Consider the following 57,671-nt stretch of genomic DNA (forward strand, 5'->3'; position numbering starts at 1 on the left):
AATGTGTCGAGGCCAAATTCGAGGGTTGAAGTCATTGGTTTTCCTGCTGGTTTTGTGAATGATTAGGAGTGGACGCACTATCGCCCTTGTGGTCAACGGGGTTCCGTGCCGCCTTTCGACGCCCTGGACCATGGCCACTGACCGTCGATCTCGGCTTCCAGAGAGAAGCTGAGAAAGGTCCTGATCAGGACGATCAGCCCGAGCAGGCCGACGCTTTCCCAGGTCAAGGGCGATATGATAGTCGCGATAATGTCGGCGCCGATCAGGATTTCGAGCCCGAGCAAGATGCCGCGTCCAAGGTTCGCGCGATATCTGTCGTAGGCGTCATGCTTGGCAGGTGACATCAGATCTCGCGCGTAACTCACCGTCGCGACAACCACGCCGACCAGAATGACGCCGACACCGAAGAATTCGAGGCCCGATGCCATCGGCTTGAGGATCGGTGCGATCAGACTTGCCAACCCGCCGACTTCGCCAATTGTGTCCATTGCGGTCTTCCTTCTTCTTTGGTCCAATAGTCGTGAGAGTGAGAATTATGCGTCGGCACCTGCAGTGCTGGCGAAGAGTGCGATTGTGGCCAGAATGGCTGGCAGGGTGAAGGCTGCGGCGGGAGCAAACATGTAACCGGCGGCACCGAGGCCACAGCCGAGTGCGAACGTGACAACGGCCATGCCCATTTTCAAGATCCGTGCCTTCAGTGCTGCCGTCTCTTCCGGTTTCGCGCTGACCAGGAGATCTGCTAGATCGAGCATGATCTGCGTTGTCGTTCCGGTCATCAAGGTTGAGGGAGGCGCCTTCGACAGATGGGCTCTGTGCAGCCCGTTTTGGATGGCCATCGCGCAAACGAGAGCAAGTCCGACGACAAGCGTCACGATGTTTTCGTCCGCGTGAAATGGCCCATGATAGAGCGCGAAAATCGCGACACCGGCGAGGAAAGCCAGCTTCACGATCAGCATCGGGCGGATCGGGGAACGATCCACAGCCTGCAATTTCAAACACGTCAGGCGCGATGCGAAGACGACGAAGCAGAACACGGGAAGTGCCAATAGCTTCGACAACGCTCCGCCCAGACCGAGTGCCGCCGTTGCGCCGAGCGTGACGAAGTTCCCGGTGACGTGGGCGGTGAAGAGACCCGATAGCGCTAGAAAACCGAGCGTGTCCACATAGCCTGCGTTGAAGCTCAGGAGTTGGGGTAGGGAGGGCAACTTCATGATCTCAATCTCAATTCTCAAGTGGCGACGAGCTGAACGGCGGCCTGAAGCCGCCCTGGCGAACCTCGCGTTCGTCTGATGAGGAGATATTGAAGGGAAGAGCTCGCGCAAACAATTGCACGAATGATTTCGATTTAATTGCGCTAGCTGCAATTATCAGGCCGCTTCAGTTCTAACGAACCGAGCTCGATTGGTAATCGCGTGTCACCTTCAAGTGCGCTGGAGGATGCTGGATGGTTGGGAGGTGATAGCCGAAGCGCATGACCTCTGTCGGCGCAATGGCGCCGTTATCTTCGATGCTATCTGCATCGGCGGGATGGTGTTTGTCAGACGGTCGTTTCCGTACTGGGTGTTTCCGACAACGGCCGTTTGATCAGCGACACGGCCCGCAACACCAGGGGGCTCAGCCCGTTTTCATCCTGCTCCAGTATCTCGAACAGTTGCCGGCGCATGCGCGGCTCCCAGAACTTGTTGATATGCGAGGCCACACCCTGTGCGGCCTCGCCTTCGGGCTGGGTCGCGAAGAAGCCCGCGATTTGGTTGGCCATATAGACGAGCTTGTCGTTGGTGCTGTGTGACATGGTTTACTCCGCCGCTTCGAGCTTGCCCGAGATCCGTCGGCTCTGCCGCGCCTGCTCATCATACTCGACCTGCCAGTCTGTCGGGCCGTTGGAAGGTGAGACCTGGACCGCGGTCACCTTGTACTCGGGACAGTTGGTTGCCCAGTCGGAGAAGTCGGTGGTGATCACGTTAGCCTGCGTGTCCGGATGGTGGAAAGTTGTATAGACCACGCCGGGCGAGACGCGATCGGTGATCAGCGCGCGCAGTGTCGTGTCGCCCGAGCGGCTCATCAGCTTCACCCAGTCGCCATCGCGGATGCCGCGCTGTTCGGCATCATGCGGATGGACCTCCAGCCGGTCCTCGGAGTGCCATACGACATTCTCGGTGCGGCGCGTCTGGGCTCCGACATTATATTGGCTGAGAATTCGCCCTGTCGTCAAAAGCAGCGGGAAGCGCGGGCCGGTGCGTTCATCGGTGGCGATGTATTCGGTGCGGATGAACTTGCCTTTCCCACGCACAAAACCATCGACATGCATGATCGGCGATCCCTCGGGGTGCGCTTCATTGCACGGCCACTGCACAGACCCCATCTTTTCCAGATAGTCGTAGGAGACCATTGCGAAGCTCGGCGTTGTTAGCGCGATCTCATCCATGATTTCGGACGGATGCTCGTAGTTCCAGGCAAGGCCGATCGCCTGCGCCAGCTTTTGCGTCACTTCCCAGTCAGCATAGCCGTTCTTCGGGCTCATGACCTTGCGCACGCGGTTGATGCGTCGCTCGGCATTGGTGAATGTGCCGTCCTTCTCGAGGAAACTCGAGCCCGGCAGGAAGACGTGCGCATAGTTTGCCGTCTCGTTCAGGAAGAGATCGTGGACTACGACGCATTCCATGGCCGCCAGCCCCGCCGCCACATGCTTGGTGTCAGGGTCGGACTGGAGGATGTCCTCGCCCTGAACATAGAGCCCTTTGAAAGACCCATCGACGGCGGCATCAAGCATGTTGGGAATGCGCAGGCCAGGCTCGTCGCTGATTTTGACGCCCCAGAGCTTCTCGAAGATGTCGCGTGTCGCATCGTCGGAGACATGGCGATAGCCCGGCAATTCGTGCGGGAAGGAGCCCATGTCGCAGGAACCCTGCACGTTGTTCTGGCCGCGCAAGGGGTTCACGCCGACGCCGGGACGGCCGATATTGCCGGTTACCATTGCAAGGTTGGCGATTGCCATGACCGTTGTCGAGCCCTGGCTGTGCTCGGTTACGCCAAGCCCGTAATAAATCGCGCCATTGCCGCCTGTGGCATAGAGGCGGGCAGCTCCGCGAAGCATATCTGCAGGCACGCCGGTCAGCGCCTCAGTCGCCTCGGGGCTATGGTTTGGCTCGGCCACGAACGCCGCCCAGTCTTCGAACTCCGACCAGTCGCAGCGCTCGCGGATGAAGCGCTCGTCGAACAGCCCTTCGGTGACGATCACATGCGCCAGCGAGGTCATGACCGCGACGTTGGTGCCCGGCTTCAGCGGCAAATGATAGGCTGCCTCGACATGCGGCGAGCGAACGATATCGGTGCGGCGCGGATCGATGACGATCAGCTTGGCGCCCTGCCGCAGCCGCTTTTTCAGGCGAGACCCGAAAACCGGGTGCCCATCCGTTGGATTGGCGCCGATGATGACGATCACATCGCTCTTTTCGACGCTGTCGAAATTCTGTGTGCCGGCCGAGGTGCCGAAGGCCTGGCCGAGACCGTAGCCCGTCGGTGAATGACAGACGCGGGCGCAGGTGTCGACATTGTTGTTGCGGAAGCCAGCGCGAACAAGCTTCTGCACGAGGTAGGTCTCTTCATTGGTGCAGCGAGAGGAGGTGATGCCGCCGATCGAATCGCGGCCGTACTGGTACTGGATACGACGGAACTCGGAGGCCACATGTGCGAAGGCCTCCTCCCAGGTCACTTCGCGCCACGGATCGGTGATTTTCTCGCGCACCATCGGGTTCAAGATGCGGTCCTTGTGGCTGGAATAGCCGTAGGCGAAGCGGCCCTTTACGCAGGAATGCCCGCGGTTGGCCTGCCCATCCTTCCACGGCACCATGCGCACCAGTTCTTCGCCGCGCATTTCCGCCTTGAATGAACAGCCGACGCCGCAATAGGCGCAGGTGGTAACGACCGAATGCTCGGGCTGGCCGATCTCGATCACCGACTTCTCGGTCAGCGTCGCGGTTGGGCAGGCCTGCACGCAGGCGCCGCACGAGACGCATTCCGAAGAGACGAAATCCTCATGCATCCCGGCCGAAACCCGCGAGCCGAAGCCCCGGCCCTCGATGGTTAGCGCGAAGGTGCCTTGCACCTCCTCGCAGGCGCGCACGCAGCGCGAACAGACGATGCATTTGGCCGGATCGAAGGTAAAATAGGGATTGCTTTCGTCCTTCGGCGCCCACTTGGCATTGAGCCCGCCATTATCGCGCGCCTTGACGTGGTTTTCGCCATCGTAGCCGTAGCGCACATCGCGCAGACCGACGGCGCCGGCCATGTCCTGCAGCTCGCAATCGCCATTCGCAGCACAGGTAAGACAGTCAAGCGGGTGGTCGGAGATATAGAGTTCCATCACGCCGCGGCGGACGTCCTTGAGCCGGTTCGTCTGCGTCGAAACCACCATGCCAGCCGCAACCGGCGTGGTGCAGGACGCGGGCAGGCCGTTGCGTCCCTGGATCTCGACAAGACAGAGCCGGCAGGAGCCGAAGGCGTCGATCATGTCGGTGGCGCAGAGCTTCGGGATCTCGATGCCTGCATCCATCGAGGCACGCATGATCGAGGTACCCTCGGGCACAGTGATCTGGTTGCCGTCGATGGTGAGCGTCACCATGATTTCGGAGGCGGAGGCCGGCGTGCCGTAGTCGATTTCATGAACGAGGGACATGGTGTGCCTCCTGTCTGGACCTGTATGAACGGTTTGATGCGATGGGATCGAGGCCTCTGCGCCGAGCGCTGTTCGCCCAGCGCGAAGTCTCCCGCGCAAGCCGTGAGATTGGCTCTGCGCATCCGTCCAATCCGCTGGGGCAGGCTGGCGCTGCGCCGGCCACTTTATGATCTACCTGCATGTTCGGTTGAGCGTCGGCAGCGTAAAGCGGGGTTTGGGTAGCGTCAGCGCGCATCATTCCGCAGCCTCCACTATCGACCCAGGCGCAAAATCGTCAGGAAAATGCGCCATGGCGCTCAAGACGGGATAGGGCGTGAACCCACCGAGCGCACAAAGCGAACCAAACTTCATTGTGTTGCACAGATCGGCCAGCAGCGCCCGATTCTTATCCGGCTCGATACCTTTGGCGATCTTGTCGGCCGTCTCCACCCCGCGTGTCGAGCCGATGCGGCAGGGCGTACACTTGCCACAGCTCTCCACGGCGCAGAACTCCATCGCAAACCGCGCCTGCTTCAGCATGTCGGCGCTATCGTCAAAGACAACGATCCCTGCATGCCCGATCAGCCCGTCCTTGGCAGCGAAGGCTTCGTAGTCGAACGGCGTGTCGAACAGCGCGCGTGGGAAGTAAGCGCCCAGCGGCCCGCCCACCTGCACCGCCTTGACCGGCAGTCCCGATGCGGTGCCGCCGGCGATGTCGTCGACGATTTCTCCCAAGGTCAGCCCAAAGGCCGCCTCATAAAGTCCGGGATGCTTCACATTGCCGGCGATCTGCAGCGGGATCGTGCCGCGAGAACGGCCCATGCCGAAGTCGCGATAATGGGCAGCTCCCTTTTCCATGATCACGGGCACGGAAGCGAGTGAGATCACATTGTTGATGACGGTGGGACAGTCGAACAGCCCCTTATGCGCCGGCAGTGGCGGCTTGGCGCGCACGACGCCGCGCTTTCCCTCCAGGCTGTTTAGGAGCGCCGTTTCCTCGCCGCAGACATAGGCGCCGGCGCCAGCACGGATCTCGATGTCGAACGCCTTGCCGGAACCGAGTACCGAAGGGCCGAGCACGCCAGCGCGCGCCGCGATCTCCACCGCCTCCGTCATGGCGGCAATCGCATGCGGATATTCCGAGCGGATATAGACGAAGCCTTTGGTGGCACCGGTCGCGAGCCCCGCGATCACCATACCCTCGACGAGCACGAAGGGGTCGCCCTCCATGATCATTCGGTCGGCGAACGTACCGCTGTCGCCTTCGTCGGCATTGCAGACGATATATTTTCGCGCTCCCGGTGCATCGAGAACGGTGTTCCACTTTATGCCCGTCGGAAAACCCGCGCCGCCGCGGCCTCGCAGACCGGATTGGGTGACGTCACTGACGATATCGGCCGGCTGCATCGTGACGGCACGACGCAGGCCGCAAAGCCCGCCATGCGCCTCATAATCGGCAAGCGACAGCGGGTCGATCACGCCGCAACGGGAAAATGTCAGTCGTGTCTGTTGCTTGAGAAACGCGATCTTCTCGACCGCGCCAAGACAGAGCCGGTGATCGCCGCCAGATATCATCCCCGCGTCGAACAAGGACGCCACATCGCTCGTCTTCACAGGGCCGTAGCCGATCCGCTCGCCGGCCACCTCGACTTCGACCAGCGGCTCGAGCCAGTGCATGCCGCGCGAACCGTTGCGCACGATGACGGCATCGATCCTGCGATCGGCGATCTGCCTGGCAACCGCATCTGCGACCTTGTCGGCACCCAGCGCCAGCGCTGCCGCATCGCGCGGAATATAAATCCGAACGCTCATCGGCGTGCCTCCGCGATCATCTCTTCGATATCGGCGAGATCGACCCGGCCATGCACCTCGCCGTCCAACATCGCGGACGGCGAGCACGAACAGAGCCCGAGACAGAAGACCGGCTCCAGCGTTATCGCCCCATCCGGCGTCGTGCCATGCCAATCGATGCCGAGCACCGCCTTCACCCGATCGGCCAGACGGTCCGCGCCCATCGACTGACAGGATTCGGCGCGACAGATTTTTAGCACATGTCGGCCGGCCGGGTGGTTGCGATAGTCATGATAGAAGGTAACGACACCGTGGACTTCGGCCCGCGACAGATTGAGCCCCTGCGCGATAACGGGAAGCGCCTCAGATGGCACGTAGCCAAACACGTCCTGGATCTCGTGGAGGATCGGCAGCATCGGCCCCTCGAGCGTCTTGAGACGCTCGACGATATCACGCACCCGGTCGGGAACATCGCCGTTGGCGACACGAATATTCATCAGCGGCCCTCCCAGACCAACAGCGACGCTCACAGACGTTCGGCAAGCCTCCTCCAGAAGCCGTTGGCCGACGATGTGGAACCGTCAAATCACTATAGAACTTTCTCAGGGAAGGACGAAGCGATCAATAAAGCTGCCCCGTCGGCCGATAGGATTTTCCTATTGAACGTCCGGCTTGTCGGTGAGTATGCGCGCCTCGTGAAGCAGCGCGGAGACCAGAGGCGTGAAGGGCTCACGGTGCGTTGCGACCAGGCCGACGACATGATGCGCCTGCGGCTCGGTAATCGGGATCATCCGGATTTCGGCGGGAAAGCCGAATGATTTCGCGACATTGCGCGGCATGATGCTGGCCCATCGGCCGGTACGCACGTGCGAAAACAGGACGATCATCGAGTTGGATTCGAGGGTGGGCTGCGCCGTTACCCCCGCATGCGACAGCAACTGATTGATAATACGTCGATTTTGCATGTCGGCTGTCAATAGACAGAGCCTGATGTCGCCGACCTCTTTCCAGGTGACTCTTTCGCGATCGGACAACGGGCTACCTGCGGCGGTGATGAGATTATACTGTTCGGCATAGAGCGGAACGCTCGTCACGCGCCCGAGCGGCTCGTTTTCGAGATAGGTTATACCGGCATCGATCTCCAGGTTCTCAAGCATGCTGAGCACCTGCAATGAATTGCGCGAGACGATCGAGAAGGTGACGTCTGGGTGGCGCTCCTGAAAGGGCGCGGTCAGCTGCGGTAGCATGGAAAGCGCCGTCGGTATAGCGGCGATCCTTATATGACCGGCAAGGCCAGCGCGCGCAGCGCGCATTTCCTCGCGCAGGGTGCGAGCATCACCAACAATTCGACGCGCCCATTCGAGCACGCGCTGACCTTCCGGTGTCAGGCCCTGAAAACGCGAACCGCGCTGCACGAGAATGACGCCCAGCTGATCTTCCAGCTGGCGAATGGCTGCGGAAAGGGAGGGTTGGGATATGCCGCATTCCTGGGCAGCACGGCCAAAATGCTTTTCGGTGGCAAGCGCGATGAAGAATTCCAGTTTGTCGATCATGCGGCCTCCCTGCCGGAAGCGAGCTTATCGCCACAAGATCAAATCGTGAAGTCTGTAATCGTCGCAACGAGCCCTGCCATGCGCGCAGCATGGCAGGGCTCAATGCACACTTCGTTTTAATGCGCCTTAGTTACAGACGCGTACCGACTCGACATGAGATCCGCCATCATAGGCGTTCTCGACCTCGCGATCCTCATACCAGCAACGCGGACGCGGCGGTGGCGGATCGACGTAACGGGGGCCGGAGTTCGCGATGGCGCCACCAATCAGTCCGCCAACGACGCCTGCGGCAACTCCGCCGGCGATAGCGCGTCCTGTGTTGTCATGATGATGGTGGTCGCGCGCCATCACCGGGCTAAAACCTCCGACGAGTACCATTGTTGCAGCAAAAACTGCGGCTAACGTCCTTTTCATCGGACCGCTCCTTTCTGAAAATCATAGTAACTCAACGTCGCAAACGCGGATTGGTTCGATCTCTCAAGGGAGCAAGGCTTTCCGGTGCATAGCCACGCCTCAGCCAAAAACTCCCGCGAACATGTCGCGGGAGCCTGTCATCGGATGCTCCTTGCGTGGCTCAAAGGCCGTGCGTGCCGTCATAGCCGTTGACCTTAGGCGCGCTCCAGTCTTGCGGGGTGCGGGCCGGCTTGTAGATCTCGACCACCAGCGGATAGCAGGCGACAGCGTCTGAGGAATGCTCGGACGAGCAATCGCCGCCGGGGCAGGCCGACATGCAGCCGAGAAGATCAATCTCGGCGAAGAACTCGAGATAATCGCCGGGGCGAACAGGGCTGGCCTTCATGAAATACTGACCGGTATCACGCGTGAAGCCTGTGCACATGAAGACATTGAGCACGTCGTGAATGTAGGTGCCAGCCTCCTGCAGCGATTTGCCAGTCTTCGCGGCAAAAGCGCGCGTGAGGTTGGAATGGCAGCAGTGGTGATACTGGCCGCCGTTGCTGAGCAGATTGTGCGTATAGGGGTCGCAGCGCGTTCCGATGACGTCGTGAACCGAGCCACCAAATTCGTCGAAGCCATACCAGTCGAGCGTGTCGTGGGTGATCGTCGCAATCGGGCGCAGATAGGGCATATTGGAGAAGAGCTGGTCGCCTAGGCCGACATGTGTGCCGTTCAGCGCCCGGGTCTTGCCGGTGAAGAGGCGTTCTTCGAGGTTGTTGGCGTTAAAAAGGTTCAGATCGCCCACCTGCGAGCCTTCACTTGAAAGGATGCGGCAGAAATGGCCGGCAGGTACGGTCCAGCAGGCCGCATCACGCGGGGGCACGACCACGCGCTCGACGAACTCCAGATCGTCGCGCAACGCGCGGTACGCCGCAAGGTCCGGGCGGGGCAGCGTCTCGACGGGATAACAGATCACCGGCTTGATCGCCTTGCGGCTTGCTGCGTCTTGCGGTGTGCTGGTAATCGGCTGGGGCTTCATCCGTCATTTTCTCCTGATATGCCGGGCGGGCTGCCGTCAATCGGCGGGCGCCGCCAATGTTTTGGTGGGGCGGGGCAGGCTTTGCGCGCGGGCAGCTTCCAGCACCACACGTTCGGATTCCTGCAAATAGAGTTCAAGTGCTCGGGTGGCTGCCGTGCGGTCGCCATCGCAGAGCAGACCGCAAATCTCTACATCGCGTGCCACCCACGGCTCCTGGAACCGGCGAGCATCTGGCGCCAGCGAGAAGGCGAGGCGGGCCTGGGCTGCGACAGTCGCAAACACGTCGTTCAATCGCGGGCTGCCGATGAAATGGACGATCTGCTGGTGAAATTCCAGCGAAGCGGTGCCGCACTGCTGCCAGTCCTTGGCAAGCGCAGCGCGCTGAACCGCCTCGACGCGGGCAACGAGTTCGGACATCGCCTCCTGCGAGGCATAGGCGCTGCATGTAACACCGCGCAGTTCTAGCGTCATGCGGATCGCATAGATCTCGCTGATCTCGGTTGAATTCAGCGCCCGCACTGTCGCGCCGTAATGGGCGCGATGTTCGATCAACCCCTCTGCAACCAGATCGCGCAGCGCCTCACGCAGCGTATTGCGCGAAACGTTCAGCGCCTCCGCCCACACAACCTCACGCAGCGGTGCGCCGGGCGCAAGCTCTCCACGCAAAATCTTGTCGCGCAGCAGGCCAGCGGCGGTCTGCGTCAGGACAAGCGGTCGGTCGGCGGGATTCTGGTTGCTCAATGCGGTCTCCTTGGTCCATGATTTTTGTTGAACAACTTACGCATGTCAAGAGAGGCGCTGCGCCCATATCGGGATGTCGACCCTGGTGCGTGAGATTTTCAGGGGCGCCATGGTCATGGGGTCTTTCCTTCGATGAGCGCCGGATCCAGCGCATGCTGCTTGTGAACTGGATGTGTCGTTGCGGCGTGTTTTTTGGTCTATTGACATGCTGTCGCCGAAGAATCTCGTTTTATTTCGACATTTCAGTTGCTTGCCCGGTGCACGTCAAGCGCCTTTGCCGAGACGCGGGCTATCGATCTGCTCAAAATCCGCCCCTTGATGAAACTTTATGCATAGCAGGGGATTGCAGTCTCAAAATTGTTCAACAAAAATGAGCCATCAATCGAGAGGAACAGTCCGTGAAAAAACTCCTTGCTGGTATCATCATGTTGGCGGCGCCCCTGACCGCGGCCCATGCGGAAACGCTGAAGATCGGTGTCGATCTCACCTATCCGCCCTACAATTACTTCGACGACGCCAACCAGCCGGCCGGCTTCGACGTCGAGCTGATGAAGCTGATCGGCAAGAAGACGGGCAGCGACGTTTCCTTTCATGACACACGTTTCGAAAACCTGATCCTCGGCGTTTCAAGTGATCAGTTCAACGTCATCGCCTCCACGCTTTACGTGACGGCGGCGCGCGCCAAGCAGATCGACTATATCCCCTACATGAAGACGGGCGTCTCGATCGCGGTTTCGGCGGCCGGCGGCCAGAGCTTTGTCAAGCCTGAAGACCTTTGCGGCAAGCGCGTCGGCTCCATCAAGGGTGCGGCCTGGATCCCGGAACTCGAGAAGCTGAACGCATCGGTATGCTCGGCCAACCCGATCGATTCCCGCGAATTCCCAACTTCGCCCGAGGCAACCCAGGCCGTGATGTCTGGTGGCGTCGATGCTCAGCTGGAAAACTCGGCGGTGCTTGCCGATGCCGCCAAGAAGCTGAACGGCCGCCTGAAGGTCACCTCCACCGAACAGCTCTACCCGGTTATTGTCGGCTTCGGCGTGAAGAAGGGCAACACTGTGGTCGCATCGTTCCTGCGCGATACGTTGGCGAAGCTTGACGGCGATGCCGACTACGAGGCGCTTTTTGCCAAGTACGGCGTGGCCAAGTCGACCGAAGCCGAATTCAAGGCGGCTGTCGGGCAGTAAGCGTTGCGGGCGGGCGCCGGTGGGGCGCTCGCCTGACCAATCAACACCGGAATGCGCGGCGCTTCGGCGCCGCTGCTCTTTTGGGGATACCCGCCCATGAATTTCGACTGGAACTACCTCCTCAGCCTCTTTCTTTATCCCGACTTCTGGCGCGCGACAGCGCTCGTGGCGTGGCTCGGCGTACTGACCTGGGTCATCGGTACCGTGCTCGGCTTCCTGCTCGCGCTTGCGCGGCAATCAAGCCTTCGTGCGGTGCGCTGGTTTGCCAAGACCTATATCTGGCTGTTCCGCAGCCTGCCGCTGCTGGTGCTGCTGATCTTCGTCTACAATCTCCCCCAGTTCATGCCGGCACTCGGGCCGGTGCTTTCGGTTCCCTTTTGGGCCGGTTTGATCGCGCTGGTCATATCCGAAACCGCCTATCTTGCGGAAATCCACCGCGCCGGCCTTATCGCCGTCGATCCGGGGCAGCATGAGGCAGCGCACGCGCTCGGCGTACGCCCCGTCGGCAAATACCGGCATATCATCCTGCCGCAGGCAATTCGCGTGGCGCTCCCCTCGCTTGGCAACGAGTTCATCACCATCGTCAAGCTGACTTCGCTTGTCTCGGTCATCTCGCTTGCGGAAATACTGCTCGTCGGCCAGCGGCTCTACACCCGCAACTTCATGGTCATCGAAACGCTGGTCGCGGTGTCGTTCTATTATGTTTTCGTTGTCTCGATCTTCAGCTTCTTCCTGGCCCGCCTCGAGGGTCGTCTCGATATTTCCAGGATGACCGGCGCCGAGATCGCGGTGCCGGCAGCTGTGGCCCACGCAGGCGCTGAAGGAGATGAACGCCGCGTCGGTGAAGAGGTCGTGGTCGGCATCGACCGTATAGCCAAGAGCTTCGGCGACAAGCGGGCTTTGGCCGATGTATCGCTCGAGGTGCGCAAGGGCGAGGTGCTCAGCATCATCGGCCCCTCGGGCTCGGGCAAGACTACTCTCATTCGTACGATCAACGCCCTGCAGGACATCGACGACGGCTGCATCACGCTCGATGGAAACGAGTGGATCACGGCAGATGCCAAGGGGTACCGCATGGTGACCGGTTTCCATCACCGCGTGACCTGTCTCGGCATGGTTTTCCAGTCGTTCAACCTCTTCCCGCATATGACGGCGCTTGAGAACGTGACCTTCGGCCCGCGCTATCACGGCAATCGCGACAAGCAGGCTGTGCGCGCGGCGGCGATGAACCATCTGGCCCGCGTCGGTCTGGCAGCGCATGCCAACAAGTATCCGCACCAGCTCTCGGGTGGCCAGAAGCAGCGTGTCGCCATTGCCCGCGCGCTCGCCATGGACCCTGAGATCATGCTGTTCGACGAGCCGACCTCTGCGCTCGATCCTGAATTGGTCGGAGAGGTGCTGCAGGTCATCGAGGGTCTTGCCAGAGAGGGAATGACGATGATCATCGTTACGCACGAAATGCGTTTCGTCAGCCGCGTCAGCGATCGCGTCGTGATGATGGAAAACGGTCATGTCGTCGTGAACATGACGGCGCAGGAGCTGGAAAGCTCTCCGGCCGACAGCCGCATCCAGCAGTTCATGCGGCAGAGCTGATCGCTCTTTTATCATCCGAACAAAAGACGCCGGCGGATCGCAAGACCCGCCGGCGCCTTTGTTTTGAGCTATCGTTGTCCTTACACGATAATACCCAGTTCCGCGCCGAGGCCGACACTATCTCCGACCTTGGCGCTGAGCTTGATTGTGCCGGCCCTGGTCGCCGCAACGCGCGTCTCCATCTTCATGGCTTCGATGACCGCAACGATCTCGCCTTCGGCAACCGTCGCATTGTCGTCGACCAGCCACTGCCGGAAGGTACCTGGGATGGGAGCGGTCACGGCGCCCTCGCGCTCATGGGATGCCTGGGGCGCAGCTGTTTGAGGGGTAACGGCGAGGCCGGAAAACAGCGCCGCCGGCAAGCCGATCTCATGGCGCTTGCCGTCAATCTCGATGAAGCTGCGGATGAGACTGCCATCGGGGGGCTCTATTCTCGGCGAGGAGGCAACGCCGCGGAATTCTGTCTCGATCCAGTTGGTGAAGACCTTGAAGCCGTCTTCGCCGGTAAAGTCCTTTTCCTCGAGAACGGCGCGATGGAACGGCAGCACGGATGCCACGCCCTCGATGCGGAACTCGGCGAGTGCGCGGCGGGCGCGAACAAGCGCTTCCTCGCGCGTGGCGCCGGTCACGATCAGCTTGGCCATCATGGAATCGTAGAGGCCGGGGATTTCCGAACCACTCTCCACGCCGGTGTCGAGGCGTATGCCTGGACCGGACGGTGCGCGGAAGCGCGTGATGAGGCCGGGCGTCGGCATGAAGCCGCGGCCCGGATCTTCGGCGTTGATACGGAACTCGAAGGCGTGGCCACGCGGTGCAGGCGTCTCTGTCACCGAGAGCTGTTCGCCATCGGCAATTCGCAGCTGCTCGATGACGATATCGATGCCGGTGGTTTCCTCGGTCACCGGATGCTCGACCTGCAGGCGCGTATTGACCTCGAGGAAGGAAATCGTGCCGTTCTGTGAGAGCAGGAACTCAACCGTGCCGGCACCGGTATAGCCGGCTTTGGCGCAGATCGCGCGGGCGGCATCATGGATGCGCTGGCGCTGCTCTTCTGTGATGAAGGGCGCCGGTGCTTCTTCGACGAGTTTCTGGTTGCGGCGCTGGAGCGAGCAGTCGCGAGTACCGAGGACGACGGTGTTGCCGTGGCTATCGGCAATCACCTGCGCTTCGATGTGGCGCGGCTTTTCCAGGAACTGCTCGGCGTAGCATTCGCCACGGCCGAAGGCTTCGACGGCTTCGCGAACGGCGGAATCGAAGAGCTCGCCGACTTCGTCAATATGGTGCGCCACCTTCATACCGCGCCCGCCGCCGCCGAATGCGGCCTTGATCGCCAGCGGCAATCCGGCCTGGCGGGCAAAGGCGACGGCCTCGGCGGCAGAGGCCAGCGGGCCGGCGGAGCCCTTTACGAGCGGTGCGCCCACGCTTTCGGCAATCCGCCGTGCCTCGACCTTGTCGCCAAGGGCCCTGATGACATCAGGCGCGGGCCCAACCCAGATCAGCCCGGCGTCGATGACGGCCTGCGCGAACTCCGCGCGTTCCGAAAGAAAACCATAGCCCGGATGCACGGCATCGGCGCCAGCCCGTTTGGCGATTTCGAGGATCTTCTCAATATTAAGATAGGTGTCGACAGGTCGTCCAGCGCCAAGACCGTAGGCTTCGTCGGCAAGTTCGGCATGAAGCGAGCTTGCGTCGGCGTCCGAATAAACCGCAACCGAGGCGACGCCGTAGTCGCGGGCGGCGCGGATGATGCGGATGGCGATTTCGCCGCGATTGGCAATGAGCAGCTTTTTCATGAAATCAGTGTCCTGTTCGGCACGGTGCCGGCGATGACCTCTCGCGGCTCAAAGGCGGAGATCGGATTGAAACGAATGCGGCCCCCGATCGGGATCTGGCCGGCGAGGTCGAGATGATGGCTGGCGACGACGCCTATGACGGGATAGCCGCCTGTCAGGGGATGATCGGCAAGGAAGAGCACGGGCTGGCCGCTATGCGGCACCTGGATCGCGCCGAGTGCCGTGCCTTCGGAAGGCAGTTCCGCATTGTCGGAACGCTCGATCGCCACCGTGCCGTCAAGGCGCATGCCGACGCGGCTGGATTGAGGCGTCACGTCCCATTCCTGCGATGTCAGCGTCGCGACGCCCTGCTCGGTGAACCAGTCAGTGCGCGGGCCGAGCACGATGTCGAGCGTCACGACTTCGCCGGCGCGCGGCAGGCGCCGCTGTTCGGCGTGGGTCTGCAAAACAGCAAGTGATCGACGCTCGGCCGCAACCAGAATGTCGCCGGACCCGATCGGCGCCGGGCCGACCTTGGCGAGTGTGTCGGTGGCCGCCGATCCGAGAACCGGCTGGACGTCAAATCCACCGCGCAGGGCGAGGTAGCTCATCATGCCCTCGGGTGGAATTCCCAGCACGAGTTCGTCGCCGGCATCAAGGGCGATCGGACTTGCGAAATTGGCGCTGCTCTCGCCACCAGCCGCGCTACGGATCGTCAAAGGGCAGGGCGCGCCGGTTGCCGCAACGGTCACCGGCCGATCGGCTTTGATGGCGAAGCCACCGAAAAGCACTTCGATTACGGCGGCATCGCGCGGGTTTCCGAGGCACCGATTGGCCTCGATCATCGAGGTGCGATCGAGCGCGCCGGATTCCGAGACGCCCTGGCTGGCCAGGCCCGGTCGGCCGAGATCCTGGAACAGCGCCGGACGATCCGCGCGGGTGACCCGCAATCCGGCTTTCTGCACTAGGACCTTGTCGACCGACGGCTTGCGCAAAGAGACAGGGATGACAGCGCCTTTGGCGATGTCACGAAAGCGAACGCGGTCGCCGGGCGCCAGCAGTGCGGCGCGCTCCCGTGTCGTGTCCCACATCGCGAGCGGGGTCTTGCCGAGCAGCTGCCAGCCGCCAGGGCTGTCGGACGGATAGATGCCGCCGAACTTGCCGGCGATGGCAACCGAGCCGGCCGGGATTTTTACGCGAGGGCTCTTCCGTCGGGGGACATCGAAGCGTGGATCGTCTGAGGTCATATAGGCGAAGCCAGGGGCAAAGCCGGTGAAGGCGACTGTGTACGTCGCCTCGGTGTGGCGCTGGATGACCTCTTCGATCGTGCAGCCGAGCATCTCGGCCACATCCCCAAGGTCTTCGCCATCATAGGTGACCGGGATTTCGAATAGTTCGCCGCCACGTGACGAGCGCGTGGAAAGGTCCAGGGCGGTGATCTTTTCGCAAAGCCCTGCGACGTTTGTCAGCCACGGATCGAAGCGCACCATGACGGTGCGCGCACCCGGGATGACTTCACGCACGCCTTCGATCCCCGCCGCCAGTATGGCGTCGAGCAGGGTCAGGGTGGCGGCGAGATCGTCGAGTTCGACGAGGAAACTGTCGCTGCCTGAAGGCAGGAAACGCAGGCGCTCGCTCATGACGACATATCGACAAAGGACTTCAGCTCGACGCCGCGCGCTTCCAGCGTCTGCCGGAGCGTGCGGGCGATCGAGACGGCAGCAGGCGTATCGCCGTGAATGCAGATCGACTGCGCGTCGAGCGCGATCACGGTTCCGTCGATTGCCACAACGCGGCTTTCGTTGACCATGCGTAGCATGCGCTCGGCGACGGCTTGCGGGTCGTGGATCACCGAGCCGTCCAGCCGGCGGCTGACGAGGCTGCCGTCAATGTTATAGGCGCGGTCGGCGAAGGCTTCGCAAACGACGGTGAGCCCGGCCTTTCGCGCTTGTTCCACGATGGGAGCGCCGGCCAGTGCCATCAGCACGAGGTCGGGGTCGACGGCCTTGATACCTTCGATGACGTCGGCTGCCTGGCGGGCGTCATGGGCAATAGTGTTGTAGAGCGCGCCGTGCGGCTTCACGTAGCGCACTTTCGTTCCCGCCGCCTTCGCCAGGCCATGCAGTGCGCCGATCTGGTAGACCGTGTCGCCGACGAGTTCGGCGCTCGACGGATCCATGTTGCGCCGGCCGAAGCCGACGAGATCGCGGTAACCGATATGGGCCCCGACGGCCACGCCACGGAGCGCGGCTTCCTTGAGAACCGTCAGGATTCCCGCGGGATCGCCGGCATGAAAGCCGCAGGCGATGTTGGCGCTAGTCACCGTCGCCAGCATGGCGGCGTCGTCGCCCATCGGCCACGGACCGAAGCTCTCGCCGAGATCGCTGTTCAGATCGATTGCCGCCATGTTCCATCTCCATTGAAAATACCGACGTCACGGATTATTGTTCAATAAAGCAATATCGATTGTTGAACAATATGTGCGGTGCGTGTTTTTGAAGCGTGCTGCGGAGTGGGTGGTAGGCCCCGCTCGCATGCGCTCAGGTCGATATGGTGTCTCGGATTTGCAGGGAAAGGGCATTGAGAATGTCTGCGGCGATTGCTGAAATGGACGACGCACCGCTCACGGCGCAGATTGCGGGAAAGATCCGCGAGATGCTTATCTCAGGCGAACTGGCGCCGGGCGCCAAGCTTTCCGAACAGCAGATCGCCGGCCAGTTCGGGATCTCGCGCAACACACTGCGCGAAATATTCCGGCTGCTGACCAGCCAGAACGTGTTGGTTCACATACCCAACCGCGGGGTCTTCGTTGCCACTCCGGGCGAGGCTTCCGTCGTGGACATCTACAGGGTGAGGCATGTCATCCAGAAAGGCGCCGTTCGCGCCGCTGTGCGCACACACCCGGCATTGGCGCGCATGAGGGAACTCCTGACGCGCACCGAGGCGTCGCGTGAGGCTGGCGACTGGAGAAGCGTCGGCACGATCAATATGGAGTTTCATCGTTCGATGGTCGAGCTATGCGATAGTCCGCGGCTAAGCGCATCCTTTGAACTTGTTCTGGCGGAGCTCCGCTTGGTGTTCGCTCAGTTCGAGGATACCGCCCATCTTCACGATCCCTACATCGCCCTGAATTGCGAGCTTCTTGTATTGCTAGAGGCCGGGGACATCGAGGCGGCATCGGATAAATTGGACGCGTATCTTGCGCGCTCGGAGAGATCCGTTCTTGCGGCTCTACAAACCGCCAAGCAGAAGACGTCTCCTCGCATATGACGATTGGGTCATCTCACCGCCACCAGACCAGGCGCCTGTCCGCTGCGACCAAAAGGCCGTAGAGCGAAAGGCTCGTCAAGGACGATACAAGAATGGCCGACCAGACCGTCTGCGAGTCCATCTCTGCGGTGGCGCGATAGACGATCTGACCTATACCCTTGTAAGCGCCGAGCATCTCGGCGACGATTACCGCGATAGTGCTGCGTGCAAGACCAATGCGCAAGCCAGTTGCGATGGACGGCATGGCAGCCGGAAGCTGCAGGCGCCAAAGAAGCGCAAACGGACCAGCGCCAAAGCTGCGCAGAAGATTAAGATGTCCGTTTTCAGTGCGCGAGAAACCTTCCAGTGCCGACAACAACACCGCGAAACTAACGGCGAGAGCTGCAATTGCGACCTTCGAGGCGGCACCCATGCCGAACCACAACAGCGCGAGTGGCACGAAGGCGATCGACGGAACCGTGTTCAAGGCGATAATCAGAGGAAGTAGCAGGATGCGCAGCGTCGGCATGAGAAGAAACAAACAGGCAAACAGCAAACCGAGCGCCGACCCAAGTATGAAGCCGGAAATGGCCTCGAGCGTGGTCAACCAAAGGCCGTCGGCAATGTGTGGTAGCGACGTCATGGTGGCTGACGCTATGGCGCTTGGTGCGGGCAAGACATATTGCGGTATGTTGCCGAAGGACGCAGCAACCTCCCAGACGATGAGAAGCATTGCGATGGCGAAAAGGACAGGAACAGCCTCGGTGGCCACGGTTTTCAGACGATTCGCCACCAGACGTACTTCCTTTCAAGGAGAGCTAGAAGACCATAAAGCAGCGCCCCAAGCAGACCGCAGATGACGATCAAGGCCCAGACCCGCTCTACCTGTTCAAAATAGAGTGCCTGCAACAACATCACGCCAAGTCCAACATTATCGCCGAACCACTCGCCCACGATGGCTCCGATCAGGCTGAGCGACACGCCGAGCTTCAGACCGGTGACGACCGAGGGCATCGCAGTAGGCAAGGCGAGGCGCCAGAAGATCTGGGCCCTCGATGCGCCGAAACTCAAAAACAGCGCGACGCGCTTTTCGTCGACCATCTGCAAGCCGCGCAGGGTGGCAACCGAAACAGGAAAGAAGGTGAGGTAAAGTGCTATAGCGACTTTGGCGAGAATACCATTGCCGAACCAGATGACGACAATGGCGCCGAAAGCGATCACGGGAACGCTTTGCAGCGCAACGAAGAGTGGCAATACCGAGCGCTCGAGGAACCGGCTACTGGAGAAAAGGACGCCGAAACCGGCCCCCATCGCCACGCCGGCGACGAAGCCAAGCACGGTCTCGACCAGAGTGTGCAGGAAACTGTTCCAAAGTTCGGAGCTGACGGATGCGGCGTCAGCGATCACGCGCCCGAGCGCCGGAAGATAGCGCGGTGGCACGTCAAAAAACGGCACGAGCACCAGCCAAGCGAAAACCGCAAGCACGATGCCGGCCGCTGGGTGCTCAAGGAAAAGACGTCGCCTCATGAAAACTCCTGAGATATAGGCCAAACCGCCCCAAGCCGCGCGGCAGCGTGAGCGAGCGGTTCTCCACACCACGCGTATTTGACGTTCGAGACGGGAGCGGACCCAAATAGGATCCGCTTCCGATTGGTTCGATTACATCGATTTCGCGGATGCTGGCGTCTTGCCCCAGAAGGTCTGATCGAAGGCGGCTTCCAGATCGACCGGCTTCTTCAGTGCCTTGTATTCGATCAGACTGTCGTGAACGGCTTTGATCGATGTCATGTCGATGGCGCCCAGGCCCTGGCTGCCGCCGAGCTTGGCGCGCATCAGCTTTTCGATTTCATCAAGCATCAGCTCCTGGTGCTTGCGCTCGAGACCGGAACCTGCCGCCATTATGATATCCGCGGCTTCGGCCTTGTTTTCGAAGGCGTACTTCCATCCCTTAAGCGTCGCGTCGAGAAAGGCCTGAACGACTTCTGGCTTCTCCTTGATCATCTTTTCCGAAGTGACGATCGAATCCTGCTGCGTCGTCACGCCGGAATCATCGGGTAGGAAGGTTTTAATGTTGTTGATGCCTTGTTCCTTCAGCGTATTCAGCTCGTTGTAGAGCGTCACGGTCGCGACCTCGTACTGCTTGTCGATGAAGGGCTGCATAGAGAAGGGCTGTGAGACGACATTGACGTCGCTCTGCGACAAACCTTCATGCGCGAGCACGGAGTAGAGCGTGAACTGCGGCCCGGTCATCCAGGTTGCGACCGACTTGCCCTTGAAATCCTTGACCGAGTTGATGCCCGAACTGTCGTAGGTAACATAGGCGAATGGTGTCATCTGCTGCGACATGCCGATGCAGATCAGCGGCAGGCCCTTTTCGCGTGCATAGAGAACGCCTTCAGTGCCACTGGCGATACCGAATGTGTCCGCGCCTGAGGCAACCAGTGTTTCGACGTTAATGTTCGGGCCGCCGGGGCTGATCGTCGCGTCGAGACCGGCGTCTTTGTAGAAGCCCTTGGCCTTAGCGACGTAGACGCCGGCGAACTGCGCCTGGGCGACCCATTTCAGCCGAATGGAAATGGCCTCCGCGGCATGGGTCGAGACCGAGCCACCGATTGCGGCGGCAAGAAATGCAAGTGAGAAAACACTATGCTTGAAATTGCGCTTCATGATGTAGTTCCCCATTTTGTGTATGCAGAAAAATGATTGCAATATACATGCCAATTCAAGACTCGGCCTTTTTGCCTGAAAACGGACTGTTCATGCGGATGGGCGGAGCATAATCCGGTCCTCGCTGATTAGAAAATGCGACATTTGCCTAATATGTATTCAATTTTGACAAGTGTGATTTTTTAGGCTGAATTGAGTGCGCCTATGCCGTATCGAACATGCAAAAAAGGATGACTGATGAGTAACGAGCCCCTGTGGTCTGCCGAATTTACCCAGCTTGGAGAGGTCATGCGCAGGGGGGCGGTTTCCTCGGTTGCGTTGACAGAACTCATGCTCGAGCGGATCTCTACGCATGACGGGGCACTACACTCCTATGTCGCCGTTGCGCGGGACGTGGCTCTCGCCGCAGCCCGCAACGCGGATGCCGAGATCAAGGCTGGGAACTGGCGCGGACCACTGCATGGAGTTCCCCTAGCCGTTAAGGATGCCTTCGCCACCGCCGACATTCCGACGGGTTTTGGCAGTCCTGTCTTCGCCGGTCAGGAGATGGGCGAGGACTCGACTGCGACGGCGCGTCTGCGGGCAGCGGGTGCCGTGATGCTTGGCAAGCTGACTTTGACTGAAGGCGTCTATGCCGATCACCATCCGTCGATCATACCACCTATCAATCCTTTTGGCGCCGCGCACTGGACCGGAACGTCGTCATCGGGTTCGGGCGTGGCAGTCACGTCGGGCCTTGCCTATGGCACACTCGGCACCGACACGGGCGGCTCCATTCGCCTACCGTCGTCCTGCTGCGGTGTCGTTGGCATCAAGCCGACATGGGGGCGCGTGAGCCGCCACGGCGTCTTTCCCCTTGCGAACTCTCTCGATCACGTCGGGCCGATGGCCCGCAGCGTGGCCGATGCGTCGGCTCTTCTCGGCGCCATCGCCGGGCCGGACGCGGCGGATCCGACCGCCGCGCAGGTTCCCGTCGATGACTATCTCGCCGCTGCTCTGTCCGCCGATGTCAACGGCCTGACGATCGGCATCGATCGGGCCTTCATTGCGTCACGCGCGACGGACGAGGTGGTGGCGTCGATCGAGGCGGCGGTCGAGGTGATGCGCGGGCTTGGCGCCCGTTTCGTGGATGTCAGCTTTCCCGATCCCGATCTGGTGCTGCGCGGCTGGGCCGTGCAGTGCGCGGTCGAATGCGCGATGGCGCATGAAGCGACCTATCCGGCGCGCAAGGCGGAGTATGGCAAGCGACTGTCCGCTCTTTTGGAGCGCGGCCGTGCCTACACGGCGCGCGATATGGCGGTAGCGCTGGAGGATCGCCGCGAATTCAACGGCCGGATCGCGCGCATGTTCGCCGATATCGACCTGCTCATGGTGCCCGGATTGCCGGTTGCCGGCCCCTCTTTGGAGTTCATGTCATCGCTCGGCGAAGACCCCGCCGCGATCCTTGCCATCGGGCCGTTCACGGCGCCCTTCGACGTTTGCGGTTACCCGACGATCACCATGCCTTGCGGTGAGAGCACCAAGGGAATTCCCGTCGGCTTCCAGTTCGTCGGTCGCCCCTTCGCCGAGGCTTTACTGTGCCGGGCCGGCGGAGCCTACCAGACGAGGACGTCGTTCCACCGCAGACGTCCGACGCTTCGGGGCGAGGTTTCAGAGTGAGGTCGACCCGGGTCAGTAGCCGCGCGCGGGATCGACCAGCGCCTCGAGCTCTTCGCCATTCAGATAGGCGTCGAGGTTCTTCATCAACCGGTCCTGGAAAACCCGGTCCTGATCACCGCCCGCCCATGAAATGTGCGGGCTTATGAAGACGTTGGGCAAGGTGTAGAGCGGGTGACCGTCCGGCAGCGGCTCCGGCGTGGTCACGTCGAGCGTCGCGCTGCCGATATCTCCCGCAACGATTGCCGCTACCAGCGCTTCCTGATCGATGAGGCTGCCGCGGGATATATTGACGATGTGCAAGCCCGGCTTGGCGGCGCGGAAGAGGTCGGCACCGATCAAACCTTCCGTTTCCAATGTCAGCGGCGCGGCGATGACGAGGTGGTCGGCGGTTGCGAAGATCTCGTCGATCCCGGCCGCTGCGATGCCCCGCTCACCCTCCCAGGCCGTGCGGCGGTTGACCATGACATTCATGTCGAAGGCAAGCGCCCGGCGGGCGATCGCCTGGCCGAGGCTTCCGTAGCCGATGAGGCCGAGCGTCTTGCCATATAGGCGGCCGATGTCGTGCCGGCGCCAGTCCGCCTCGCTGCGGGCACGCGTCTCTTCCAGCCGCTTTTCGCTGCGCAGTATCGCCGCGAAGACGAACTCGGCGATCGGCAGTGCGTTCAGTCCGCGCCCGCAGGTCATAACCCGATCCCGCAGGAGGGTCGGTGGATAGATCTCGATGCCCGTCGTCTGCGATTGCACCCATTTCAACCGCTCTGGAAACCGCCAGTCGCGCGGCGCCTGTTTCCAGTTGGCAAAGCCTCCCGTCACAAGAATGTCGGCCTCGGGCACGATCTTCCATGGCTCGTCCGGAAAGGAACTCTGGATCACGATGGGTCGGGAAGGATGCTCCTCGAGCGTCTTGCCGAGTTCCGGGCCAAGCTGGTTGAGGATCACGGGGCGTTCTGATGCGGGCATATGTTTCCTCCTCCCGCGCGACGATTGCCGCGCGGTCTCCTTGCGAGCGCGAAGCTCGTTCGTGTTACTGAGCGCGGCTCATATGTGCCGGCAACGACGAAATGAAATCGGTCAGCTGATCGCCGAGCAGCTGGACGTGATCGCTGGCCGCCTTGCGCGCCCCTTCCGGATCACCGGCATCGATCGCGTCCATGATGCGGACGTGCTCGGTCAGCGTGCTCAGCATGCGGCCAGGCTGGTAGGTGGCGCGCATGCGGTAGGCACCGATGCGGAGGCGAAGCTGGATCGCCTGGTCGGCGATGAAATGCGTGTGGGCCGCCTCGTAAAGCTGGTCGTGGAACTTCTGGTTCACCTTGTAGAAGGCGACAGGGTCACCGGAATTGTAGGCTTCGACCAGTTCCTCGTGCACCTTGCGCATACCAGCGCGCTCCGCAGGTGTCGCGCGGCGGGCGGCGAGCCGGGCGCAGAGACCTTCAAGAGCCGACATCACGTCGAACATCTCGATCAGCGCCGGAATGGAGAGCAGGGCAACATGGGTGCCCTGCCGGCCGCGCGTCTCGACGAGCCCTATCGCCAGCAGCGCCTTGATTGCTTCGCGCACCGGCGTGCGTGACAGGCCGAAGCGGCGCGCGAGCTCCATCTCGTCCAGCCGCTCGCCGGGTTCGAGCCTGCCGTCAAGGATCATCTGCTCGAGCTGCTCACGCAGCTCGCCGGCGCGGGTCGGAGCGCGCATCCCGTTTGCCGCCTCGGGCAGACGCGTGTCATCCTGATCCAATGCGGTCACTCCTCTCGCGGAACTGCGAATGGCCAATTTGTATTTTGCTGGCGGCATTTATACTTTTCTTTTCGCTCTGCATTCAATGGGTGGTGAGGGGGTATACGAATGTAGCAAGGCAGGTTCGGAGCTTTTCCACAATCATCACGGGAGCTTCGATCATCGGAAAGTGACCGGAGTCGTATTCGACGACATCAGTGCTGCTGAAACAGTCCATTGGCGCCGGATCCGCCAGTCGCGCGACCCAGGCCGAATTGAGCATCACGGCGGGACAGGCGACGAGCGGCCAGCGCTCTTGCGCGTCCCAGGCGAAGAGGTCGTCCTTGACGTCAAGCGCGAAGGCGGCTGGAGCCGAGGCGATCATGCTGTCGGTGATCGACTGGCGCATAGCCTCGTCGGTGGAGGGATGCACAATGATGTCGATCATGGCGCGCATGCGGCCCGCGTAGTCGGCGGCGAACTCCTCGTGGCGTCTGACGAGCTCGTCGTCGGGAACACGACCGTAATAGTCGCGGTCCGTCAACGTATCGAGGCCGATCAAGGCCCTCACACGCTCCGGTGCGATGATCGCCACCTCGGTCATGATCGGGCCGCCCATCGAGTGACCGATCAACGTCGCTCTTTCGATGCTAAGATGAGCCAGGAGATGTGCGACTGCAGCGCCCATCGCGCGGATCGTCTGGCCGGCTGGCGGCGGCGGGAGCGTGCCACCGAAACCGGGATGCGAGACCGCCAGCACGCGGTGGTCTCGCGCCAGTTCGGGCGCGATCGCGTTCCAATGCTCGGCATTGCCGCACCAGCCGTGGATCAGCACGAGCCAATCGCCTTCGCTTCCGAAGACGCGATAGCCGATCTGTCCGCCCATCGGGGCGTCCAGTGTCGAAAGCTGGGCAAGGCCGCGTGCCGGTGCGTTCATGGCCTAGCCCTTGATCCCGCTGGTGGTCATGCCCTGCGTGAAATACTTCTGTAACAGCAGGAAGAGCAGGATGAGCGGAACGGTAGCGACAGTCGCGCCGGCAAAGGTTTCGCCCCAGTTCGGCAACTGTGTCGGCGAGCCCTGCTGGGCAATCGCCACCTGGATGACCTGGATTGCCGGATCCTGGATGATGACGAGTGGCCACAGGAAGCTGTTCCACGAAAACAGGAAGGTGATGAGGCCAAGCGTCAGCATCGGCACCTTCACATTCGGCAGCACGATCGAAAAGAAGATGCGCACATGACCGGCGCCGTCGATCCGCGCGGCGTCCTCGAGTTCGACCGGCAGTTCCTCGAACGCCTGCTTCAGCAGGAACAGACCGAACGGGCTGGCAATCCAGGGGATCATGACGCCGAGCAGCGTGTTGGACAGGCCGAGGCCGGAAACCACCTGATAGAGGGGCACCATCATCGCCTCGATCGGTAGCAGGAAAGTGAGGAGGATCAGCACGAAAACGATCTTCGCGCCGGGAAAGCGGATGCGCGTCAGCGAATAGGCTGCCATCGAGCAGAGCAGGAGCGTCAGAGCCACCTGCCCGCCGGCAACGATGGCGGTGTTCATCAGCGCGGTCAGAACGTTGGTGCGCTCGAACAGCGTGCGATAGTTTTCGAACGTTCCCTCGACGGGCAGGAAGGCGCGCCAGGAGAGCGGCGTGACATCGTTAAACAGCGTCAGCTGGTTCTTGAAGGACGACGAGACGATCCAGGCATAGAGGGCCAGGAAGCAGCACAGGATGACGACGATGACGAGGGCGACCATGGCGCCGCGCCGGAGATGTTGCTTCTTCATGTCAGTAATTCCAGCGAGAGCGCAGCAGGGCCATCTGCGCCATGGAGATGGCAAGCACCACAAGCAGCAGCGCAACGGATAGTGCCGAGGCATAGCCGGCCTGCTGCATGATGAAGGCGCTGTTGTAGATGTGGTAGACGATCAGGTTGGTGCTGTCCTGCGGTCCGCCCTGGGTCATCAGGAAGGCCGGCGCGAAGGCCTGAAGTGAAAACACCGTCATGATCACGACGACGAAGAGCGTCGTGCGGGAGAGGAGCGGGATCGTCACGTTCCAGAGAACCTGGCGGCGCGTGGCGCCGTCGATACGGGCGGCCTCGGTCAGTTCTACCGGCAGGCCTTGCAGGCCGGCGAGGAAGAGGATGGCGCCGAAGCCGACCTGCTGCCAGAGCGTCATGGCGATCAGGGCCGGAAGCGCCTGGCTCGTCGACGTCAGGAAGGGCTGGTTGCCGATGCCGACGATGTTCAGCACGCCGTTGATCAGGCCGTTCGATGGGTCGAGCAGGAAAGACCACATGGTGGCGACAACCACCGACGAGGTCACGACCGGCAGCATGATCATGGTGCGGACAAGGCCGCGCGCCGGGAGCTTCGAATTGAGAAACAATGCCAGCGAGAAGGCCACCGGGATGACGAAGACGACGACGCCAAGCGCGAAGAGAAAGGTGACGCCGAAGGAGACGGCGGCATCGTCATAGTCGATCATGTCGGTGAAGTTGCGCAACCCGACGAACTTGGCGGCGGCCGGGTTGAGCAGGGAGTAATCATAGACGCTGTTGCGGGCCATGACGAGCAAGGGCACGTACTGGAAGACCAGCAACAGTATCATGAACGGCGCAAGGAAGCCGGCCGCAAACAGCCAATCGCGCTTCTGCCGCTTCGTGGCGGGCTTTCGCGTCTTTGGTTTGGCCGAAGCCGTGGATAGGGTATTTGAGACCGACATTCTTGCGTCCAATGCTTAGCGATCGAGAACTCGCTGTACTTTCTTCTCGGCGTCCGCCATCAGGTCGGCTGGATTACCGCCGAAGGCCACGGCACGCAGAGCATCGGTAACGAGCTTGTCGTACTGGGCGAACTTCGGACCCGGAGGACGCGGCTGGCCCCATTCCTGCAGCTGATCGACGAAGACCTTCATCGGATAAGAGTTGTAGGTCTCGAAGCGTGGAAACAGGCTCTTCAGCGTCGGCAGGTTGCCGCGCTGGCTGACGTTCATGTAGGCGTATTCACCCGTGGACATGTCGACCACGAACTTTGCGGCGATATCGGGATGCTTGGAACGCGCCGTGGCGCCGATCGTGGTCGAGCCGGTATGAACGATCGGGGTCTTGAAGTACGGGATCGGGGTGATGCCCCACTCGATCTTCGGATCCTTGATCAGCGCGCTGCCGGCTGCCGGCGTATCGATGTAGAAGCAGGCCTTGCCGTCGAAGAAGGCGTTCGGAATGCCGACCTTTGGCGCGACACCTTCGGAATTGAACAGCGACTGGTAAAACTTCAGCGCTTCGATCGCTTCCGGCGTGTTCAGGTATCCCTCGACCGACTTGCCGTCCTTGGAGAGTGCCCAGAATGTCTTGTAGGCGGAGCTTTCCGGATCGGCCTTCGGGTCGCCTGCTGAACGCTGGTAGATCAGGTCCTGATAGACGAGGCCGGGCTGGCCGTTGCCGAAGCGGGTCGGGCCGAGACCCCAGACGCTCGGTGCGCCGGCCGGGCCCTGCTGGCAGGCCTTGAAAGCAGCCAGTGCTTCCGGCCAGGTCCAGGCCTTGTCGAGCGTCTGCGGCGGCTTGATGCCGGCGGCTTCAACGAGCTTCTTGTTGTAGTACATGGCGACGGTGGTCTGCTCGATGCCGGGCGAATAGACCTCACCCTCGTAGCTGTGCTCGGCCTTGGTCGCGGGCAGGATATCTTCGTCCCAGCCCTTCGGCAGGTACTTGGTGATGGGCAGCAGGATGCCGGAGGCGGCGTAGGACTGGGTGTTCGGACCGTCGTAAACCAGAACGTCAGGCGGATTGGAGCTCGCGGCCTGGACGGAGATCGTGTCAGCAAGCTGGGCGAATGGAACTTCGTTGATCTCGAACTTGACGCAGGGATTTTCCTTCTGCCAGGCCTCCATCGGGGCCGGATAGGGGTAGTTCCCCGGCGTGCGCAGAATGCGCAGCGTCACGGTCTCGCCGGTACAGGCAGCGCTGTCCTGGGCAAATGCGCCGGTGCCGCCCAGCGCGGTGGCGCCAAGCAGGCCGGCGAGAAAGAGTATGCGGGCATTCATCAGCTGTTCTCCTTGATTTTATGTCGTGCAGGCGGTGGTCGCGTCAGATGGCGCGGCCGGTATTCGGGTCGAAGAGGGACATGCGATCACGGGCGATGCGCAGCGACTGCGCCTGCCCCTCGGCCGCGGCGAGCTCCGGCGGCAGCATGGCGGAACAGGAGACGCCTTCCAGCGTGAAATGAACGAGCGTCGTCGGGCCGAGCAGTTCGGCCATGTCGACCGGTACCGTGATTTCGGTTGCGCCGTCGGCCAGGAAATGTTCGGGGCGCAGAGCGATCTCGACACGGCGGCCGGCGAAGGCCTTCAAGGCTTCGAGCTTGTCGGTCGGAGCGGTAAGCGTGGCGCCAGCGAACTTCAGCGTCGGTGTTTCGCCTTCCATAACGACGTCGGCCGGCAGGAAATTCATAGTCGGGCTGCCGATGAAGCCGGCGACGAAGCGGGTTGCGGGACGTTCGTAGAGTTCCTGCGGCGTTCCCTGCTGCTCGATCAGGCCCTTGTTCAACACCACCACGCGGTCCGCCAGCGTCATGGCCTCGACCTGGTCGTGGGTAACGTAAACGGTGGTCGCCTTCAGCCGCTTGTGCAGGCGGCGGATTTCCGCACGCATCTGCCCGCGCAGCTTCGCATCTAGGTTGGAGAGCGGCTCGTCGAACAGGAAGACTGCAGGATCGCGAACCATCGCGCGACCCATGGCGACGCGCTGGCGCTGGCCGCCTGAGAGCTGCTTGGGCCGCCGCTCCAGCAGGGCTGAGATATCCAGGACCTTTGCTGCCTCCTCGACACGGCGGCGAATCTCTGCCTTATCCATGCCCGAAAGCTTCAAGCCGAAGCTCATGTTCTGCGCCACTGTCATGTGCGGATAGAGCGCGTAGTTCTGGAAGACCATGGCGATGTTGCGATCGCGCGGCTCCAGTTCGTCCACACGCCGGTCGCCGATCCAGATTTCGCCGTCCGTCAGTTCCTCAAGGCCCGCCAGCATCCGCAGTGTCGTCGACTTGCCGCAGCCCGACGGGCCGACAAGCACCACGAACTCACCGCTGCGAATGTCCAGGTTCAGGTTCTCGATCGTGTTCGCCGAGGCGTTTTCGTAAGTCTTCCCCACATTCTTGAGGGACACATCTGCCATGAGGATATTCCAGCCGTCTGTTTCAGGTGTCGTTCGTGCCCGAAGGCGTGAATGTGACATTATGTCATTTCAGTATTCGCGCAATAGATATTCGTATACACAAAATACGTTTTCTTAAATAAATGCGATATTGCCGATAAAATGGACTCCGTGCCTTTTCGATTTGCAAAGATTGCGAATAAATTCCCCAAGTCGCTGATAGAGAGCAAAAATTTTCGATATTTTAGTAACGCGCCTATGGACATGATGATAAAACGGCGTATGCAAGAAAGCGAAATATGTATTCACACAGGAGATGCAGGTGGAACTTAATCTTGCTGGAAAGACGGCGCTGATCACTGGAGCCTCGCAGGGCATCGGTCATGCCATCGCGAAGGTACTGGCCGCTGAAGGATGTCACCTTCACCTCGCTGCCCGTAACGGCGCGGCGATGGCGGAGCTGAAGGCCGAACTGGCGCAGTATCCGGTCAACGTTACCGTACATGAAGCCGATCTCGGCACGACCGAGGCCATGGTTGCGCTCGACAAGGCTTGCGGCGACTACGACATCTTGATGAACAACGCCGGCGATATCCCGGCCGGTTCGATCGAGGACGTTACCGACGAATCGATCCGCCGCGGCTTCGATCTCAAGGTGTTCGGCTACATCACGCTGGCACGCGAATTCTGGAAGCGCCGTAAGGGCAAGGGTGGCGTCATCATCAACGTCATCGGCAATTCCGGCGAAAACTGGGACGCTGCCTACTTCGCCGGCTCCACCGGCAATGCCGCTCTGATGAGCTTCACCAAGGCGCTCGGCGGCCGCAGCATGGATGAAGGCATCCGCGTCGTCGGCGTTAATCCGGGCCCGGTCGATACCCCGCGCATGTTCAAGATCATGAAGCGCAAGGCCATCGACATGCTCGGCGACGAAGGCCGCTGGGAAGAGCTTTACGACAAGTATCCGGGCAAGCGTCCGGCAACCGCCGAGGAAGTCGCCGATCTGTGCGTCTTCCTGGCATCGCCCAAAGCCGCTTATATCAGCGGCACGGTCGTCACGATCGACGGCGGCATTGCAGCGCGCGGCTCGGTGATCTGATCCATGGCTGACGCACGCACCCGCAACCGCTACTTCGACGATCTGTTCTCCACGCCTGACCTGGCGTGGATGGGGCAAAACACCAACCACGTGCCCGCCCATCCGGCGGTCGCGCAAGCCATGATCCGCTCGGTCGAAGCCGGCGAGTTCAATGCCTATGCCCCACCGATGGGCTTCGAGGCGCTGCGCAGCGCGATCGTTGCCGACCTCGGCGTTGCCGGAACCTCGGCCGAAGCGCTTGTCACCGAAGGCGGCGTCAATGCGCTTGCCATGATCTGCAAGGCGCGCGCAAAGCCGGGCACCACGCTTGTCACCACCGACCCGACCTGGAAGTGGCCCTGCATGTTCGCCGAGCAGGCCGGCGCCGAAGTGGTGCAGATTCCGATCTACGACGCCTCGGTCAACTACAAGCTGACGCCGGACGCGCTGCGTGCCAACGTCGATGAGCGTTGCGCCATCATCTACATCGTTGATCCGAACAATCCGCTCGGCATCCGCTATGAGCGCAAAGAGATCGAAGCCTTTGCAGAAATCGCGCGCTCGGTTGGCGCACTTCTGATCCACGATTGCACCTATCGCGATTTCGCCGACGGCCATACGCCGGTGTTGCAGGTCGCGCCCGAGGGCACGGTGGTTTCGCTGTCGTTCTCCAAGTGGCTCGGTCTCGCCGGCATGCGCATCGGCGCTCTCGTCGCGGAGCCGAAGCTCGTCGACGAGTTCTCGGCCGCCTCCACCTCGGTGCTTGGCGCATCGGTCGTGGCCCAGCGGGCTGCCATGGCCGGGCTTTCGGTGAAGAATGAGTGGATGAAGGACGTGCGTCGCATCGACAGCGCCAACAAGGCAATGATCATCGAAGCGGCAAAAGCCACCGGCCTTTCGGTTCCGATCCCAGTCTCGCACGGCAATTTCCTGGTTCTCGAGACCGCCTCTACCGGCGTTTCTCCCGAGGCCATCGTCGAGGCTGCCCGCCGCGAGGGCGTAATGATCCGCCAGGGTCGCTATCACACGGCCGCTTTTGGCGATCGGTTCATCAAGGTCTCGACCTCGGTGCCATCGGCTTGGGCCGAGCGTTTCTGCGAGGGCCTGCCGCGCTATATCGAGACCGCGCGCACGCTTAACGACGTACCGGCCCTTTTCTAGGGCCGGCAGATCCATCGACGATACGAGGCAAAGAGGCTTTCAGATGTACGCGACCGCCAAGGATGGAACAAAGCTTTACTACGAGACGGCAGGAGAGGGCGGGACGCCGATCCTGTTCATCCACGAGTTCGGCGGCAACTACGATGCGTGGGAACCGCAGATGAGCTTCTTTGCCCGTCGTCACCGCTGCATCACCTATGCGGCCCGTGGCTATGCGCCATCCGATATTCCTGCGGATGTGGAGATGTATTCGCAGGCCAACGCCGCCGACGATGCAGTTGCCGTGCTCGATGCGCTCGGCATCGAGAAGGCACATATCGTCGGCCTGTCGATGGGCGGCTTCGCCACCCTGCATTTCGGCCTTCGCACGCCGGAGCGCGCGCTGTCGCTGACGGTTGCAGGTGCCGGTTACGGCACGGAGCGGGAAACGGCTGATTACTTCCGCAGTACCTCGCTGAAGGTTGCCGATAATTTCGAGAAGGATCCGGCCGGGTTCTCAACGATCTATTCGCTCGGCGCCAGCCGGGTTCAGTTCCAGAACAAGGATCCTCGCGGCTGGGCGGCTTTTGCCGAGCGCCTGTCGCATCACTCGGCTATCGGCGCCGCCAATACCATGCGCGGTGTCCAGTGCCGCCGCCCCTCCTTCTGGGATCTCGAAGAGCAGTTGAAGGCGATGATGGTGCCAACGCTGGTCATGACCGGCGACGAGGACGACCATTGCCTGCAGCCGTCGATCTACTTGAAGAAGATGCTGCCGGCCGCAGGTCTCGCCATCTTCCCAAAAACAGGTCACACCCTGAACCTCGAAGAGCCGATGCTGTTCAATTCCCTCGTGTCCGATTTCATCGCCCAGGTCGAGCAGGGCGCATGGAAGGTGCGCGATCCGCGTGCCGATCCCGGTCAGGTGATGCGGACGGAGTAAAAGACATGGTGAGGCCCGCAATCTCTCCCGACCGGCTCTGGACCCGCCTGATGGCGCTCGGCGAGGATGGCGCGCTGCCGGGAGGCGGCGTCAACCGGCAGGCACTGTCGGGTGAGGAAATACTGGCTTGGCGGCGGATCATTGCTTGGGGTGCCGAGGCTGGCCTCGAGGCTTCGACCGATCCGGCGGGCAATTTGTTTCTCACGCTCGAAGGATTACTTCCCCAACTGGCGCCTGTCGTCGCCGGCAGTCACATCGACAGCCAGCCGACAGGCGGTCTTTTTGATGGGGCCTTCGGCGTGCTCGCGGCCCTGGAGGCGGTGACCGCGATATCGGAAGCAGGCCTGACACCGGAGCGTTCCATCACGGTCGTCGGCTGGATGAATGAAGAGGGAAGTCGCTTCGCTCCCGGCATGATGGGCTCCGAACTCTTCGCCGGCCTGCGCACAACTGAGGACGTGATGGCGGTGCGCGATGCCGATGGCGTCAGCGTCGGCGATGCCCTTGGCGAGCTTCGTGCAGCGTTCCCCGCGCTGCCCCGTCGCGCGCTCGGCTTTCCCATTCACGCCTATATCGAGCCGCATATCGAGCAGGCCGATGTGCTGGAAACGCAAGGCGCCGTCATCGGCGTCGTTTCCGGCATCCAGGGCAAGAAAACCTACGACATCACGATCACCGGCCGCGAGGCGCATGCCGGCACCGAACCGATGAGCCGCCGGCAGGATACTGTGCAGGCGTTCGCGCGAATGGCGACGCGGATGCATGATGCGATGGCTGACGAGGATGTAATCAAGTTCACCATCGGCCGTGTCGTGGTCGAGCCTAATGCGCCGTCAGTCGTCCCGGCCAAGGTCATCTTCCGCATCGATCTGCGCCATCCCGACAATACGGTTTTGGAAGCGTGCGGCGCCCGCCTCGAGGAAATCGCACGCGAAGAAGCCGGCGCCTGCCGGGTCGAGATCCGTCGCCTCGTCGATGCGCCCTCGAACGATTTCGACGAAGGGCTGAAGCAGGCGATCCGGGTTTCCGCGGACCGGCGTGGTTTGTCGCGCTTGGACGTTCTTTCCGCAGCCGGACACGATGCCCGGCAGATGGCGCCGCTGACGCGGTCCGCCATGATATTCATTCCCTGCCGGGGCGGCATCAGCCACCACCCGGACGAATGGTCCGAACCGGATCATGTTGCAGCCGGGGCGTCCGTTCTTCTCGACCTGCTTCTGGAGGAAGCGGGTGTTTCGTTCAACAAAGGAGATGCATGATGAGCACAGCCAACGACATGGCCGAAATGCCGGTCCAACTGCCGCGTGAGCCTGCCAACGCGGCGGAGGCGCGCAGCCGCTATTTCAATTCCGGCAATGCCTTCAATATAAAGCTTCCGGCGGTGCCTGGGCACATCTTCATGGACGAGCCGGCTGAAGCGATGAAGATGGAGAAGACCGGCTTCATCAACTGCGACCAGTCCCAGCAGATGGAATGCGGCTTTGCCGCAACGACGCCACTGATGCTGGCGCGCTATGGTGTGGTCAAGGCCGGTGAAACACTGGATACGACACTCGTGAACACAGCGTCGATCTGGTACGTCATCAAGGGCAGTTCCAGCCTCGTTGTCGGTGACGAGACGGCGACGCTCGGCAAGGGCGATGTCTTCCTTCTGCCGGGTGGCATCAGGTCGGCGATCACTGCCAAGGATGATTGCGTCTTCTGGGCTGTCGGCAACGATCCGCAGCTGAAGTTCGACACCTCCGCGCCGGTCACCGGCAAGGAAGCCGCGGTGCAGTTCGTGCATTATCCGGCCGATGAAATCACACATCAGCTCGATGTGGTCTACAGCTCGAACGCCAATGCCTCGACATCCGGTCACGCACTGATCTTCTCGGCCGAGAAGACCGAAGCGGCCCGCAACATAACGCCGACCATGACGCTCTCGCTGAACACGCTGAAGCCGAAGAGCGCGCAGCCTCCGCACAAGCACAATTCGGCCGCCATCACGCTGGTCGTTGCCGGCGATCCCGCTTACTCCCTGGTTGCCGAAGAGAAATGCGACTGGTCGCCCTGGGCAACGCTGGTGACACCGGCCGCCGCCAAGCACAGCCATCACAATGATGGCAACACCCGCGCCGAGTTTTTGATCGTGCAGGATGGTGGGCTCTACTATCATGCCCGCACCATGGGATTCGAGTTCTACTGATGCGGCTGATTATCGATACCGATACCGCAGGGGATGATACCTATTCGCTGCTGCTGGCGATGAAGACGCCGGGGTCGACGCTAGAGGCGGTCACCGTCTGCGTCGGCAACGTGCCCTTCGACCAGCAGGTGGAAAACGCGCTGGCGACCATCGAGGCCGCCGGCTTCTCCGGAAAGGTTCCGGTTTACTGCGGCGCGCGCCGGCCGATGGTCAAGCCGTGGGAAGCATCCACCATGCACGGCAATGACGGGATGAGCGGCGCCAACCTTCCGATCGCCCGCCAGCGGCCCGAGACGATGCATGCCGTCGATGCGATCATCGAGAAGGTGATGGCGGAGCCCGGCGAGATAGACATCCTCGCCCAGGCGCCGCTGACCAACATCGCGTTGGCGGTGATGAAGGAGCCGCGTATCGCCGAGGCTGTTCGCCATCTCTGGATTATGGGTGGCACCGACAACTCGGTCGGCAACATCACGCCCTGCGCGGAATACAACTTCTTCATTGACCCGGAAGCGGCGAAGATCGTCTTCGAGGCGGGCTTCAACATCACGCTCTCGACCTGGACGCTCACCATGCGCTCCAGCCTGTTCGAAGCGGACCAGCTCGATGAAATCTTCGGCATGAAGACGCCGCTTTCGGAATTCTACCGCAAGGTTTCGGCTACGCCTCGCCAGACGGCAGAGGTGCGGTATGGTCGCCCCATCAGCACGCATCCCGACTCCCTGACCTGCGCCATGGCGCTTAATCCCGATCTGATCGAGATTGCGCGCGACGCGGTTGTCCGGATCGAGACCGCGGGTGAAATCACCCGGGGGTTCTCCGCCGTTCATCCGCCGGTTCTCGGTAATCGTTGGCCTGAGTTCAAGGTCAACGCCCGCGTTGTCGAGAAGGCGTCGAACAATGGTTTCTTCGAGATGATGAAGCGGGCGCTCTCCTAGGTCCAGGCTTTCTTTGTCAACTTTCGAGGACCGGGGACGATTTCGTTCCCGGTCTTTTTTGTGCAAGCGATCCGCCAAGGCGGCTATTTGCCGAGAGTTCGAACCTTGATGCCTGGTGGCTAAAAAATACACACGTCGTGCACAACAAATAGCACATCGAGAACACAAATATCCATTATATGCATGCACAAAACCTTAATCCTGTATAACCACTACGTCGAAGTGGAGCTTCTCAGCGCTGTGGCCGCTCCTTTCGTCGGCGGAGGTCTGTTTTTGAGGAAAAAAATACGGGGTTCTGCATCTGGCATGGGGCTTGCTTGTATTTCTTCGACGAAGATTTGCATACGTGACAGGAGTCGTGCTCATGACTGACAGGGCGATAACGCCAACGGAACTCTTCCCTCGTGGTTCGGCATCCGGCGCCATGGGGTTGATCGAGTTGCTGAAGCCGCAAAAGGCGCGGGCCGCCCTGCCGGCGCCTGCCTTGCTTGAATCCGGCGATCCGGTTGATGACGGAAAGCCACTCATCGAGTTGCGGAACGTCTCCAAGACCTTCGGCGCGACGAAGGCGCTGAGCGATCTCGAGGTGTCCATTCGCCCCGGCGAGCTGGTTACCGTGGTCGGCCCGTCCGGCTGCGGCAAGAGCACGCTCTTCAACATCCTTGCCGGTCTGGAAGAGCCTGATGCGGGTAATATCCTGCGCCTCAAGGGCGTCAGCTCCACGGCTTCCGATCTGCTCGGCAAGGTCTCGTTCATGCCGCAGCGCGATCTGCTGCTGCCGTGGCGCAATGTCATCGACAACGCCATCATCGCCCTTGAAATCGAGGGCATGCCGCGTGCGGAGGCGCGCAAGCTGGCAATGGACATGCTTCCCGAGTTCGGCCTCGCCGGCTTCGAGAAGCAGTATCCCAACCAGCTCTCCGGCGGCATGCGCCAGCGCGTGGCGCTGATGCGCACCTTCCTGTTCAAGCGCGACCTGATGCTGCTTGATGAACCGTTCGGCGCGCTCGATGCGCTCACCCGCACGATGATGCAGCGCTGGCTGCTCGATGTCTGGCAGAAGCACAAGCGTACGGTGCTGTTCATCACTCACGACGTCGACGAGGCGATTTTCCTCGGCGACCGCGTGCTGGTCATGACGGCGCGCCCGGGCAAGGTCAAGCTGGAACAGGTTGTAGATCTGCCACGTCCGCGCAAGGCCGATATCGTCACGTCTCCCGAATTCATTGCGCTGAAGAAGACCCTTCTCGAGGCAATCGAGGAGGAAAGCATGAAATCCTTCCAGGTCGCTGGGCACTGATTGAAGCATGAGGAAACAGATTATGACAGACCACTATTCGGGTCGCCCGGCCCATATCGCCGAAGACGAATGGAAGGCGCGCGTCGATCTCGCCGCCTGCTACCGCATGGTTGCCCGCCTCGGCATGGACGATCTGATCTACAACCACATCTCGATGCGCGTGCCTGGCCACGAGGATCAGTTCCTTCTGAACCCCTACGGCTTCCTGTTCGAGGAGATCACTGCGTCGAGCCTGGTGAAGATCGACATAGAGGGCAACAAGCTCGACGACACGCCCTATACGGTCAACAAGGCCGCCTTCGTCATCCACGGCGCGCTGCACAAGTCGAGCCACGATGCCGTTTGCGTGCTGCACACACACTCCGATTCCAGCGTCGCGGTATCGTGCCAGAAGGACGGCCTGCTGCCGCTCAGCCAGTTTGCCATGCGCTTCTATCAGCGCCAGGCTTTCCACGCCTATGAGGGCGTCGCCATCGATCTGGCAGAGCAGGAGCGCCTTATCAGCCATCTCGGTGGTAACAAAGTGATGCTGATGCGCAATCACGGCATCCTCACCATCGGCCGCACGCCCGGCGAAGCCTTCATGCTGCTCTACTATTTCGAGCGCGCCGCGCGCATCCAGCTCGATCTTCAGGCTGCGAGCGCTTCGGGTGCCGAGCTCGTCATCCCCCCGCACGATGTTTGCGAGAAGGCGGCACGCCAGTTCTGGGAGAGCAAGGGCGACATTCTTATTGCCGGCGAACGGGAGTGGCCGGCGTTCCTGCGCCAGCTGGACAGGGAAGGCTCTGACTTCCGGCAGTAAGCACATCAATGGGAGGGCAACGACAAGTCACGACGATAAAAGAGGGTTTCATGCTTAACAGACGTAACGTGATCGCAGCATTTGCTGCCGCCGCCATAACGCTTCCGGCACTCGGCATGGGTGCCGCTCCGGCCGCCGCGCAGGATATGGCCGATGCCAGCCTGCGCCTGAAGTGGCTTACACAGGCTCAGTTCGCCGGCTTCTATGTCGCTCTCGAAAAGGGCTACTACAAGGATGAAGGCATCAACCTTACCATCAATCCTGGTGGACCGAACCTTCTGACCGAAAACCTCGTCGCGACCGGCGCCGATACCTTCGGTCTCTCCGGCGGCACCGACAGCGTGTTCGCCGGACGCGACAAGGGCCTGCCGATCGTCTGCATCGGCGTTGCCCACCAGCTCACGCCGTTCGTCTTCGTTTCGCACAAGGACGGGGCGGTTCAAAGCGTCGCCGATTTCAAGGGCAAGAAGATCACCACCTGGTTCACCGGCGCCAATCACGTGCTTTCGGCCATGCTGTCGAAGGCCGGCATCGATCCGAAGGAAGCCGATATCCAGCCCCAGCAGGTTTCCGTCACCCCCTTCGTCGATAAGCAGGTCGATGTCGTGACCGCCACCCGCTACAACGAGCTCTACGTCATCAACCAGCGCGTCGGTAAGGAAAACCTCAACCTCTTCGTGCCCGAGGACAGCGGCGTCTCCTTCCCGCGCGATACGCTGATCGTTTCCGAACAGACCGCCGCCGAAAAGCCTGAACTCGTCGAGAAGTTCCTGCGCGCCAGCGTCAAGGGCTGGAAGGAAGCCTTCGCCAACGAGAAGGAAGCGATCGACATCATCATGAAGATCGCCCCTACGCTCGACCGTGCCCAGCAGGAATTCATGCTGTCGGAGATCAAGACGCTGATGACGGCAGGCAAGGCTTCGACCGACGGCATCTTCACGATCGACAAGGCAGCCGTCGGCTCGGCCAACGATCTGCTTGCCAAGTATGGCGTGATCTCCAAGCCCGTCGATCTCGACAGGGCGTTCAACGCCTCCTTCATCGACAAGATCCCGGCCGAGGAACGACGCCTGTGACTGGAATGAATGCATCCGCGACAAGCCTGCCCGTCTTTACGACGGGCAGGATCTACGCCGCGGTAAAGCCTATCCTGTGGCTGGCCTTAGGACTGTTGGCGATCGAAGTGATCGTCATGGCCTTCGGCATCCGCCCCTATTATCTGCCGCGCCCAAGCGCCATTGCCGCCAACATCATGGCGACACCCGGCGCCTATCTTGCCGGACTGTGGCGGACCTTCCTTGAGACGGCGCTCGGCTTCGTCGCCGGCAGCCTGTTCGGCGTGGCGGTCGCGGTCGTCTTCCATCGCTGGACGGCGCTTCGCGAACTGTTCTTTCCGCTCTTCATCGTCTCGCAGACCATTCCGGTCATTGCCTTCGGCGCCGTGGTCGTGCTCTGGTTCGGCAACACGCTGTTGGCCAAGGCGGTGATCTCCTTCTACGTCAGCTTCCTGCCGGTGACGGTCAACGCCATCCTCGGCTTTTCATCGGTCGATCCGAAGCAGGTTCAACTGATGCGCAGCTTCGGCGCCAGGGACGGACAGATCTTGCGGCGCATTTATCTGCCGGCCGCCTTGCCGCAGATCTTCGTCGCTCTGAAGCTCGCCTCTTCGCTGGCCCTCGTCGGTGCGATCGTGGGCGAATGGTTCGGCGACACGACCGGCCTCGGCGTGCTGCTGCTGCAGGCGATGTACAATGAAAACGTCGTCGGCATTTGGGCAACCATCGTCGTCTCTGCCTGTCTCGGGATGGGGCTCTACGGCGCCGTGTCCGTTGCGGAGCGCCATGTCGTTTTCTGGGGGATCGAGAAATGAGCACTCAACGCACGGACACCCTGCGCCAGATCGGGCGCGGCATCGCGGGCGCGCTGCTCATCGCCGTCATATGGGAACTGTCGGCGCGCGGCTTCAATCTTCCTGCCTATGTGCTTCCGTCGGTCTCCAGCATCCTTTCCGGACTGGTATCGGATGCGGGCAATCTTCTCGATGCCACCGCCTTTACCGCGGGTGAGGCCATCGCCGGATATGTGATCGGCTGCGCCATCGGCATGTCGCTTGCGGTCCTCGTCACCATCATCCCGGCTGCGCGCGGCGTTGTCCTGCCGCTGGCGACCGCCATCAACTCGGTTCCCGTCGTCGCCTATTCGCCACTCGTCTTGCTTTGGTTTGGCATGGGCATGACGTCGAAGGTGGTGATGGTGGCAATCGCTGTGTCCTTCACGATTTTTCTCAGCACCATTGCCGGCCTCGACCGGATCGATCGCAAGACTGTCGATCTCATCCGCTCGTTTGGCGCGGGACAGTTTGCCATCGTTTGGCGGCTGCGCCTCCCGACCGCGCTACCGCTGATTATCGCCGGCATGCGCGTCTCCACCGTGCGCAGCGTTCTGGTGGCCATCGTCACCGAGATGCTCGGCGCTTACGGAGGCCTTGGCTGGGTCATCTATCAGGCGGTGCTGCAGATCGACTTCATCAAGGTCTGGGCAGCCATCATCGTCGCCTCGACGATCAGCCTCGTGTTCTTCGGCGCGATCAGCTTCGTCGAGCGCCGTTACGTCTTCTGGAGATAAGCACAGCATGACACGCAAGATTCACTTCGGCCTGTTTCTTCTCGGGACCGGCAGCCATGTCGCCGGTTGGCGGATGCCTGGAGCAATCGACAGTTTCCAGGATATTGACCAGGTTCGCGCGATCGCGCAGGACGCCGAGCGCGGTCTGTTCGACATGATCTTCATGGGCGACAACCTGCACGCAGATCCAGCCGCCCACCCCTCCTACACGGCGCGGCTCGAGCCGCTGACGCTGCTATCGGCAATTGCCGGTGCGACGAAGCACATCGGGCTCGGTGCCACCGTCTCGACCACCTACAGCGACCCGTTTACGGTCGCCCGCGTCTTTGCGTCACTTGATCATCTCAGCGGCGGTCGTGCGGCCTGGAATGCGGTGACGACGGCAAATCCGACGGCGGCGGCGAATTTCGGCACCATCCATCCCGATCATGCCAAGCGCTACGAGATCGCTGAGGAATTTTTGACGGTTGTGCGTGGTTTATGGGACTGCTGGGCGGATGACGCGATCGCAGCCGATCGTGAAACCGGGCTTTATATCGATCCGGCCAAGGTTCGCTGCCTCGATCACGAGGGCGCGCATTTCAAGGTCAAGGGTCCGCTGAACATCGGTCGCGCGCCGCAGGGACAACCGATCATCCTGCAGGCTGGCGGCTCGGGCCCTGGTCAGGAACTGGCGGCCAAATCGGCGGATGTCGTTTTTTCGGTCACGCAGGATCTCGACGAGGCGCGCAACTTCTACCGGTCCGTCAAGGATCGCCTGCCGAACTACGGGCGTACCGAAGACAGCATGGTCGTGCTGCCCGGCGTGATGCCAATCGTCGGCCGCACGGAGCGCGAGGCGCACGACAAGCTCGCAGCGTTGCAGGGCTTCATCAGCGAAACCAATGCCCTGTCGCTGCTGTCAGATCGTTTCGGTATCGACATGAGCGTCTACGACCTCGACGGTCCTGTCCCCATCGATCTGAAACCATCCGACAACTACCACGCCTTCGCCAAGGTCATGCTTGACAAGGCACGCCGCGAGGATATGCGACTGCGGGACGTCTATAACCTCATGGCCGCTGCACGCGGGCATTGGGTTCTCTGCGGGACGCCCGAACATATCGCCGACACACTCGAGACCTGGTTTACAACTGGGGCCGCCGACGGTTTCAACGTCATGCCGTCGCACTTCCCCGATGGCTTGACCGATTTCGTCGACATGGTCGTGCCGATCCTGCAGCATCGCGGCCTCTATCGTACCGAATATGAGGGCACAACGCTGCGCGATCGGATGGGCTTGAAGCGACCGGAACGGATTTAGGAGCCGGAGATGGGGATCATGGGGCACAATTTCGAGACCGTGGAAAGCACTCTGTTCCGCCACGGCATGTCGCGTCTCGGCGCGGCGGTTAACATCGTAACGACGCGGGCCGTCGACGGGCCTTGCGGCTTTACTGCATCGGCGGTGTGCAGTGTCAGTGATACGCCCGCTACGCTTCTAGCCTGTATCAACAGGACGAATTCCTGTTTTCCTGCCTTTGAAACCGCGCGTTTCTTCTGTGTCAACACGCTCGCCCCGAACCATGAAGCGCTGTCCAACCTTTTCGGCGGCAAGACGGCGATGACCGAGCGCTTCGCAACGGGCAGCTGGGTTGAAGGCAAGACTGGCGCGCCGGTGCTTGAGGACGCTCTTGTCAGTTTCGAATGCGAGCTTGCACACGCGGTCGATCAGGGGACACATCGAGTATTGTTTGGGCGCGTACTTGGCCTGAGCGCTGGCGGCAATCAGGAGGCGCTTCTTTATTGCGCGAGGAGATACTTGAAGGTGGGCGCTCCAAGCTAATAAAGGCAAGTTTGCTTGATCCAAGCCAGGATGTTGCCTTTCCATGAGGTTCGTCATCTTATGTCTCGGCCATTGTGGTGGGGAGACCTATGGACAGCACGCATCTCTTTGAACTTGTGATCGCAATGTTTGTGGCGATCATCGCGCTTCATTACATTGCACATCGGTTAGGATTGCCTCCATCCGTGGCGCTTCTGGCCGGTGGTGCAATTCTAGCCTTCCTTCCGGGCCTGCCGGCGATCACTGTCGATCCAGAACTTGTGCTGGTCATATTTCTTCCGCCCTTGCTGTTCGACGGTGCTTGGTCAATAGCGGTCGAGCGGCTGCGTCGTCACATGCTCGGCATCGCCTCGCTTGCTATCGGCGCTGTGTTTTTCACCACAGCTGTAATCGCCGTCATCGTTCATTTGTTGATGCCGTCGCTGCCGTGGGCCGCGTGCGCGGCATTGGGTGCAATTGTTTCGCCGCCCGATGCCGTGTCGGCGCGCGCGGTTCTAGAGCGCGTCAAGCTGCCGCGCCGCCTCCAGATACTGCTTGAAGGCGAAAGTCTACTCAACGACGCAAGTGGTCTCGTTCTCTTCCGGTTCGCCGTGGCAACCGTGGCAACCGGGACCTTCAGCGCGTTTGACGCTGTTGGCACATTCACGCTGCTGGCTGCAGGAGGTGTCGCCGTTGGCGTTGTGGTGGGAACGATCTGGGTCAAGCTCATTCGTCGATTGCGAGATGATTACCTGATCATCGCCTCCACGGCATTGCTTTCCTGGGTTGCCTACCTTCTTGGTGAGCAGCTTCACGTGTCCGGCGTCATCGCCACCGTCACGACCGGCCTGATCGCGTCCTGGCATCATCACACGGTTTTTTCGGCTGCAACGCGTATGCGCGGAACGTCGTTCTGGACGGTCGTCATTTTCCTGATGGAAGCTGCAGTTTTCATCTTGATCGGCCTGTCTCTGAGGGACGTTATCGAGCGTGGCGGCGGCTTCGGTGCGGTAATTGAATCGATGGCGTTTCCGGCTGTCGTTGTTCTTCTTGCGCTGGTGCTGGCGCGCTTCACGTGGGTGTTTGCCGCCGATCTCATTGTCCGGCTGTGCAACTCGGCTGGCCTTGCAAGGACCCTTCCTCTGGGGTTTGGAGGCGCATCCGTGCTTGGTTGGGCAGGTGTTCGTGGTGTCGTCACGCTGGCGCTCGCGCTGAGTTTGCCAGAAGACTTTCCAGAGCGAGACTTCATCTTGATCACGGCCTTCGTGGTGATCGCAGGCACAGTGCTCATACAGGGCACGACGCTCGGCAGGGTGATTGCCTGGGCGGGTCTGGGGGAGGCGGAAACAGAACGCGCCCCGATGACCATGAGCCAGGCCGAGGCTGCGATGGCGCAGGTGCAATTCTCGACCGTTCAGGGCCTGGCCTACGATGAGGCCGGCACGTTGATCCACCCGCAACTGCTGAAACGATACGAACACCGCGCAACCGCGATCATCGACTACGCGGCCCGTACGGAAGACTATGCACCGATGCTGCAGGCACATTTCGACGTGGTTCTCGCGGCTGTTGCGGCTGGCCGCAGAGAACTCATTCGTCTTCATCGCGCGGGTGAGATCGATGACGAGACCCTGCGTGAGCTCGAACGCGACCTCGATCTTGAAGAATTGAGCTCGATCTCGGCGAAGGCGTGAGACTAGGATGATCAGGCTCGCTCATACGCCCCTTGGAACAGGCAGGCTTTGTAAGTGCAGGAAGATTGTTATAGCGTTGACAACGCGATCATGCGCTCCGACGCCGTGCAAGATCGGGCGGATATTATGAAGTTCGAGGGAATGTTCTATGAAGGCTATGTACTACGAAGCGTTCGAACAGACGCCAGAGATCCGGACGCTTCCCGATCCGGAGCCAACCTTCGGGGGCGTGGTGATCAAGGTCGGCGCAACGGGACTATGCCGCAGCGATTGGCACGGCTGGAAGGGGCATGATCCGGATATCCAGCTGCCGCATGTGCCCGGCCATGAACTGGCCGGCAAAGTGGTAGCAACAGGTAAGGGGGTCATGCGCTTCAAGGTCGGCGATCGTGTGACCGTGCCTTTCGTCTCGGGTTGCGGCCATTGCGCGCAATGCCATTCTGGCAACCAGCAGGTCTGCCCCAGCCAGTTCCAGCCCGGCTTCACTCACTGGGGATCGTTCGCCGAGTATGTGGCGATCGACTACGCCGATACCAACCTCGTTATTCTGCCGGCAGACATCGACGATGCGACAGCTGCCAGTCTAGGCTGCCGGTTCGCCACTTCTTTTCGTGCGGTTGCCGATCAGGCACGTACCGGCCCCGGTGACTGGGTAGCGGTGCATGGCTGCGGCGGCGTCGGCCTGTCGGCAATCATGATTGCCACTGCGCTTGGCGCCAACGTTGTCGGTATCGACCTGACCGAAGACAAGCTGGCACTCGCTCGAAAATGCGGCGCAGTCGCGACCATCAATGCTGGGAGTGGACAGGATGTGGTGGAGGCCGTGCGTGAGATCACAAAGGGCGGCGCGCATGTCTCGATCGACGCGCTCGGTCATCCGACAACTTGCTTCAATTCGATCAAGAACCTTCGTCGCCGCGGCCGCCATGTGCAGGTCGGTCTGATGCTTGGCGAACACGCGACGCCGCAGATCCCGATGGCGCAGGTGATCGGCCATGAGCTGGAGATCTATGGTAGCCACGGCATGCAGGCCTGGAGATATGACGCCATGCTGGCGATGATCACCTCGGGCAAGATGGAGCCCCGCCAGCTGATCTCGAAACGGATCGGCCTTCAGGAGGCCATTCCTGAGTTGATGACAATGGACAAGGCCGAAACCCCAGGTATTGCAGTCATCACTAGCTTCTAGGCCATCTGTGTGGGCACGGACGTTGATTGTGCTGGCAAGGCGAAAAACGTCCTAGCCGCGAGGTTTTCGATTTCTTGGATCGTTTGCCATTTCGCTAACGTTCGCTTTGGTGAACCCGCTATCGGGGCCGACATTCAATTGTGTCGAGAGGAACCTAAGGGAGCTGCGGGCTACGTTGCCTCGTAGAGAGGCGGACCACCAAACACGAGAGATCGTTAGAGCGTAAATTGGTTTATAACGAAGTCTGGATGGGCGGACAGGGCTCCCGATAGCGCGCCTAGATCGTTTTCGGTCATCTCAGCCAAAATGCCCGTTCGGACTAGTGCTGAAGGAATACGTGCCATCTGTGCGCCGAGAATGTCGTGTTCCAAGCTATCGCCAATACATAAGACACCGCTGCGGTCGGTTACGCCTGCGACACGCAAGGCATGGTCGTAAATCTCGGGGTATGGTTTGCCAAGCCAACGCACGTCGCCACCAAGTTCCTCGTAGAGCTTTGCGATGCTTCCGGCTCCCGGTGCGATCCGTCCTTCATTCAGTTTGTGGATGTCGGGATTTGTGCAGTAGCAGGGTATCTGTCGTTCAGCAGCGGGACGAAGAATCTTTCGGTATTCATCCATCGAGATACGCTCTGCTTCACTGCCCGAAATGATAACAACGTCGGCATCGCGAGCGGTACCTGAAGACACCAGGCCTAGACGGTCAGCCAGATTGCTATCTCCGCCGCTCGAAACAGTGAAGCAGCGTGCGGATTTCGTCAAAGGCGAGTTATCGCGCGAGAGAAGCTCAAACGCGACATCGCCAGACGTGACGAAGTGCTCGAAGCTGTTCGCCGCAAAGCCAAGCCTGATCAGGCGCTCGGAATTGTAGTCGCCGCTTCGACCTGAATTAGAAAGGATTATGATCCGCTTTCCATGTGATGCCAGCGTCGACAATGCGGAGATGGCGCCTTCGTAGGGTCCGACGTCGTCGCGAAGTACGCCGAATTGATCAACGAAGAACACATCATAAGCCTGCGCCAACGCTGCGAGGTCGGTTCGAGACGGGCTAAACATGCTCACCTCTATTAGCTAGAACAAGTGCGGCGGCTCCGACAGCCGCCTCCACGGATATCGCGGGCAATGGCTCGATCCCCATTGCGCGGGCTCTCATGGCACTCCAAACCGGATTTCGTGCGCCGCCTCCCACCGTGCGTAGGCTGGTCAACGTCGGGGAACCCAGTTCACGCAAGCGATCGTAACCCTGGCGCTCGATATCCGTCATTCCCTCGAGCAGCGCCTGAAGGAAAGTGGCATCATCGGTGGGCCGGGGCTCGAGCCTTGGCAAATAGTGGGGATCGTTTATCGGAAAACGCTCGCCTGCCCTGAGAAGCGGGTAGAGACCTAAACCCAGTGGCTGGTCGGGATTGATTGTGCCTGTCAGGTCTGCCAGGCGCTCATCGCCGATCAACGCACGCAAAACGTTCCCGCCGCTGTTTGATGCGCCGCCGACCAGCCAGAAGTCGCCCACCCGGTGTGAGTAGACTCCGTACGCCGGCGCATTGATCGGTCGATCGGATGCCAACTTCAGCACGATCGTCGAACCAAGCGCCGTGACAGCGTCACCAACGACGGATGCTCCGGTGGCGAGGAACGATGCGCATCCGTCAGTAGTACCTGCGTGATACCAAGCAGTTTCCGGAACACCCAGTTGACGGAGATATCCTGATACTCGGGCAACTCTCGTGCCCGCCCGGTAAACTTGAGGCAGTCTCGTGGTGTCCATGCCGGCCGTTTCGATCCAGGCTGGCCAGTCCTGCGAGTCGAGGTCGAAGCCTGACTTGAGCGCGTTGTTTTCATCGCTGATCCGCCCGGGGCATCCCAGCTTCATGAGGATCCAATCCGCCTGGTGTACCACGGCGTCAACGTCTCGCTTGCGCGATAGGTAAATGGCGCGGGCCAAGCCGGAATTTGCCCCGATCGCCGTTGCGCCCGGAGGAGCGTGTTTTGAGATGCGGTTGACGATCTCGGCGTCAGGGCACGGCTCATTGTACATGAGCACCGATCCTGTAGCCTCGTTCGAAGCGTCCAACGAAAGAACAGAGCCGGATGTCCCGTCAACGGCGATACCCTTGACGGCACTGAGATTTGTTCCCGCAGCGAGGTGCTCGATCGCCTCTTTCACCCTAAGCCACCAGGCAGCCGGTTGCCGCAGTTCTTCATCGGATCTGAATGGCGCTGCGGCGAACGCCACAGAGTTACCATCGGCGTCTACCGCAGCGGCACGAGCGCCAGATGTTCCGATATCGATTCCGATGGCGGCGGCGGGTCCGGAATTCGCTGTCACGCTCTCTGCCTCGCCGATCCACGATCTAGCGCCTGTCGATATTGCTCGGCTTCCCAGTTCGTCAGCTCGTATTCATCGCTTTCGGACAGGTAGACCACATTGCTTTCACTGGGGATGCGGCCAACCACCTCGGCCAAGCAGCGTGCCATCACTTCACCGCCAGCGGTCAATGAGCTCGACAATAGAACGCCTTTGTCTGGGACAATCAACATCTTCGGCACGTCTCGGCCCTCGTTGTGCAAGGCAGCTTGGAAATCTGCCGCGCTTTGGCCGTCCTGCAGCACGCCGATCTCGGTTCCGAGGAAGATCACATGGTCGGGATACAGGGATCCCCCCAAGGCGATTGCCCGGTTGACCTCGGACAATGCGACCGCATGACTTTCGTGGTCTCGCGCAGGATGGAATCCGGACCCTTCGGCAATGGCGTCGAGTGTCGCGAGATCGGGGCTGATCGTCTCGCGTGTGACCCCAGCCAGTGCTTTCGTAACGCGTTCAATCCTGTCCGCAACTTCCTCGAGGGTGTCACCACATACGATGATCCCGTGATTGAACAGAATCAAGACATCCGGTCGAGACGCAGCCGCCTTTTCGATTTCCTTCGCCAACGGGGTTCCGGGGCGTCGGTAGGGGATGGTCACCCATGTGAGGTCCGCAACGGTCCGCATCCGATGCGCTAACTCAATGTCGCGGTTCTCAAGAACTGCGAGTGCGATGGCATTGACACAGTGATAGTGCGCAACGACGGGGTTTTTGATCGCTGCGTGGAAGCTTGTCTCGATGGAAGGCCTGAGCCCGCTTGAGTTCAGTTCGCTTACTATGAAATCTGTTGATTTTTCCGCGCGGGGGTCTCCGTCGCGTAATGCAGAGACGAGTGGGTCCACAACCACTGGAACCATAATGTCCTCGGCCTCGGCTTTGGCGAGCCAAGTGCCAGAAGCCTTCACCCACATGACACCATCATCTTTGATCGACGTGTTTCCACCAGCGCCTTGGGTCTTCAGGATGTCGCTTCCGATCTCGCTGGAAAGCCGGAGGAACTCCTTGAACACGTTCGTTTCCCTTGGGTCTGGTCGATCCATGAATGCTTCCTCCTGACGATTGTCGCCCAGTGATGAGCGAACTCTGGCTCAACCATATAAATGTGATCGAATATCGTCAACGGTGAAGATTTTACATCTTTGTATGTTGCGATTGCTGATTGTGTGTGATTATAGTTCGTCATAGACGTTAGGGAGAAACGTCAGTGGAGGCATATAGTTGAACGATTCCGATCGCCATCGCCTGATCACGGAGATGCTTCAAGAGAGGCCGTTCGCATCTGTGCGCGACCTTCAGGAGCGGCTCGGTGTTTCTCCAGCAACGATCCGACGTGATATCGACAAACTCGATGAAATAGGCGTCGCCAGAAAAGTATACGGTGGTATCTCCGCGAACGAGTCGGCTGCTTCTGGTCGCCTGTCAGCGCGGCCATACGATGAGAACCGCGACATCGCGGTTGATGCCAAGCGCGCTCTTGCCGAGAAAGCTGCGAGCCTGGTGCGGGACGGAGACTCGATCATCGTTCACGCGGGTTCAACATGCTACCAGTTGGGACTGCAGTTGGCCCGGCGCAATGTCCGCCTCTATACTAATTCCATGCCGCTTGCTGCCTATCTAGGTGAGCACGGCACTTGCAGCCTGATCCTGGCTGGCGGCGTTCTATATAGAGAGCCTGGTATCATCCACGATGCGTCGGCCGGCGCGCCGGACTTCTTCGCCTCCCGCTTCTTCCTCGGCACGCAGGGTATTAGCGGCGAAGGGCTTTTAGAGTCGCATCCGCTTTTGACCAAGGCGATCGGTGAACTGAGCAGTTGCGCGGACGAGATCGTCTTGCTGGCGGATAGCCGGAAGCTTTCCATTCAGCCTCGCAACCTTGTCCTGCCGCTTTCACGTATTGGGACGATCGTCACCGATGACGGCTTGTCGGATGCCGGCGCGAAAATGCTCGAAGACGCGGGGATCACGATCATGATCGCAGCGGTCGGGGGGCAGGGATGACCTCTGGAACCGCTGTTGCTGTCTTCGATCTGGGTAAGACGAACTCGAAGCTGTTCGTGTTCGGCGCGGATGGAACGATACTTGCACAATCCAGGACAAAGCCGGGCTGGAGCGAGCGCGACGGGATTCGTGTGCTCGATGATGAAGCGCTCTTTGAATGGATGACGAACGCATTGCTGCGCGCTGTTGACGATCACGCGGTCGGGCACGTCATGTTTTCCGGACATGGGTGTACCTTTGCGCTCGTCCACGATGACCATCTGACGCATCCGATCCTCGACTATGAGCAAGAGCCGCCGGAGATGCTTACGCAGCGCATCGACATGTTGGCTCCAGCTTTCAGTGAGACCTATTCGCCCAAACTCCCCCTCGGGTTCAACTACGGCCGGCACATTCTCTGGTTGGAGGCGGCCAAGCCGGAAAGCCTGGGGAGAGCCGAAGCGATCCTGGCATATCCGCAATACTGGTCCTGGAAATTTTCCGGCAGCAAGGTGTCGGAAGTCTCCTACATCGGTTGCCACTCTCATCTCTGGGCACCTCTGAACGAAGACTTTAGTAGCTTGGTAGACCGTCAGGGCTGGCGAGAGAAGATGCCGGCGTTTGTACGCGCGGGTGCTGCTATCGGAAATTGGCGAAGCCCGCTCCAAGGTGATAACCGCGCCGAAGTCCAAGTCCATAATGGCGTCCACGACAGCAATTCGGCACTTTACTATTATCGCTCGGTCGGGTTCGACGACTTCACGCTCGTGTCAACCGGGACATGGGTCGTCATCTTCAATGCGGCTTGCCCGTTGGATGCCCTCGATGAGCATCGTGACATGCTGGCCAATGTTACCGTCGATGGACAAGCTGCCCCGACAATCCGTTTCATGGGCGGAAGAGAGTACGAGCTTGCGAGCGGCGGTTGGAATAAGCCCGTTAGTGTTGATGCACTGTCGCAAGTGATTGCAAAGGGCGTCTTCGGTCTGCCGTCTTTTGCCCCAGGTGGTCCGATGCAGGGGTTCAACGGCCGCTTCGTAGGGCCGCTTGTCGAGGGTGAGGAACGGGCAGCTGCCGCACTTCTCTACGTCACCTTGATGACAGACTTGTGCCTCGATCTGATAAGGTCGGAAAATTCGATCGTCATTGACGGCGGCCTGGTGAAAACAGGTTTGTTTGCCGCGCTTCTCGCTGAGCTCCGTCCCTCGCAGGACATTTACTCAAGCGCGACCGCTGAGGGAAGCGCATTCGGGGCGGCTGCGCTCGTCTTCGAAACCGTCGGGCAATCTCCATTCAGAAACGAAACGACACGGGCAGAACCAATGCCGCTCTTCGGGCTTGAGGCCTATCGCAAAGCTTGGAGATCATTGATCGAGATCGAAAAGGCTGAGGTGGTGCGGCCACGCAAGGAGTTTCACGCATGACAACTGGAGGGAACACGGAGCGCGCTCCTGTACTTGAGATGCGCAACATCAGCAAGACTTTCGGGAGCACCAAGGCTCTGACCAAGGTGTCGCTCACGGTCTACCCGGGAGAAGTTCATGCTCTGATGGGGGAAAATGGCGCTGGAAAGTCAACGCTAATGAAGGTCCTGTCCGGGGCATATACGGCTGATCCAGGTGGCGCTGTTCTCGTGGATGGCAAGCCGATCGTGGCAGGAGATCCGCTTAAGGCCAAGGCAAACGGTATCTCAGTGATCTATCAGGAACTGTCGCTCGCCCCTAACCTCACCGTTGCCCAGAACATGTTTCTCGGAACAGAACCTTCTCGCTATGGTGTCGTGGACAAAGCTGAGGCCCGCAGTCGTGTTGAGCCAATCCTCAAGCAGCTCGGCATTTCGTTCGCGCCGTCGCAACTTGTCGCCGCTCTCTCTTTGGGTGAGCGCCAAATGGTCGAGATCGCACGTGCTTTGACGACCAACGCGAAGATCATCGTGATGGATGAACCGACAACTTCACTGACGTCGAGGGAGACTGAACGGCTGTTTGAGGTGATCGCCGGCCTGAAGGCGCGGGGGATTGCTATTATCTATATCAGCCATCGCATGGAAGAGATCTACGCGCTAGCTGACCGGGTGAGCGTGCTGCGCGATAGCGCGTATGTCGGCACGCTTGATCGCAATGATTTGTCCGCCGAAAAGCTCGTGGCAATGATGGTGGGTCGCGATCTGTCGTCCTTCTACAAAAAGGAACACCGTGCACCTCTACAGGCGGCCAAGACTGTCTTGGCCGTCAAGGACATGGGCGATGGTCGCCGCGTGCATGGCTGCTCCTTCGATGCAAAGGCTGGCGAGGTCTTGGGTATCGCTGGCCTTGTCGGCTCAGGTCGAACCGAGCTCGCGCGGCTTATTTTTGGAGCAGACAGCAAGACATCTGGAACAGTGACCCTCGACGGGCGAGAGCTAACCATCGGTGGACCACGTGACGCCATGGATGCCGGGATTGCTTACCTGACCGAGGATCGAAAGGGGCTTGGGCTCTTCCTCGATTTAACGATTAACGAGAACATCAACATCGGCGTTATCGGCAAGGATGCAGGTCGCGGAGGCATACTGAACTTCGCTGCTGCAAAGGAGCGTGCCACCCGGGCTATCAAGTCACTCTCCATTCGTACGCTGAGCGCAAGCATAAACGTCGGAGCGTTATCGGGTGGCAACCAGCAGAAAGCTCTTATCGCGCGTCTTCTCGAGACCAAACCCAGGGTCATCATCTTTGATGAGCCGACGCGTGGCGTCGACGTCGGTGCCAAATCGGAAATCTACCGGATTATCGACGAACTCGCGCAAAGCGGGATTGCCATCGTGGTGATTTCGAGCGACCTGCCCGAGATCATCGGCATTGCCGACCGTGTGCTTGTCATGCGCGAAGGCCGCATCGCTGGCGAGATTCATGCAACGCCCGATCACCCGATAAGCCAAGAGGCCGTTATGGCCTTCTCCACGGGATCGGCATCCAAAGTAGCCTGAGGCCTGAAACCATAGACGACGGGATTACATCATGACCTCTACATCGACCGATCACACAAACGCCAGCAAGGCAAAATTTAGGTCGACATTGACCGCACTTGGGATGCTGCCCGTTCTTGTCATTCTGGCAATCGGTTTCCATCTTTTGAGCGGCCGCTTTCTCAGCGTGAACAATCTTTCGATTGTCACTCAGCAGGCCTCGACCAACACGGTACTTGCCGCGGGCATGACCTTCGTGATCCTGACCGGCGGTATCGACTTGTCGGTCGGCTCGATCCTGGCAGCATCCGCAATGGTCGGTGTCATCGTTTCGCTTTATCCCGAGATCGGGATGCTAGGTATCCCCGCGGCGATTGGCGTGGGCCTTGCATGCGGCGTAGTCAACGGTGTCATCATCTCGTTTCTAAAGCTGCCACCGTTCATCGTGACGCTCGGCTCGCTGACGGCGATGCGTGGCGTAGCCCGGTTACTCGGTAACGACACGACGGTCTTCAACGCCGACCTCCCGTTCGATTTCATCGGCAACGGCTCTCTTTTCGGAATTCCGTGGCTCGCGATCATCGCGCTCGCCACCATTGTAATCTCCTGGTTCATTCTGAAGCGAACCGTACTCGGCACTTGGATCTACGCAGTGGGCGGCAACGTCGAAGCCGCACGGTTGACGGGCATCAAGGTGCCACTCGTCCTACTCTTCGTCTACTCGATGTCTGGGCTTCTCTCGGGCGTCGGTGGAGTGATGTCCGCGGCCCGCCTTTATGCGGCAAACGGTCTGCAGCTCGGTCAGGCTTACGAACTGGACGCGATCGCAGCGGTTATCCTTGGGGGTACCAGCTTCGTCGGTGGTGTCGGCTCGATATGGGGCACGCTGATCGGGGCTCTGATTATCGCAGTGCTGTCGAACGGTCTCATCCTCGTCGGGGTCTCCGACATCTGGCAGTACATCATCAAGGGACTTGTCATCATCGTTGCTGTGGCGCTCGACCGCTATCGGCTGAAAGGGCTTAGCCGCACATGAGGTGCGGCTCAAGAAACCGGGATTACCGGAGCAATGGCGCGGGGAGCGCCAAAATGGAGGAAAGTATGCGTCTGTTTTCTAAACTGCTCGTCGGTACCGCGCTCGCGGCTGCCGTTGCAATGCCCGCCTCTGCCAAGGAACTTCAGAAGATCGGCATCTCGGTCGGTCTTCTCGGCAACCCGTTCTTCGTCGCCACGATCAAGGGCATCGAAGACCGCGCCAAGGAAATCAACCCGAATGTCCAGGTAACCTCCGTCTCAGCGGACTACGACCTCAATAAGCAGGTCTCGCAGATGGATAGCTTCGTCGCGGCTGGCGTCGACATCATCATGCTGAACGCCGTTGACGCCAAGGCGATTGCGCCAGCTGTAAAGAAGGCGCAGGCAGCAGGTGTGATCGTTGCAGCATTCGACGTCTCCGCGCCCGGCGCTGACGTCACCGTAATGACGAACAACATCAAGGCAGGCGAGGAAGCCTGCAAGTACATCGTCGATCAGCTCAAGGGCAAAGGCGACGTCGTCATCATCAACGGCCCAGCATCGTCTTCGATCATCGACCGCGTCCAGGGTTGCAAGAACGTCCTGACGCAGAGCCCAGACATCAAGATCCTTTCAGACGACCAGAACGCGCAGGGTTCGCGCGACGGTGGCCTGGCCGTCATGCAGGGCCTTCTGACCCGGTTTGACAAGATCGACGCTGTCTTCGCGATCAACGATCCGACAGCGATCGGTGCGGAACTTGCTGCCAAGCAGCTGAACCGGAACGAGTTCTTCTTCACCGCTGTTGACGGCGCGCCGGATATCGAAAAGTCGCTTGCCAGCGGAAACTCGATGATCAAGGCATCAGCTTCCCAGGACCCTTACACAATGGCGGGTGACTCGCTGAAGATGGCGGTCGACTTGTTCAACGGGAAGAAGCCAGCAGAGGCTACCGTCCTCCTCGATCCTCAGCTCATCACGGCAGACAACATCAAGGACTACAAGGGCTGGACTGCAGCTCGTTAAGGTCTCCTCCCGGTGCCCCGTCGGAACCTCCGGGTTTTGGCGGGGCTCATTCTACAGTGAAATGAGGAAATTGATGTCATGTCCAAAATCGGTGTCCACTCGTTTGTCTGGAGTGCGGGATCTTCGAAAGATGAGATCGAGAGGACCCTTGCGCGGTCTCACGAACTCGGTTTCAAACTCGTGGAATTTTCCTACCTTGACCCGGAGCAGGTCGATGTTAAGTGGCTTGCGTCCCGCATTCGAGAGCTTGGCCTCGATGTCGCGGTAAGCATGGGGCTGCCTGCAAATGGCGATATCTCCAGCGACGATCCGTCGATTGTTGCCAACGGTGAGGCCATCCTCGATCGCGCCGTGGCGCTCGTTCGCGATCTTGGCGGCACCAAATTAGCAGGCATCTTGAGCTCGGCCCACGGTAAGCAAGAACACTCGTTGTCTCGAAAGGGGTGGGATCGGAGCGTCGGTACGCTATCGAAAGTCGCTGATCGAGCAAAGGCTGCGGGCGTGACCTTGAACCTTGAAATCGTCAACCGGTTCGAGAGCAACATGCTCAATACTGCGGCGCAGGGACTGGCATACATCCGCGACACCGGCGCATCGAACGTCTTCCTGCACCTGGATACCTTTCATATGAGTATCGAGGAGGCGGATGTCGGCCTAGCAATCCGAAACGCCGCGGATAAGATCGGTTACGTTCATATCGGGGAAAGTCATCGCGGCTATCTGGGAACCGGTAACATCGATTTTGCCTCGGTCTTTGACGCTCTCGTTGCGATCGGATGGAACGACTATGTCACGTTCGAATCGTTTTCGACGACCATCGTCGACAAAGACCTGTCGCTGAAGACCGCGATCTGGAGAAATCTCTGGGATGATAACGTCGCCCTGGCAAAGCATGCGCTTACGTTTATCGAATTGGGACTGGAGACGGCGCGGCTTAAAGCTGACTTGGTAAGGGTGGCACATTTACCGTCTGCAGAGAGCTGACCTCGAACCCGGCAAGGACTTGCAACTATGCTGGTCTATCACTGAGGAACAGTGGCCGCGATCTGCTCAGGACCTCGATGTCAGGCAGCTCGGATACTGTCCAAGGCCTCTTGCCCCATCGGGGATCGGTGGCGACGTCCTCAGTAACCTCGTGCGTTACCCTTAGGCTGTCTAAGCCGGACGGTTGACAGGCAACGACTAAACTCGCCTGGCGCTGCCGATACAGCGATAGGCAGGAGTGTTGAAAGCGTCTGTTAGTCGTATCGTGAATAATCGGTTGCTGAAGTGTTTCCGTTGGTCGGTCGTACGTCCTCGAAGGGATGTTCGCAGGTGAAGTGTGTAGGGCGTAGTCATTTCTAGGTTCCGCCACGACTGACCATATGGTGCGTTTTCACAAAGGCGCCGTTCAGTTGATGTTAGCGGCACAAATAGGCGTCGCTTTCCCCGGTGGAGCAGGGTTATTCAGTTTGTACTGGCTGATGCGCGGTTCGAGCTCTTCCTTGCTCCAGAACCGCGGAGTGCCGATTGCTATCAGGCAGCTGGCGTTCCAGTAAGTTCCAGACCCGTTGAGCGATTTGCCCGCTGCCAAAGTCTTTGACACCGCTGCAATGTCTCGAGCTTCTGGGTAAATGTAGATCGTCGTCGGGTTGTCTTTAACCGTCGATAGAATCTGAGGCGCGTCCAAAGGCGACCAGGTCGTGCAGCCATTGCTCCGCCCACCTTCATAGTTCACAAGTTTGCCGAACGGCACATATCCATCCGAGTTCGCATACGGGCTTCCTGGCTTCTTCAGCATGCAAACGCCCGAGATGAGAGACGCCGGATGTCCGCCGATCGCTCGCTGCCTGGCATTGGCGGTATCGCCCGCTCCGTCGAATTGAACAAAGGAGCGGGTCAGCGGAGATTGTTGGCCCGACGCATTCTTGTAGTAACCTTTGAAAGAAGTCTTGATCTCACTTGTGAGGTAAGCCCCTCCCGCAGTTAGATTGGAATCCTGCGCGTTGCCGAAATTCTTAGCGCATTGCCGTCCATTGGAAAAATCCACGACACCAGTCAGTTTACGCCCGCTCCCATGACCCGACGATACGACACGAAAAATCTGTTCTGCCTCGCAGATTGTGTAGAAGCGACCGCCTGATTTCTCTCCAGTTAAATCGTTCGGCCGGGTGGCATCCATCGCGAAGTAACAAGTGTTCTTCACTTTGCCTTCGCTGACCTTGGCCAGATAGAGCGCTCGTGCACGTTCCAGCACAATCTGGGCAATTTGACCGTCACCTTCGCCGACGTGGCTAGTCAGCCAAGTGGGAACTTGCATGCCCGCCGCCTCGGTGGGTGATGCGCCGAAAACGCTGGTGATAGAGATTCCGACAAGCGCAAAAAGGCGAATACCAAGTGGCAAGGTGGACCTCCTGAAATCTGGTTCAATTGGGCCTCGCGGTCCAGAGAATAGGGGCGATCATCGCCTTGAAATGGTTAACAGAGCATGTTGCGACGTGCTGAGCATAATCGGCTATCTCAGCTAGTGTACCCGATAAAGCGGCTCATAGTTTTCTGTGACTGCGCACTTCACTTCGCGTGACGCTTACACCCCGCCGCCGGTCGCGAATGGTAAGTTCGCTGCAGTCCGGGATCCATTTGATGCCTGAAATTCTGGTCCATCATCAGGAAAGGGCGTTTCAGCGTGCGTTCGACACGGGCGGGCGTCCTTGCGATCTACTCGCGCGTTTTGCCGGCGAGACCCCGCCCCCTAACTTGTCGACTGATCTGCCCAACCATCCAAACGATCCGATTTGGGCAAGTTGCTTCACCTGAGGGACCCCGGTGGCGCGACCTGAGGGTGGCTGAGTAAATTTCGAAGTCCGTCACTACCCGGACGCCCAAGCAATCTCTTTACCGACTGCCAAAAACTGGCGCGCGATTGACACGTGGCCAGCTGACGGTATTATATAATAAAAACGCATATAGCATAATAATGGAACAATGAACCGGGAGAATTGAGATGAAGCTAAGGCACGCCTTGGTATTGGCAACCGCGCTGATAGCCCTGCCATCCATTGTTGCAGCTCAGGAGAAGGGTGGCGTCATCAACGTAGCCACTATTGGCGAACCGCCAACGCTGGATCCTATGACGTCAACGGCCGACCTCGTTGGTATCGTCACACAGCACATTTTCGAAACGCTCTACACGTTCGACAAGCAGTGGAATGTTACTCCGCTGCTCGCAGAAAGCCTGCCCGAAGTCAGCCAAGACGGTAAGACGTACACGATCAAGCTGCGCACAGGGATCAAGTTCCACGACAATACCGACATGACGTCTGACGACGTCGTTGCATCGCTTTCGCGATGGGAGAAAATCGCCTCTAGGGGCAAGCAGGTCGCAGGTTTCATCGAAACTATTACCGCTTCTGATCCGGCAACTGTGAAAATCGTTCTCAAGCAGCCCTATGCGCCGCTGACATCGCTTCTCGCGTTCAACAACTCGGCGGCCATCATCATAC

53 protein-coding genes (1 of these 53 cut by a window edge) are annotated in these 57,671 nt (G+C 60.3%); 26 read left to right on the plus strand and 27 right to left on the minus strand.

Features of this window, described 5'->3' with window-relative positions:
• Positions 1 to 92: 92 nt before the first annotated feature.
• From B3605_RS16515 to B3605_RS16560, 10 genes are all read right to left on the minus strand, one after another.
• Complete coding sequence (locus tag B3605_RS16515; protein ID WP_113010563.1) at positions 93 to 488, minus strand: DUF1622 domain-containing protein; 396 nt, start codon at positions 486 to 488, stop codon at positions 93 to 95.
• A gap of 45 nt (positions 489 to 533) precedes the next feature.
• On the minus strand, positions 534 to 1,211 hold the full coding sequence (locus B3605_RS16520) for a YoaK family protein (protein WP_113010562.1): 678 nt from the start codon (positions 1,209 to 1,211) through the stop codon (positions 534 to 536).
• Between the two features lie 326 nt (positions 1,212 to 1,537).
• Positions 1,538 to 1,792 (minus strand): formate dehydrogenase subunit delta, encoded by a 255-nt coding sequence (locus B3605_RS16525; protein ID WP_112819887.1) that lies wholly within the window; start codon positions 1,790 to 1,792, stop codon positions 1,538 to 1,540.
• A 3-nt stretch (positions 1,793 to 1,795) separates the two neighbouring features.
• Positions 1,796 to 4,675 (minus strand): formate dehydrogenase subunit alpha, encoded by a 2,880-nt coding sequence (fdhF, locus tag B3605_RS16530; RefSeq protein WP_183795203.1) that lies wholly within the window; start codon positions 4,673 to 4,675, stop codon positions 1,796 to 1,798.
• 234 nt (positions 4,676 to 4,909) lie between these two features.
• Complete coding sequence (locus tag B3605_RS16535) at positions 4,910 to 6,466, minus strand: formate dehydrogenase beta subunit (RefSeq protein WP_183795201.1); 1,557 nt, start codon at positions 6,464 to 6,466, stop codon at positions 4,910 to 4,912.
• Complete coding sequence (locus B3605_RS16540) at positions 6,463 to 6,942, minus strand: formate dehydrogenase subunit gamma (protein ID WP_112941194.1); 480 nt, start codon at positions 6,940 to 6,942, stop codon at positions 6,463 to 6,465. Before B3605_RS16540 ends, B3605_RS16535 begins: the two co-directional genes overlap by 4 nt.
• Positions 6,943 to 7,101: 159 nt before the next feature.
• The gene (locus B3605_RS16545; RefSeq protein WP_296435101.1) at positions 7,102 to 7,998 is read right to left on the minus strand and encodes a LysR family transcriptional regulator; all 897 of its coding nucleotides are present in this window, start codon (positions 7,996 to 7,998) and stop codon (positions 7,102 to 7,104) included.
• 126 nt (positions 7,999 to 8,124) lie between these two features.
• Positions 8,125 to 8,412, minus strand: a complete 288-nt coding sequence (locus tag B3605_RS16550; RefSeq protein WP_296435102.1) for a hypothetical protein — start codon at positions 8,410 to 8,412, stop codon at positions 8,125 to 8,127.
• 160 nt (positions 8,413 to 8,572) lie between these two features.
• The gene (locus tag B3605_RS16555) at positions 8,573 to 9,433 is read right to left on the minus strand and encodes an urea carboxylase-associated family protein (RefSeq protein ID WP_112819877.1); all 861 of its coding nucleotides are present in this window, start codon (positions 9,431 to 9,433) and stop codon (positions 8,573 to 8,575) included.
• A gap of 36 nt (positions 9,434 to 9,469) precedes the next feature.
• Positions 9,470 to 10,174, minus strand: a complete 705-nt coding sequence (locus B3605_RS16560) for a GntR family transcriptional regulator (protein WP_210297260.1) — start codon at positions 10,172 to 10,174, stop codon at positions 9,470 to 9,472.
• Between the two features lie 398 nt (positions 10,175 to 10,572).
• Here B3605_RS16560 and B3605_RS16565 point away from each other — a divergent pair, with 398 nt between their 5' ends.
• Entirely contained in the window at positions 10,573 to 11,358 is a 786-nt protein-coding gene (locus B3605_RS16565; RefSeq protein ID WP_183795199.1) for a transporter substrate-binding domain-containing protein, read from the plus strand.
• Between the two features lie 96 nt (positions 11,359 to 11,454).
• Positions 11,455 to 12,951: an amino acid ABC transporter permease/ATP-binding protein gene (locus tag B3605_RS16570; RefSeq protein ID WP_112941200.1), complete on the plus strand. Its 1,497-nt coding sequence runs from the start codon at positions 11,455 to 11,457 to the stop codon at positions 12,949 to 12,951.
• An 80-nt stretch (positions 12,952 to 13,031) separates the two neighbouring features.
• On the opposite strand, the gene B3605_RS16575 is transcribed toward B3605_RS16570, so the two are convergent.
• Genes B3605_RS16575 through B3605_RS16585 form a run of 3 tightly spaced genes read right to left on the minus strand, consistent with a single transcriptional unit; the run spans position 13,032 to position 17,130 of the window.
• Positions 13,032 to 14,744, minus strand: coding sequence for an acetyl/propionyl/methylcrotonyl-CoA carboxylase subunit alpha (locus B3605_RS16575; RefSeq protein WP_183795197.1), 1,713 nt, complete (start codon positions 14,742 to 14,744; stop codon positions 13,032 to 13,034).
• Entirely contained in the window at positions 14,741 to 16,363 is a 1,623-nt protein-coding gene (locus B3605_RS16580; protein ID WP_183795195.1) for an urea amidolyase family protein, read from the minus strand. The genes B3605_RS16575 and B3605_RS16580 overlap by 4 nt, the downstream gene beginning before the upstream one ends.
• On the minus strand, positions 16,360 to 17,130 hold the full coding sequence (locus B3605_RS16585) for a LamB/YcsF family protein (protein WP_183795193.1): 771 nt from the start codon (positions 17,128 to 17,130) through the stop codon (positions 16,360 to 16,362). The genes B3605_RS16580 and B3605_RS16585 overlap by 4 nt, the downstream gene beginning before the upstream one ends.
• A gap of 179 nt (positions 17,131 to 17,309) precedes the next feature.
• Here B3605_RS16585 and B3605_RS16590 point away from each other — a divergent pair, with 179 nt between their 5' ends.
• The gene (locus tag B3605_RS16590; protein WP_112941204.1) at positions 17,310 to 17,993 is read left to right on the plus strand and encodes a GntR family transcriptional regulator; all 684 of its coding nucleotides are present in this window, start codon (positions 17,310 to 17,312) and stop codon (positions 17,991 to 17,993) included.
• Positions 17,994 to 18,006: 13 nt separating this feature from the next.
• Here the strand turns inward: B3605_RS16590 and B3605_RS16595 are convergent, their stop codons facing one another.
• The 3 genes from B3605_RS16595 to B3605_RS16605 form a co-directional block, all read right to left on the minus strand.
• Entirely contained in the window at positions 18,007 to 18,765 is a 759-nt protein-coding gene (locus tag B3605_RS16595) for an ABC transporter permease (RefSeq protein ID WP_210297259.1), read from the minus strand.
• Positions 18,750 to 19,523, minus strand: coding sequence for an ABC transporter permease (locus B3605_RS16600; RefSeq protein WP_296435110.1), 774 nt, complete (start codon positions 19,521 to 19,523; stop codon positions 18,750 to 18,752). Before B3605_RS16600 ends, B3605_RS16595 begins: the two co-directional genes overlap by 16 nt.
• A gap of 108 nt (positions 19,524 to 19,631) precedes the next feature.
• The gene (locus B3605_RS16605) at positions 19,632 to 20,639 is read right to left on the minus strand and encodes an ABC transporter substrate-binding protein (protein ID WP_296435111.1); all 1,008 of its coding nucleotides are present in this window, start codon (positions 20,637 to 20,639) and stop codon (positions 19,632 to 19,634) included.
• Positions 20,640 to 20,876: 237 nt separating this feature from the next.
• On the opposite strand from B3605_RS16605, the gene B3605_RS16610 reads away from it, so the two are divergent.
• Positions 20,877 to 22,298, plus strand: coding sequence for an amidase (locus tag B3605_RS16610; RefSeq protein ID WP_112941207.1), 1,422 nt, complete (start codon positions 20,877 to 20,879; stop codon positions 22,296 to 22,298).
• Positions 22,299 to 22,310: 12 nt separating this feature from the next.
• On the opposite strand, the gene B3605_RS16615 is transcribed toward B3605_RS16610, so the two are convergent.
• The 7 genes from B3605_RS16615 to B3605_RS16645 form a co-directional block, all read right to left on the minus strand.
• Positions 22,311 to 23,258 carry an NAD(P)-dependent oxidoreductase gene (locus B3605_RS16615; protein ID WP_112941208.1) on the minus strand — a complete coding sequence of 316 codons (948 nt, stop codon included), beginning with the start codon at positions 23,256 to 23,258 and terminating at the stop codon, positions 22,311 to 22,313.
• 64 nt (positions 23,259 to 23,322) lie between these two features.
• The gene (locus tag B3605_RS16620; protein ID WP_409457190.1) at positions 23,323 to 24,042 is read right to left on the minus strand and encodes a GntR family transcriptional regulator; all 720 of its coding nucleotides are present in this window, start codon (positions 24,040 to 24,042) and stop codon (positions 23,323 to 23,325) included.
• A gap of 73 nt (positions 24,043 to 24,115) precedes the next feature.
• Entirely contained in the window at positions 24,116 to 24,949 is an 834-nt protein-coding gene (locus B3605_RS16625) for an alpha/beta fold hydrolase (protein WP_296435118.1), read from the minus strand.
• A 3-nt stretch (positions 24,950 to 24,952) separates the two neighbouring features.
• Positions 24,953 to 25,798 (minus strand): carbohydrate ABC transporter permease, encoded by an 846-nt coding sequence (locus B3605_RS16630; RefSeq protein WP_296435119.1) that lies wholly within the window; start codon positions 25,796 to 25,798, stop codon positions 24,953 to 24,955.
• Between the two features lies 1 nt (position 25,799).
• Positions 25,800 to 26,738 carry a carbohydrate ABC transporter permease gene (locus tag B3605_RS16635; protein ID WP_051961529.1) on the minus strand — a complete coding sequence of 313 codons (939 nt, stop codon included), beginning with the start codon at positions 26,736 to 26,738 and terminating at the stop codon, positions 25,800 to 25,802.
• 15 nt (positions 26,739 to 26,753) lie between these two features.
• A complete protein-coding gene (locus tag B3605_RS16640; protein ID WP_113010548.1) occupies positions 26,754 to 28,058 on the minus strand; it encodes an ABC transporter substrate-binding protein in 1,305 nt (434 codons plus the stop codon).
• Positions 28,059 to 28,101: 43 nt separating this feature from the next.
• On the minus strand, positions 28,102 to 29,184 hold the full coding sequence (locus tag B3605_RS16645) for an ABC transporter ATP-binding protein (protein WP_296435125.1): 1,083 nt from the start codon (positions 29,182 to 29,184) through the stop codon (positions 28,102 to 28,104).
• A 295-nt stretch (positions 29,185 to 29,479) separates the two neighbouring features.
• On the opposite strand from B3605_RS16645, the gene B3605_RS16650 reads away from it, so the two are divergent.
• The 15 genes from B3605_RS16650 (at position 29,480) to B3605_RS16720 (ending at position 44,864) form a co-directional block, all read left to right on the plus strand.
• Positions 29,480 to 30,262: an SDR family oxidoreductase gene (locus tag B3605_RS16650; RefSeq protein WP_210297258.1), complete on the plus strand. Its 783-nt coding sequence runs from the start codon at positions 29,480 to 29,482 to the stop codon at positions 30,260 to 30,262.
• Between the two features lie 3 nt (positions 30,263 to 30,265).
• Positions 30,266 to 31,402 carry a pyridoxal phosphate-dependent aminotransferase gene (locus B3605_RS16655; RefSeq protein WP_112941214.1) on the plus strand — a complete coding sequence of 379 codons (1,137 nt, stop codon included), beginning with the start codon at positions 30,266 to 30,268 and terminating at the stop codon, positions 31,400 to 31,402.
• Positions 31,403 to 31,445: 43 nt separating this feature from the next.
• On the plus strand, positions 31,446 to 32,324 hold the full coding sequence (locus B3605_RS16660) for an alpha/beta fold hydrolase (protein WP_112941215.1): 879 nt from the start codon (positions 31,446 to 31,448) through the stop codon (positions 32,322 to 32,324).
• Between the two features lie 5 nt (positions 32,325 to 32,329).
• On the plus strand, positions 32,330 to 33,583 hold the full coding sequence (locus B3605_RS16665) for a hydantoinase/carbamoylase family amidase (protein WP_296435129.1): 1,254 nt from the start codon (positions 32,330 to 32,332) through the stop codon (positions 33,581 to 33,583).
• A complete protein-coding gene (locus B3605_RS16670; protein ID WP_162725115.1) occupies positions 33,583 to 34,512 on the plus strand; it encodes a cupin domain-containing protein in 930 nt (309 codons plus the stop codon). The genes B3605_RS16665 and B3605_RS16670 overlap by 1 nt, the downstream gene beginning before the upstream one ends.
• Entirely contained in the window at positions 34,512 to 35,450 is a 939-nt protein-coding gene (locus B3605_RS16675) for a nucleoside hydrolase (protein WP_112941218.1), read from the plus strand. The genes B3605_RS16670 and B3605_RS16675 overlap by 1 nt, the downstream gene beginning before the upstream one ends.
• 364 nt (positions 35,451 to 35,814) lie before the next feature.
• Positions 35,815 to 36,750 (plus strand): ABC transporter ATP-binding protein, encoded by a 936-nt coding sequence (locus B3605_RS16680; protein ID WP_162725116.1) that lies wholly within the window; start codon positions 35,815 to 35,817, stop codon positions 36,748 to 36,750.
• A gap of 22 nt (positions 36,751 to 36,772) precedes the next feature.
• Positions 36,773 to 37,552, plus strand: a complete 780-nt coding sequence (locus B3605_RS16685) for a class II aldolase/adducin family protein (protein WP_112819826.1) — start codon at positions 36,773 to 36,775, stop codon at positions 37,550 to 37,552.
• Positions 37,553 to 37,602: 50 nt separating this feature from the next.
• The gene (locus B3605_RS16690) at positions 37,603 to 38,628 is read left to right on the plus strand and encodes an ABC transporter substrate-binding protein (protein WP_296435136.1); all 1,026 of its coding nucleotides are present in this window, start codon (positions 37,603 to 37,605) and stop codon (positions 38,626 to 38,628) included.
• A gap of 5 nt (positions 38,629 to 38,633) precedes the next feature.
• On the plus strand, positions 38,634 to 39,422 hold the full coding sequence (locus B3605_RS16695; RefSeq protein WP_112941221.1) for an ABC transporter permease: 789 nt from the start codon (positions 38,634 to 38,636) through the stop codon (positions 39,420 to 39,422).
• Complete coding sequence (locus tag B3605_RS16700) at positions 39,419 to 40,177, plus strand: ABC transporter permease (protein ID WP_112941222.1); 759 nt, start codon at positions 39,419 to 39,421, stop codon at positions 40,175 to 40,177. Before B3605_RS16695 ends, B3605_RS16700 begins: the two co-directional genes overlap by 4 nt.
• A gap of 7 nt (positions 40,178 to 40,184) precedes the next feature.
• Complete coding sequence (locus B3605_RS16705) at positions 40,185 to 41,480, plus strand: LLM class flavin-dependent oxidoreductase (protein WP_112941223.1); 1,296 nt, start codon at positions 40,185 to 40,187, stop codon at positions 41,478 to 41,480.
• 18 nt (positions 41,481 to 41,498) lie between these two features.
• Positions 41,499 to 42,002 (plus strand): flavin reductase, encoded by a 504-nt coding sequence (locus B3605_RS16710; protein ID WP_112941257.1) that lies wholly within the window; start codon positions 41,499 to 41,501, stop codon positions 42,000 to 42,002.
• A gap of 89 nt (positions 42,003 to 42,091) precedes the next feature.
• Complete coding sequence (locus tag B3605_RS16715; RefSeq protein WP_112941224.1) at positions 42,092 to 43,675, plus strand: Na+/H+ antiporter; 1,584 nt, start codon at positions 42,092 to 42,094, stop codon at positions 43,673 to 43,675.
• Between the two features lie 148 nt (positions 43,676 to 43,823).
• The gene (locus tag B3605_RS16720; protein ID WP_296435141.1) at positions 43,824 to 44,864 is read left to right on the plus strand and encodes a zinc-dependent alcohol dehydrogenase family protein; all 1,041 of its coding nucleotides are present in this window, start codon (positions 43,824 to 43,826) and stop codon (positions 44,862 to 44,864) included.
• Positions 44,865 to 45,079: 215 nt separating this feature from the next.
• Here B3605_RS16720 and B3605_RS16725 read toward each other — a convergent pair whose 3' ends face one another.
• Genes B3605_RS16725 through B3605_RS16735 form a run of 3 tightly spaced genes read right to left on the minus strand, consistent with a single transcriptional unit; the run spans position 45,080 to position 48,268 of the window.
• Positions 45,080 to 45,919, minus strand: coding sequence for a TIGR01459 family HAD-type hydrolase (locus B3605_RS16725; protein ID WP_296435143.1), 840 nt, complete (start codon positions 45,917 to 45,919; stop codon positions 45,080 to 45,082).
• Positions 45,912 to 47,189, minus strand: coding sequence for an FGGY-family carbohydrate kinase (locus tag B3605_RS16730; RefSeq protein ID WP_112941227.1), 1,278 nt, complete (start codon positions 47,187 to 47,189; stop codon positions 45,912 to 45,914). Before B3605_RS16730 ends, B3605_RS16725 begins: the two co-directional genes overlap by 8 nt.
• On the minus strand, positions 47,186 to 48,268 hold the full coding sequence (locus B3605_RS16735) for a class II aldolase/adducin family protein (RefSeq protein ID WP_112941228.1): 1,083 nt from the start codon (positions 48,266 to 48,268) through the stop codon (positions 47,186 to 47,188). The genes B3605_RS16730 and B3605_RS16735 overlap by 4 nt, the downstream gene beginning before the upstream one ends.
• A 178-nt stretch (positions 48,269 to 48,446) precedes the next feature.
• Here B3605_RS16735 and B3605_RS16740 point away from each other — a divergent pair, with 178 nt between their 5' ends.
• From B3605_RS16740 to B3605_RS16765, 6 genes are all read left to right on the plus strand, one after another.
• Entirely contained in the window at positions 48,447 to 49,226 is a 780-nt protein-coding gene (locus tag B3605_RS16740; RefSeq protein ID WP_296435145.1) for a DeoR/GlpR family DNA-binding transcription regulator, read from the plus strand.
• Positions 49,223 to 50,629 (plus strand): FGGY-family carbohydrate kinase, encoded by a 1,407-nt coding sequence (locus B3605_RS16745; protein WP_296435147.1) that lies wholly within the window; start codon positions 49,223 to 49,225, stop codon positions 50,627 to 50,629. The genes B3605_RS16740 and B3605_RS16745 overlap by 4 nt, the downstream gene beginning before the upstream one ends.
• A complete protein-coding gene (locus B3605_RS16750; RefSeq protein WP_113010520.1) occupies positions 50,626 to 52,170 on the plus strand; it encodes a sugar ABC transporter ATP-binding protein in 1,545 nt (514 codons plus the stop codon). The genes B3605_RS16745 and B3605_RS16750 overlap by 4 nt, the downstream gene beginning before the upstream one ends.
• A gap of 31 nt (positions 52,171 to 52,201) precedes the next feature.
• Positions 52,202 to 53,185, plus strand: a complete 984-nt coding sequence (locus tag B3605_RS16755; protein WP_296435149.1) for an ABC transporter permease subunit — start codon at positions 52,202 to 52,204, stop codon at positions 53,183 to 53,185.
• A gap of 65 nt (positions 53,186 to 53,250) precedes the next feature.
• A complete protein-coding gene (locus tag B3605_RS16760; RefSeq protein WP_112820045.1) occupies positions 53,251 to 54,189 on the plus strand; it encodes an ABC transporter substrate-binding protein in 939 nt (312 codons plus the stop codon).
• Positions 54,190 to 54,267: 78 nt separating this feature from the next.
• Positions 54,268 to 55,173, plus strand: coding sequence for a sugar phosphate isomerase/epimerase family protein (locus tag B3605_RS16765; RefSeq protein ID WP_296435152.1), 906 nt, complete (start codon positions 54,268 to 54,270; stop codon positions 55,171 to 55,173).
• Between the two features lie 406 nt (positions 55,174 to 55,579).
• Here the strand turns inward: B3605_RS16765 and B3605_RS16770 are convergent, their stop codons facing one another.
• Positions 55,580 to 56,572: a hypothetical protein gene (locus B3605_RS16770; protein WP_112941234.1), complete on the minus strand. Its 993-nt coding sequence runs from the start codon at positions 56,570 to 56,572 to the stop codon at positions 55,580 to 55,582.
• 600 nt (positions 56,573 to 57,172) lie between these two features.
• Between B3605_RS16770 and B3605_RS16775 the strand changes: the two genes are divergently transcribed.
• Positions 57,173 to 57,671: the start of an ABC transporter substrate-binding protein gene (locus B3605_RS16775; RefSeq protein ID WP_112941235.1), read on the plus strand. It continues 1,028 nt past the right edge of the window; only the first 499 of its 1,527 coding nucleotides appear in the window; its start codon is at positions 57,173 to 57,175; the stop codon falls past the right edge of the window.

It is taken from the genome of Rhizobium sp. UBA1881, from assembly GCF_002338015.1.
Classification (GTDB): domain Bacteria; phylum Pseudomonadota; class Alphaproteobacteria; order Rhizobiales; family Rhizobiaceae; genus Rhizobium.

Bases quoted from the DNA above. Each gene is read 5' to 3' on its own strand.
- B3605_RS16735 (WP_112941228.1), bottom strand. From the start codon at position 48,268: ATGGATCGACCAGACCCAAGGGAAACGAACGTGTTCAAGGAGTTCCTC.
- B3605_RS16680 (WP_162725116.1), top strand. From the start codon at position 35,815: ATGACTGACAGGGCGATAACGCCAACGGAACTCTTCCCTCGTGGTTCG.
- B3605_RS16570 (WP_112941200.1), top strand. From the start codon at position 11,455: ATGAATTTCGACTGGAACTACCTCCTCAGCCTCTTTCTTTATCCCGAC.
- B3605_RS16710 (WP_112941257.1), top strand. From the start codon at position 41,499: ATGGGGCACAATTTCGAGACCGTGGAAAGCACTCTGTTCCGCCACGGC.
- B3605_RS16755 (WP_296435149.1), top strand. From the start codon at position 52,202: ATGACCTCTACATCGACCGATCACACAAACGCCAGCAAGGCAAAATTT.
- B3605_RS16535 (WP_183795201.1), bottom strand. From the start codon at position 6,466: ATGAGCGTTCGGATTTATATTCCGCGCGATGCGGCAGCGCTGGCGCTG.
- B3605_RS16670 (WP_162725115.1), top strand. From the start codon at position 33,583: ATGAGCACAGCCAACGACATGGCCGAAATGCCGGTCCAACTGCCGCGT.
- B3605_RS16745 (WP_296435147.1), top strand. From the start codon at position 49,223: ATGACCTCTGGAACCGCTGTTGCTGTCTTCGATCTGGGTAAGACGAAC.
- B3605_RS16705 (WP_112941223.1), top strand. From the start codon at position 40,185: ATGACACGCAAGATTCACTTCGGCCTGTTTCTTCTCGGGACCGGCAGC.
- fdhF (WP_183795203.1), bottom strand. From the start codon at position 4,675: ATGTCCCTCGTTCATGAAATCGACTACGGCACGCCGGCCTCCGCCTCC.
- B3605_RS16610 (WP_112941207.1), top strand. From the start codon at position 20,877: ATGAGTAACGAGCCCCTGTGGTCTGCCGAATTTACCCAGCTTGGAGAG.
- B3605_RS16665 (WP_296435129.1), top strand. From the start codon at position 32,330: ATGGTGAGGCCCGCAATCTCTCCCGACCGGCTCTGGACCCGCCTGATG.
- B3605_RS16720 (WP_296435141.1), top strand. From the start codon at position 43,824: ATGAAGGCTATGTACTACGAAGCGTTCGAACAGACGCCAGAGATCCGG.
- B3605_RS16690 (WP_296435136.1), top strand. From the start codon at position 37,603: ATGCTTAACAGACGTAACGTGATCGCAGCATTTGCTGCCGCCGCCATA.
- B3605_RS16590 (WP_112941204.1), top strand. From the start codon at position 17,310: ATGTCTGCGGCGATTGCTGAAATGGACGACGCACCGCTCACGGCGCAG.
- B3605_RS16580 (WP_183795195.1), bottom strand. From the start codon at position 16,363: ATGAGCGAGCGCCTGCGTTTCCTGCCTTCAGGCAGCGACAGTTTCCTC.
- B3605_RS16555 (WP_112819877.1), bottom strand. From the start codon at position 9,433: ATGAAGCCCCAGCCGATTACCAGCACACCGCAAGACGCAGCAAGCCGC.
- B3605_RS16765 (WP_296435152.1), top strand. From the start codon at position 54,268: ATGTCCAAAATCGGTGTCCACTCGTTTGTCTGGAGTGCGGGATCTTCG.
- B3605_RS16625 (WP_296435118.1), bottom strand. From the start codon at position 24,949: ATGAACGCACCGGCACGCGGCCTTGCCCAGCTTTCGACACTGGACGCC.
- B3605_RS16630 (WP_296435119.1), bottom strand. From the start codon at position 25,798: ATGAAGAAGCAACATCTCCGGCGCGGCGCCATGGTCGCCCTCGTCATC.
- B3605_RS16640 (WP_113010548.1), bottom strand. From the start codon at position 28,058: ATGAATGCCCGCATACTCTTTCTCGCCGGCCTGCTTGGCGCCACCGCG.
- B3605_RS16515 (WP_113010563.1), bottom strand. From the start codon at position 488: ATGGACACAATTGGCGAAGTCGGCGGGTTGGCAAGTCTGATCGCACCG.
- B3605_RS16650 (WP_210297258.1), top strand. From the start codon at position 29,480: ATGCAGGTGGAACTTAATCTTGCTGGAAAGACGGCGCTGATCACTGGA.
- B3605_RS16585 (WP_183795193.1), bottom strand. From the start codon at position 17,130: ATGGCGGCAATCGATCTGAACAGCGATCTCGGCGAGAGCTTCGGTCCG.
- B3605_RS16750 (WP_113010520.1), top strand. From the start codon at position 50,626: ATGACAACTGGAGGGAACACGGAGCGCGCTCCTGTACTTGAGATGCGC.
- B3605_RS16645 (WP_296435125.1), bottom strand. From the start codon at position 29,184: ATGGCAGATGTGTCCCTCAAGAATGTGGGGAAGACTTACGAAAACGCC.
- B3605_RS16655 (WP_112941214.1), top strand. From the start codon at position 30,266: ATGGCTGACGCACGCACCCGCAACCGCTACTTCGACGATCTGTTCTCC.
- B3605_RS16545 (WP_296435101.1), bottom strand. From the start codon at position 7,998: ATGATCGACAAACTGGAATTCTTCATCGCGCTTGCCACCGAAAAGCAT.
- B3605_RS16725 (WP_296435143.1), bottom strand. From the start codon at position 45,919: ATGTTTAGCCCGTCTCGAACCGACCTCGCAGCGTTGGCGCAGGCTTAT.
- B3605_RS16695 (WP_112941221.1), top strand. From the start codon at position 38,634: ATGAATGCATCCGCGACAAGCCTGCCCGTCTTTACGACGGGCAGGATC.
- B3605_RS16550 (WP_296435102.1), bottom strand. From the start codon at position 8,412: ATGAAAAGGACGTTAGCCGCAGTTTTTGCTGCAACAATGGTACTCGTC.
- B3605_RS16615 (WP_112941208.1), bottom strand. From the start codon at position 23,258: ATGCCCGCATCAGAACGCCCCGTGATCCTCAACCAGCTTGGCCCGGAA.
- B3605_RS16715 (WP_112941224.1), top strand. From the start codon at position 42,092: ATGGACAGCACGCATCTCTTTGAACTTGTGATCGCAATGTTTGTGGCG.
- B3605_RS16660 (WP_112941215.1), top strand. From the start codon at position 31,446: ATGTACGCGACCGCCAAGGATGGAACAAAGCTTTACTACGAGACGGCA.
- B3605_RS16675 (WP_112941218.1), top strand. From the start codon at position 34,512: ATGCGGCTGATTATCGATACCGATACCGCAGGGGATGATACCTATTCG.
- B3605_RS16540 (WP_112941194.1), bottom strand. From the start codon at position 6,942: ATGAATATTCGTGTCGCCAACGGCGATGTTCCCGACCGGGTGCGTGAT.
- B3605_RS16685 (WP_112819826.1), top strand. From the start codon at position 36,773: ATGACAGACCACTATTCGGGTCGCCCGGCCCATATCGCCGAAGACGAA.
- B3605_RS16605 (WP_296435111.1), bottom strand. From the start codon at position 20,639: ATGAAGCGCAATTTCAAGCATAGTGTTTTCTCACTTGCATTTCTTGCC.
- B3605_RS16635 (WP_051961529.1), bottom strand. From the start codon at position 26,738: ATGTCGGTCTCAAATACCCTATCCACGGCTTCGGCCAAACCAAAGACG.
- B3605_RS16700 (WP_112941222.1), top strand. From the start codon at position 39,419: ATGAGCACTCAACGCACGGACACCCTGCGCCAGATCGGGCGCGGCATC.
- B3605_RS16760 (WP_112820045.1), top strand. From the start codon at position 53,251: ATGCGTCTGTTTTCTAAACTGCTCGTCGGTACCGCGCTCGCGGCTGCC.
- B3605_RS16525 (WP_112819887.1), bottom strand. From the start codon at position 1,792: ATGTCACACAGCACCAACGACAAGCTCGTCTATATGGCCAACCAAATC.
- B3605_RS16520 (WP_113010562.1), bottom strand. From the start codon at position 1,211: ATGAAGTTGCCCTCCCTACCCCAACTCCTGAGCTTCAACGCAGGCTAT.
- B3605_RS16575 (WP_183795197.1), bottom strand. From the start codon at position 14,744: ATGAAAAAGCTGCTCATTGCCAATCGCGGCGAAATCGCCATCCGCATC.